The organism is Limosilactobacillus reuteri subsp. reuteri (assembly GCF_000016825.1).
GTDB classification, from domain to species: domain Bacteria; phylum Bacillota; class Bacilli; order Lactobacillales; family Lactobacillaceae; genus Limosilactobacillus; species Limosilactobacillus reuteri.
Genome location: NC_009513.1, coordinates 932,768 through 990,438 on the forward strand (window position 1 = coordinate 932,768; position 57,671 = coordinate 990,438).

Annotated in this window: 55 protein-coding genes, 1 other RNA gene and 1 pseudogene (2 of these 57 running past the window's edge); 37 read left to right on the top strand and 20 right to left on the bottom strand. The window is 39.6% G+C overall.

What is annotated here, in order from left to right:
* The 4 genes in view from ribD to ribH are tightly spaced (at most 2 nt apart) and all read left to right on the top strand, a layout consistent with a single transcriptional unit that may run on beyond the window.
* Positions 1-386, top strand: the end of a protein-coding gene (gene ribD, locus LREU_RS04630; RefSeq protein ID WP_011953458.1) for a bifunctional diaminohydroxyphosphoribosylaminopyrimidine deaminase/5-amino-6-(5-phosphoribosylamino)uracil reductase RibD. Its footprint begins 673 nt before the window's first position; 386 of the gene's 1,059 nt are visible here — the last part of the coding sequence; its start codon lies beyond the left edge, outside the window; it ends in the stop codon at positions 384-386.
* Positions 379-981: a riboflavin synthase gene (locus LREU_RS04635; protein WP_003667952.1), complete on the top strand. Its 603-nt coding sequence runs from the start codon at positions 379-381 to the stop codon at positions 979-981. Before ribD ends, LREU_RS04635 begins: the two co-directional genes overlap by 8 nt.
* On the top strand, positions 981-2,162 hold the full coding sequence (locus tag LREU_RS04640; protein WP_003667951.1) for a bifunctional 3,4-dihydroxy-2-butanone-4-phosphate synthase/GTP cyclohydrolase II: 1,182 nt from the start codon (positions 981-983) through the stop codon (positions 2,160-2,162). Before LREU_RS04635 ends, LREU_RS04640 begins: the two co-directional genes overlap by 1 nt.
* Positions 2,163-2,164: 2 nt before the next feature.
* Positions 2,165-2,623, top strand: coding sequence for a 6,7-dimethyl-8-ribityllumazine synthase (ribH, locus tag LREU_RS04645; protein WP_003667949.1), 459 nt, complete (start codon positions 2,165-2,167; stop codon positions 2,621-2,623).
* 45 nt (positions 2,624-2,668) lie between these two features.
* On the opposite strand, the gene LREU_RS04650 is transcribed toward ribH, so the two are convergent.
* Complete coding sequence (locus LREU_RS04650; RefSeq protein WP_011953459.1) at positions 2,669-3,394, bottom strand: potassium channel family protein; 726 nt, start codon at positions 3,392-3,394, stop codon at positions 2,669-2,671.
* 72 nt (positions 3,395-3,466) lie between these two features.
* Positions 3,467-6,355 (bottom strand): YfhO family protein, encoded by a 2,889-nt coding sequence (locus tag LREU_RS04655; protein ID WP_003667946.1) that lies wholly within the window; start codon positions 6,353-6,355, stop codon positions 3,467-3,469.
* 168 nt (positions 6,356-6,523) lie between these two features.
* Between LREU_RS04655 and LREU_RS04660 the strand changes: the two genes are divergently transcribed.
* A complete protein-coding gene (locus LREU_RS04660) occupies positions 6,524-7,708 on the top strand; it encodes an MFS transporter (RefSeq protein ID WP_003667944.1) in 1,185 nt (394 codons plus the stop codon).
* A gap of 66 nt (positions 7,709-7,774) precedes the next feature.
* On the opposite strand, the gene LREU_RS04665 is transcribed toward LREU_RS04660, so the two are convergent.
* Together LREU_RS04665 and LREU_RS04670 are read right to left on the bottom strand one after the other, a co-directional pair.
* Positions 7,775-8,350, bottom strand: a complete 576-nt coding sequence (locus LREU_RS04665; RefSeq protein WP_003667942.1) for an RNA polymerase sigma factor — start codon at positions 8,348-8,350, stop codon at positions 7,775-7,777.
* A gap of 347 nt (positions 8,351-8,697) precedes the next feature.
* On the bottom strand, positions 8,698-9,072 hold the full coding sequence (locus LREU_RS04670) for a PaaI family thioesterase (RefSeq protein WP_003667940.1): 375 nt from the start codon (positions 9,070-9,072) through the stop codon (positions 8,698-8,700).
* Between the two features lie 33 nt (positions 9,073-9,105).
* Between LREU_RS04670 and menB the strand changes: the two genes are divergently transcribed.
* Complete coding sequence (gene menB, locus LREU_RS04675) at positions 9,106-9,927, top strand: 1,4-dihydroxy-2-naphthoyl-CoA synthase (RefSeq protein WP_003667939.1); 822 nt, start codon at positions 9,106-9,108, stop codon at positions 9,925-9,927.
* Positions 9,928-9,942: 15 nt separating this feature from the next.
* The gene (locus LREU_RS04680) at positions 9,943-11,364 is read left to right on the top strand and encodes an o-succinylbenzoate--CoA ligase (protein ID WP_003667937.1); all 1,422 of its coding nucleotides are present in this window, start codon (positions 9,943-9,945) and stop codon (positions 11,362-11,364) included.
* Between the two features lie 65 nt (positions 11,365-11,429).
* Here LREU_RS04680 and LREU_RS10210 read toward each other — a convergent pair whose 3' ends face one another.
* Genes LREU_RS10210 through LREU_RS04690 form a run of 3 tightly spaced genes read right to left on the bottom strand, consistent with a single transcriptional unit; the run spans position 11,430 to position 13,794 of the window.
* Entirely contained in the window at positions 11,430-11,588 is a 159-nt protein-coding gene (locus tag LREU_RS10210; RefSeq protein ID WP_003667936.1) for a FeoB-associated Cys-rich membrane protein, read from the bottom strand.
* A gap of 6 nt (positions 11,589-11,594) precedes the next feature.
* Positions 11,595-13,586 carry a ferrous iron transport protein B gene (gene feoB, locus LREU_RS04685; RefSeq protein ID WP_003667934.1) on the bottom strand — a complete coding sequence of 664 codons (1,992 nt, stop codon included), beginning with the start codon at positions 13,584-13,586 and terminating at the stop codon, positions 11,595-11,597.
* A 1-nt stretch (position 13,587) separates the two neighbouring features.
* Positions 13,588-13,794, bottom strand: a complete 207-nt coding sequence (locus tag LREU_RS04690; RefSeq protein WP_003667931.1) for a FeoA family protein — start codon at positions 13,792-13,794, stop codon at positions 13,588-13,590.
* A 223-nt stretch (positions 13,795-14,017) separates the two neighbouring features.
* Between LREU_RS04690 and sufC the strand changes: the two genes are divergently transcribed.
* Genes sufC through LREU_RS04725 form a run of 7 tightly spaced genes read left to right on the top strand, consistent with a single transcriptional unit; the run spans position 14,018 to position 20,457 of the window.
* On the top strand, positions 14,018-14,815 hold the full coding sequence (gene sufC, locus LREU_RS04695; RefSeq protein WP_003666143.1) for a Fe-S cluster assembly ATPase SufC: 798 nt from the start codon (positions 14,018-14,020) through the stop codon (positions 14,813-14,815).
* Positions 14,816-14,826: 11 nt separating this feature from the next.
* Positions 14,827-16,116, top strand: coding sequence for a Fe-S cluster assembly protein SufD (gene sufD / locus LREU_RS04700; protein WP_003667927.1), 1,290 nt, complete (start codon positions 14,827-14,829; stop codon positions 16,114-16,116).
* Positions 16,097-17,335, top strand: a complete 1,239-nt coding sequence (locus tag LREU_RS04705; protein ID WP_003667923.1) for a cysteine desulfurase — start codon at positions 16,097-16,099, stop codon at positions 17,333-17,335. The genes sufD and LREU_RS04705 overlap by 20 nt, the downstream gene beginning before the upstream one ends.
* Positions 17,322-17,783 (top strand): Fe-S cluster assembly sulfur transfer protein SufU, encoded by a 462-nt coding sequence (gene sufU / locus LREU_RS04710; protein ID WP_003674144.1) that lies wholly within the window; start codon positions 17,322-17,324, stop codon positions 17,781-17,783. The genes LREU_RS04705 and sufU overlap by 14 nt, the downstream gene beginning before the upstream one ends.
* On the top strand, positions 17,776-19,185 hold the full coding sequence (gene sufB, locus LREU_RS04715; protein ID WP_003667919.1) for a Fe-S cluster assembly protein SufB: 1,410 nt from the start codon (positions 17,776-17,778) through the stop codon (positions 19,183-19,185). The genes sufU and sufB overlap by 8 nt, the downstream gene beginning before the upstream one ends.
* Positions 19,186-19,217: 32 nt before the next feature.
* A complete protein-coding gene (locus LREU_RS04720; RefSeq protein WP_003667917.1) occupies positions 19,218-19,550 on the top strand; it encodes a metal-sulfur cluster assembly factor in 333 nt (110 codons plus the stop codon).
* A 16-nt stretch (positions 19,551-19,566) separates the two neighbouring features.
* Positions 19,567-20,457: a helix-turn-helix domain-containing protein gene (locus LREU_RS04725; RefSeq protein ID WP_003666154.1), complete on the top strand. Its 891-nt coding sequence runs from the start codon at positions 19,567-19,569 to the stop codon at positions 20,455-20,457.
* Positions 20,458-20,508: 51 nt separating this feature from the next.
* Here LREU_RS04725 and LREU_RS04730 read toward each other — a convergent pair whose 3' ends face one another.
* A complete protein-coding gene (locus tag LREU_RS04730; RefSeq protein WP_011953461.1) occupies positions 20,509-21,162 on the bottom strand; it encodes a response regulator transcription factor in 654 nt (217 codons plus the stop codon).
* Between the two features lie 485 nt (positions 21,163-21,647).
* Between LREU_RS04730 and LREU_RS04735 the strand changes: the two genes are divergently transcribed.
* The gene (locus tag LREU_RS04735; RefSeq protein ID WP_003667914.1) at positions 21,648-21,884 is read left to right on the top strand and encodes a cytochrome b5 domain-containing protein; all 237 of its coding nucleotides are present in this window, start codon (positions 21,648-21,650) and stop codon (positions 21,882-21,884) included.
* A gap of 57 nt (positions 21,885-21,941) precedes the next feature.
* Here the strand turns inward: LREU_RS04735 and LREU_RS04740 are convergent, their stop codons facing one another.
* Entirely contained in the window at positions 21,942-22,754 is an 813-nt protein-coding gene (locus tag LREU_RS04740) for a Cof-type HAD-IIB family hydrolase (RefSeq protein ID WP_011953462.1), read from the bottom strand.
* 144 nt (positions 22,755-22,898) lie between these two features.
* On the opposite strand from LREU_RS04740, the gene LREU_RS04745 reads away from it, so the two are divergent.
* The 7 genes from LREU_RS04745 (at position 22,899) to LREU_RS04775 (ending at position 29,986) form a co-directional block, all read left to right on the top strand.
* A complete protein-coding gene (locus LREU_RS04745) occupies positions 22,899-24,266 on the top strand; it encodes an RsmB/NOP family class I SAM-dependent RNA methyltransferase (RefSeq protein WP_003667911.1) in 1,368 nt (455 codons plus the stop codon).
* A gap of 18 nt (positions 24,267-24,284) precedes the next feature.
* Complete coding sequence (locus LREU_RS04750) at positions 24,285-25,151, top strand: SPFH domain-containing protein (protein ID WP_003667909.1); 867 nt, start codon at positions 24,285-24,287, stop codon at positions 25,149-25,151.
* Positions 25,152-26,915, top strand: coding sequence for a sensor histidine kinase (locus tag LREU_RS04755; RefSeq protein WP_011953463.1), 1,764 nt, complete (start codon positions 25,152-25,154; stop codon positions 26,913-26,915).
* A complete protein-coding gene (locus LREU_RS04760; protein ID WP_003666167.1) occupies positions 26,896-27,627 on the top strand; it encodes a LytR/AlgR family response regulator transcription factor in 732 nt (243 codons plus the stop codon). Before LREU_RS04755 ends, LREU_RS04760 begins: the two co-directional genes overlap by 20 nt.
* Positions 27,628-27,831: 204 nt before the next feature.
* The gene (locus LREU_RS04765; RefSeq protein ID WP_003666169.1) at positions 27,832-28,251 is read left to right on the top strand and encodes a CidA/LrgA family protein; all 420 of its coding nucleotides are present in this window, start codon (positions 27,832-27,834) and stop codon (positions 28,249-28,251) included.
* Complete coding sequence (locus LREU_RS04770; protein WP_003666171.1) at positions 28,244-28,984, top strand: LrgB family protein; 741 nt, start codon at positions 28,244-28,246, stop codon at positions 28,982-28,984. The genes LREU_RS04765 and LREU_RS04770 overlap by 8 nt, the downstream gene beginning before the upstream one ends.
* A gap of 27 nt (positions 28,985-29,011) precedes the next feature.
* Positions 29,012-29,986, top strand: coding sequence for an L-lactate dehydrogenase (locus LREU_RS04775; protein ID WP_003667903.1), 975 nt, complete (start codon positions 29,012-29,014; stop codon positions 29,984-29,986).
* A 55-nt stretch (positions 29,987-30,041) separates the two neighbouring features.
* On the opposite strand, the pseudogene scrK reads toward LREU_RS04775, so the two are convergent.
* Positions 30,042-30,921: pseudogene (scrK, locus tag LREU_RS04780) on the bottom strand (fructokinase ScrK).
* Between the two features lie 121 nt (positions 30,922-31,042).
* Positions 31,043-32,062, bottom strand: a complete 1,020-nt coding sequence (locus tag LREU_RS04785) for a LacI family DNA-binding transcriptional regulator (protein WP_003667898.1) — start codon at positions 32,060-32,062, stop codon at positions 31,043-31,045.
* Positions 32,063-32,225: 163 nt separating this feature from the next.
* On the opposite strand from LREU_RS04785, the gene LREU_RS04790 reads away from it, so the two are divergent.
* A complete protein-coding gene (locus LREU_RS04790; protein WP_003667896.1) occupies positions 32,226-34,415 on the top strand; it encodes an alpha-galactosidase in 2,190 nt (729 codons plus the stop codon).
* Between the two features lie 175 nt (positions 34,416-34,590).
* Here LREU_RS04790 and LREU_RS04795 read toward each other — a convergent pair whose 3' ends face one another.
* From LREU_RS04795 to mvk, 5 genes are read right to left on the bottom strand one after another with little or no spacing between them, the layout of a single operon-like run.
* Positions 34,591-35,091, bottom strand: coding sequence for a DUF1440 domain-containing protein (locus LREU_RS04795; RefSeq protein WP_003667894.1), 501 nt, complete (start codon positions 35,089-35,091; stop codon positions 34,591-34,593).
* Between the two features lie 60 nt (positions 35,092-35,151).
* Positions 35,152-36,198 carry a type 2 isopentenyl-diphosphate Delta-isomerase gene (gene fni, locus LREU_RS04800; protein ID WP_011953464.1) on the bottom strand — a complete coding sequence of 349 codons (1,047 nt, stop codon included), beginning with the start codon at positions 36,196-36,198 and terminating at the stop codon, positions 35,152-35,154.
* Positions 36,199-36,213: 15 nt separating this feature from the next.
* Entirely contained in the window at positions 36,214-37,341 is a 1,128-nt protein-coding gene (locus LREU_RS04805; protein ID WP_003666183.1) for a phosphomevalonate kinase, read from the bottom strand.
* A gap of 27 nt (positions 37,342-37,368) precedes the next feature.
* Positions 37,369-38,340 carry a diphosphomevalonate decarboxylase gene (mvaD, locus tag LREU_RS04810; RefSeq protein ID WP_003667888.1) on the bottom strand — a complete coding sequence of 324 codons (972 nt, stop codon included), beginning with the start codon at positions 38,338-38,340 and terminating at the stop codon, positions 37,369-37,371.
* On the bottom strand, positions 38,340-39,290 hold the full coding sequence (mvk, locus tag LREU_RS04815; RefSeq protein WP_003667886.1) for a mevalonate kinase: 951 nt from the start codon (positions 39,288-39,290) through the stop codon (positions 38,340-38,342). The genes mvaD and mvk overlap by 1 nt, the downstream gene beginning before the upstream one ends.
* 215 nt (positions 39,291-39,505) lie before the next feature.
* Between mvk and LREU_RS04820 the strand changes: the two genes are divergently transcribed.
* The 4 genes from LREU_RS04820 (at position 39,506) to LREU_RS04835 (ending at position 44,710) form a co-directional block, all read left to right on the top strand.
* Positions 39,506-42,370, top strand: a complete 2,865-nt coding sequence (locus LREU_RS04820) for a helicase C-terminal domain-containing protein (protein WP_003667884.1) — start codon at positions 39,506-39,508, stop codon at positions 42,368-42,370.
* A gap of 93 nt (positions 42,371-42,463) precedes the next feature.
* Complete coding sequence (locus tag LREU_RS04825) at positions 42,464-42,982, top strand: cell wall elongation regulator TseB-like domain-containing protein (protein ID WP_003667883.1); 519 nt, start codon at positions 42,464-42,466, stop codon at positions 42,980-42,982.
* Positions 42,983-43,065: 83 nt separating this feature from the next.
* Positions 43,066-43,770 carry a DnaD domain-containing protein gene (locus LREU_RS04830; RefSeq protein WP_003667881.1) on the top strand — a complete coding sequence of 235 codons (705 nt, stop codon included), beginning with the start codon at positions 43,066-43,068 and terminating at the stop codon, positions 43,768-43,770.
* 22 nt (positions 43,771-43,792) lie between these two features.
* Positions 43,793-44,710, top strand: coding sequence for a DMT family transporter (locus LREU_RS04835; RefSeq protein WP_003667879.1), 918 nt, complete (start codon positions 43,793-43,795; stop codon positions 44,708-44,710).
* Between the two features lie 76 nt (positions 44,711-44,786).
* On the opposite strand, the gene LREU_RS04840 is transcribed toward LREU_RS04835, so the two are convergent.
* Together LREU_RS04840 and recU are read right to left on the bottom strand one after the other, a co-directional pair.
* Positions 44,787-47,051 (bottom strand): PBP1A family penicillin-binding protein, encoded by a 2,265-nt coding sequence (locus LREU_RS04840; RefSeq protein WP_003667876.1) that lies wholly within the window; start codon positions 47,049-47,051, stop codon positions 44,787-44,789.
* Between the two features lie 11 nt (positions 47,052-47,062).
* Entirely contained in the window at positions 47,063-47,677 is a 615-nt protein-coding gene (gene recU, locus LREU_RS04845; RefSeq protein WP_011953465.1) for a Holliday junction resolvase RecU, read from the bottom strand.
* Between the two features lie 118 nt (positions 47,678-47,795).
* Here recU and LREU_RS04850 point away from each other — a divergent pair, with 118 nt between their 5' ends.
* From LREU_RS04850 to LREU_RS04865, 5 genes are all read left to right on the top strand, one after another.
* Positions 47,796-48,368 carry an SLOG family protein gene (locus tag LREU_RS04850; protein WP_003667871.1) on the top strand — a complete coding sequence of 191 codons (573 nt, stop codon included), beginning with the start codon at positions 47,796-47,798 and terminating at the stop codon, positions 48,366-48,368.
* Between the two features lie 71 nt (positions 48,369-48,439).
* On the top strand, positions 48,440-48,802 hold the full coding sequence (gpsB, locus tag LREU_RS04855) for a cell division regulator GpsB (protein WP_003666193.1): 363 nt from the start codon (positions 48,440-48,442) through the stop codon (positions 48,800-48,802).
* Between the two features lie 32 nt (positions 48,803-48,834).
* An RNA gene (gene rnpB / locus LREU_RS10215) (RNase P RNA component class B) lies at positions 48,835-49,210 on the top strand.
* 303 nt (positions 49,211-49,513) lie between these two features.
* Entirely contained in the window at positions 49,514-49,990 is a 477-nt protein-coding gene (locus LREU_RS04860; protein WP_003667867.1) for a class Ib ribonucleoside-diphosphate reductase assembly flavoprotein NrdI, read from the top strand.
* A 150-nt stretch (positions 49,991-50,140) separates the two neighbouring features.
* On the top strand, positions 50,141-51,337 hold the full coding sequence (locus LREU_RS04865) for a THUMP domain-containing class I SAM-dependent RNA methyltransferase (RefSeq protein ID WP_003667865.1): 1,197 nt from the start codon (positions 50,141-50,143) through the stop codon (positions 51,335-51,337).
* A gap of 133 nt (positions 51,338-51,470) precedes the next feature.
* Here LREU_RS04865 and LREU_RS04870 read toward each other — a convergent pair whose 3' ends face one another.
* On the bottom strand, positions 51,471-51,866 hold the full coding sequence (locus LREU_RS04870; RefSeq protein WP_003667863.1) for a ribonuclease HI family protein: 396 nt from the start codon (positions 51,864-51,866) through the stop codon (positions 51,471-51,473).
* A gap of 24 nt (positions 51,867-51,890) precedes the next feature.
* On the opposite strand from LREU_RS04870, the gene LREU_RS04875 reads away from it, so the two are divergent.
* From LREU_RS04875 to LREU_RS04895, 5 genes are all read left to right on the top strand, one after another.
* Positions 51,891-52,298 (top strand): EbsA family protein, encoded by a 408-nt coding sequence (locus tag LREU_RS04875; RefSeq protein ID WP_003667861.1) that lies wholly within the window; start codon positions 51,891-51,893, stop codon positions 52,296-52,298.
* Complete coding sequence (gene lspA / locus LREU_RS04880; RefSeq protein ID WP_003667860.1) at positions 52,299-52,745, top strand: signal peptidase II; 447 nt, start codon at positions 52,299-52,301, stop codon at positions 52,743-52,745.
* Between the two features lie 3 nt (positions 52,746-52,748).
* Positions 52,749-53,660 (top strand): RluA family pseudouridine synthase, encoded by a 912-nt coding sequence (locus LREU_RS04885; protein WP_003667858.1) that lies wholly within the window; start codon positions 52,749-52,751, stop codon positions 53,658-53,660.
* 76 nt (positions 53,661-53,736) lie between these two features.
* Positions 53,737-54,822, top strand: coding sequence for a carbamoyl phosphate synthase small subunit (locus LREU_RS04890; protein WP_003667856.1), 1,086 nt, complete (start codon positions 53,737-53,739; stop codon positions 54,820-54,822).
* The gene (locus LREU_RS04895) at positions 54,822-57,296 is read left to right on the top strand and encodes an ATP-binding protein (protein ID WP_003673117.1); all 2,475 of its coding nucleotides are present in this window, start codon (positions 54,822-54,824) and stop codon (positions 57,294-57,296) included. Before LREU_RS04890 ends, LREU_RS04895 begins: the two co-directional genes overlap by 1 nt.
* A gap of 168 nt (positions 57,297-57,464) precedes the next feature.
* Here the strand turns inward: LREU_RS04895 and LREU_RS04900 are convergent, their stop codons facing one another.
* Positions 57,465-57,671, bottom strand: partial view of an NFACT RNA binding domain-containing protein gene (locus tag LREU_RS04900; protein ID WP_003667853.1) — the 3' portion only. 1,476 nt of this gene lie beyond the right edge of the window; only the last 207 of its 1,683 coding nucleotides appear in the window; the start codon falls outside the window, past its right edge — the gene reads right to left on this strand; the stop codon is at positions 57,465-57,467.

Here is a 57,671-nt window from a genome sequence, read left to right on the forward strand (position 1 = left end):
GTTTAAAAGATAATCCAACCTTACACTTGTTGACTGACGGGCAGGCACCTACTTGGATTTTTACGGAAAATAGTTCGCTACAAGATCAGTTTGCTAAAAGCATTCAGGTATTTTATCGCCGGACGTGGTCAATTAACGACATCTTGCATGAACTTGGTCGACAAGAAATTCAATCTGTTTATGTAGAAGGGGGTCCGACTGTTCATCAAGCGTTTTTACGGAAAGGATTGTTTGAAGAGCTTATTACTTATTTAGCTCCCCAGATGCTTGGCGAAAAAGGGGTGCCAGGGATGGAGTCACCTCATCAATTACATTTAGCCCATCAGGAAATTAAAGTTTTAGAGAATAATATTAGGATTGCGGGAAGGAAGATGGAACATGTTTAGTGGTTTAGTAGCAGGAGTTGGTCGGATAACAGAGATCAACCTACAAGGAGAAACAATTGAACTAGCGGTTACTCCGCGAATTGATGACTTTTTAACTACCGTCCAACTCGGAGATTCAATCGCGGTAAATGGGACATGTTTAACGGTCGTAGAAATCAATAATAATCAATTTACGACAACTCTAATGCCGCAAACGTTTGAAAAGACAACGTTCAAAAACTTGGAAAAAGGGTCCCTTGTAAATCTTGAACGTTCATTGCAAGTTGGCGCACGGCTAGAAGGTCATATTGTAACGGGGCATGTTGACGAACTATCACGAGTTTTAAAGCGGACTGTCAATGAAAATGCTATTGAAGTACAATTTAGTATTCCACACCGCCTGCATGGTCAAGTGGTAGCGCAAGGAAGTGTCGCGATTAATGGCGTAAGTTTAACCGTGATGGAAACTGGTAATGGCTGGTTTACAGTTGGGCTGATTCCGCACACTCAACTCGTGACTAACTTAGATACGCTTAAAGTAGGGGATGAAGTTAATTTAGAAACTGATATTTTAGGAAAATATGTTGTCGCAAACTTATCAGGAGGCAAAAACTAATGGATGTAAAGAAAATTCAAGCAACGATTAAGCATCTGCAAGAAGGTGGTTTAGCAATTGTCATGGATGATGCAGACCGCGAAGCAGAAGGCGATTTGGTGGGGCTTGCTAGTAAAGCTACCCCTGAAAAAGTTAACTTTATGACTAAGTATGCACGTGGATTGATGTGTGTTCCCATGGCACCGGAAGTGGCTGAACGACTGAAATTGTCACAGATGACTGCTGATAATTCGGATCCGTTTGGGACAGCTTTTACAATTAGTGTTGATCACCATTCAACGACTACCGGAATTTCAGCCTTTGATCGTTGGCGCACCATTACTCATCTTGCCGCGCCAACTGCTAAGAACGAAGACTTCTACAAGCCAGGCCATATCTTTCCCTTGGTCGCCAAGAAAAATGGGGTATTAGAACGCGATGGTCATACTGAAGCCGCGGTTGACCTCGCGCGCTTGGCTGGAGTGGAACCAGTTGCTTATATCTGTGAGATTTTAAAAGACAATGGTGAAATGGCGCGATCAGTTGAACTTCATGAGAAAGCAGCCGAATTTGGCTTACCCATCATTACGATCAAAGAACTTCAGGAATACCGGCAAAGTTTAGCGAGCAAACCAGTAGAAGAGGTGCATCTCCCGTCTCAGTATGGTGACTTTCGCTTACGATGGTTTGATGACAATAATCTAGCGCTGATAAAAGGAGATATTGATCCAACTACTCCTGTAATGGTTCGCTTGCATTCAGAATGCTTTACTGGCGATGTTCTTGGTTCCCTTCGCTGTGATTGTGGTCCTCAACTTCATGAAGCAATGCGCCAAATTGAGAAGAACGGCAGCGGGATTATTATTTATTTGCGGCAAGAAGGACGAGGAATTGGTTTAGCAAACAAATTGCGAGCCTATCATTTGCAAGAACACGGCTATGATACTGTCGAGGCAAATGAAAAACTAGGCTTTGCACCAGATGAGCGACAATATGACCAAGCAATTGCGATTTTACATCAATTAGGGATAACCAAGATTAACCTACTTACTAATAATCCTGATAAAATTGAGCAACTACAACTTGGCGATATTGAAATCAATGAACGTCTACCATTAGAAATAGCGCCTAATAACTACGACGAGAATTATTTGATCACAAAGAAAAATAAATTTCATCACTTACTGAATCTGGAGGCTTAATCATGAAAGAATTTACTGGGAAATTTAATGTTCAAAGTGCAGAAATCGGGATTGTTGTTGCTGATTTTAACGAAACTGTCACTAAACAATTAGTGCAGGGAGCTACCGAAATGTTAGCTAAGTTTGACCTTGAAAACGTTGATGTATACCATGTGCCGGGAGCATTTGAAATTCCGTTTATGACGAAACAATTATTGGCAAAAAAGGAATATGACGGCATTTTGACGTTAGGCGCTGTTATCAAAGGTGAAACAGATCACTACGATTTAATTTGTCAAAATGTTGCTAGCGGCGTAATGAATCTTAACTTAAAGAGCAATATTCCAATTACATTTGGCATCCTTACTACCGATAACATTGAACAAGCAATGCAACGAGCGGGACTCAAAGCGGGTAATGAAGGAGCGATCACTGCACAAAGCTTACTAGAGATGATTTCGTTAAATCGACAAATAAATTAAAAATAACCTCCATTCTTGGATAAAACCTTGAATGGAGGTTATTTGCTAACGTTTATTTTTCTGAATCAAACGCTTGATTTCATCTAACTCAGCCTTTAGTTGGCGATTTTCATGTTGGATTTTGACTAACTGGGCGGAAATCTTCCGTTCGTCTTTTTTGGCAAAGAACTCAGTAATTGTACTGGTAAGCATCCCAATAAAACCAATCCCCAAGAGCATCAGGACAATCGCAGCTGCCCGGCCAATTCCGGTCTTAGGAATCACATCCCCGTAACCAATCGTAGTAGCAGTTGTAATTGCCCACCACAGGGCTGTTTCATAAGAGACTTTCTCCGAGATACAAAACATTGCTGCGGCTACCATTATGACAGCAATCGTAATGTACAAGTAGTAGAGCAACTCATTTCGCTCAAAGAAGACGCCCAGACGACCGGTAAATCCGACTAAACGCATAATTCGCATGAGTTTAAGCATCTGAAAGGTTCTACCAATTTGCCCAATTCGGAAGAGAAAGAAAAGGCTGCTGGCAGGAATGATTGATAGAAGGTCAAAGATGTTATCTTTCACAAATTCGCGTTTATTTGGTGAAATAATCAGGCGGATAACGTAATCAGTAAAGAAGACCAACCAAATCCCATTGTCAATCATATTGTAAGGGTAGGTGTCAATATTGATTCGCTTGGCATAATATGCGATCAGCATTCCAATCGAAATAACGGCTAAGATAGCCATAATAATTTGGTAGACAATGTAGGTAAACTTCTTATGCACGATTTTTCTCCTGCCCATAGATTTAATTTTATCTTAAGCGTCTCTTGAAAGGGATGCAAGGATTATTCTGCTTTACTTGCGCTTCCGTTCCCATCCGATCGTAATGATTCCGGCAAAAATGGTCCAGCCTAGGCCAATCAAACTGAGTAATACGCCTAATTTGATTCCCGGCAACTCGTAGCTAAAGGTAACATGGTGAGTTCCAGCAGGTAAGTATACTCCTAAGAAAGCCTGGTTTGTTCGTAAAGTGGTTGCCTTTTTACCATTAACTTTCACTGACCAGCCAGTAGAATAAGGAATCGAAGAAGTGAGGACGCCAGGACGAGTCGTTTTAATCATTCCTTGAACTTGGTTACGTTTGAATTTAACGTTCTCTAGGCGATGGCGCTGCAATGTTTTAACTTCACGATAATAGTTATTATCTAGTTTTTCTGCTACTACCCGGTACTTGAGCTCATAAGTTCCGAGTTTTGAAGGCTGGAAGGTGAGTGAAGTCGGCAGTTTACCATCATAATAACCAATATTAAGCGTCGAATTAGTAACATGCTTGAACAAGGAAAGGGTACTTTGCCGCGCCTGCTCAATCGTAGCGGTTCCAAACTTACTGCCGATATTAAGCTTAAAGCTAATATCAGGTGAACCGTTTAAAACGTGGTAACGCCAATAGCGATAGTGGGTATAGCGCTGATTAATAACATTTCCGGGATTAAGGACCGTTTCCTTGAGATGTGCTTGTTCGTAGGCAATCTGTTCTTTCATGGAGAAAGGAATGTACTTAATCTTGGAAAATTCAATATGCAACTCGCTGCCCTTTAATTTTTGCTGCATTTTTTTACTTTGCAGCTCTGGTAATTGTAATTGATAAGTTTCTTCACTATCGGTATAGGTCAGTTTAGCCGGGTTAACCTTATTCAAGCGGTTAGAAACTAACTCGCTTTTAAGGGGATAGACATGCGTCTTGAGCTTAGCGGCTTTCATTCCTCGGAGCTTTTCTTGCTTATCAACCAGAACACCGGTAGCTAAAACGCGTTCTTTTTCAGTTGGTGAGAGTGATTGATAATCTTTTTTCTTAATGTAGTTATCTTGCCAGTAAAGTAATGGGAAGGCATAGTTTGTTTTATACCGCATCGTTTGCGTGGGCACAAACTCATCCTTGCTTTGGGGATTGCTTGGTTGCCCTTCATCGTAATTGATGACTGGATCAGTTGCTTTATCTAAAAAGTAACCAGCGGGAATCTTTGTCGCGTTATCACCATTGCTTTGAACAAAGAGATATTTGACGCCAAAGAAATTATTCATAATTGTCCGATCATCGGCTTGCCGAATGGGGATGTTAGCCTGATACTGGTTATTTTGCAGGCTTGTATTAAACTGTCCCAAATATTTATTTTGCAGTGAATAGTAAGAATCAATGTTATGCAATCCAGAAGTAAGGTCATTATCAAGGTTAGGGCCGTCAATAATCTTATTTTGGCTAATTGTTGAAACGCGGTAAAAAGAATTGTTCTTCAAATCCTGATCAAGGTTACCGTAACGGTTACTGGTAATTGCCTGATACTCTCCCCGGCTCAACATACTACTAGAGAAATCACCATTATAAGGGAAAGCCGCGTAAATTGCGTTCACCCCGGCGTTAAGCATTGTAATCGCTAGTAACCACTGGTAAGGATGAGCAAGTTTGTTTAAGTGAATCAACCAGATGACCATTAGGGAGCCGATTAAGAAAATAACCGGCATAAAAATATCATTTTCATTGTCAAAGAAGAAGGTTGCGATCAAGACAATGAGGTAAATCCCCGTTGCCCAACTTAGGACCGCCATTGTCTTTTGATCAAGCATCGGAATGTTCTCTGCTAGAATACAGACGGTCATTGCTAATGGAAGGTAAATCAAGAGCGTCCAACGGTTAGACGCTGACATCATTCCGTTGAAGAAAGCGCCGACTGCTGGAATTAGCAGCATGATGAGCGCTAGACCAAGGCTGATCGTTAGCAAGGGATACTTTCGCGGACGGGAATAAATGTAAACAAGGGCGATAAAACCAATTGAAACGATCCCTAACGCAGACCAGAACATGAAATACCATTGACCACCGTTAATCAGTGATTTAGGCAAAAAGAGGTAGTAGTAAAGAGGATAGGTTTTTAAACCATTAGCAAATAATGATCCAGTCCGGGTTGAATTTGTGACCGCAATAATTTCGGGAACAAGCAAAACTGCTGATAAGAGGACACTAGTAATTGTTGCAAAAGCAAGTTTAAGCAAGGCTTTCCCATAATTAAGCGTGCGACGATAATGTGTTCCTACGCGAAGAACAAGATAGAGGAATGAACCAATTCCTAAAACATAAGCAAGGTAATAGTTGCTTACTAGCATCCATGTAAAGGCACCAGCAAGCGGCCAGGGCGATCCTTCTTGTAATATCCGTTCAATCTGAACCACAATTAACGGAAAGATAATAAATGGCGTGGTAAAGAAGGGCTGGGCGATACAGGCATAGAGTAAAAACGAATTGACCAGGTAGGTTGTTGCCCCCATCAAAATGACGCTATTGCGAAACTTAAAGTGTTGAGCGAAATAGACGAAAGCGAGGCCAACACAATACATCCGGATAATATTAATTACCTGGTAGGCGAGGGTAATCTTTGCGGCGGGAAAAAGCAGTGCAAGATAAGAGAAAATATCCCCAATTGTATAGTAAGAATATACTTGAAAGGTATCACTGCCTAGCCCCATTTGCCATGACCAGAAGTTTAGGCGGAGATGGTGGAAGAAGCTAACCAGTGCTTCTCGATACTTTGCTAGTAAAGGTAAATGCTGGTTGAGAGCATCTTTACTGAGAATAAAAGTATGACCAGTAACTAAATATGTCCCGAAAATACATAAGGCTAAGAAGATGAATAAAATAGTGTATTCACCGTATAGTCTTTTTACCGGTCGTTTTTTAAATGAGAAATCCATAATTCCTCCTTGGATTAACAATCATTTTTTAGGATATCTCTAATATTTTAACAAAAAAATATTAAGAGTGACGTTCTTAATTTTAGCGGACATTCTTAGAATTTGGGTGGTAAGTTCTAAAATGATCAATTACAATAAAAAAGATCTTTATATTAAAGGGGTAGTTTTATGGAAAATATAGGTAACTTTACAGTAGCAAAACGATGGGGATCTTTTTTGCTACTATATTTAGGATATATGATTCTATTTGCTGACCGAACAGTGATGAATATTTCCCTTGCTTACATCGGTAAAGACTTTCATGTTGGGGCAGCAGCATTAGGGGCAACCGCCAGTGCGTTTTTCTTAGGGTATACTTTAATGCAGATACCTGGCGGATACTTAACTGATAAGTTTGGCAGTAAACTGATGGTGATTATTTCCCTGTTTGCCTGGTCGTTGATGACGATGGTGACTGGCTGGGCGTGGTCCCTTGCTGCCTTGATTGCGATTCGATTTCTATTTGGGATTGCAGAAGGACCATATCCAGCAGCAGCCTTAAAACGAATTTCTGAAAATTATGATAAGAGTGAGAAATCACAGGCAACTTCTGCCTTAATTTCATCGAATTATGCTGGGGCAGCAGTAGCACCACTAATTATTGTGCCAATTATTGCTAGCAATGGTTGGCGAAATGCCTTTGTTTGGCTTGGGGTTGGCGGGTTTATTATTTTGCTTGCCTATTACCTGGTAGAACGGCCAATTAATAGCAGCCAAGAAAATGGGCAGGCTCGTCCCAAGATTGAATGGAAAAAGATTGACCACCGTGTCTGGGCTTTTGTAGTAATTGGACTTGCCCTGAATATCATTACTAAAGGGCTTGAAACCTGGATGCCAGTTTATTTCTTACAAGAACAAGGAATTAATTTGAAGAACTTGGCATGGTTAGTACCATTACCAGTTATTTCTGGAGGCATTGCAGCATTTATTTCTGGCTTTGTGATGGTGCATTTGTTTAAGAAGCATGAACGGTGGATGATTAGTATTGCTTCATTCCTGACTCTGGTTTTCATGTTTGGTCTCTTTAAGTCAACTTCATTAGTAGGCGTTGTGATCTTTGATGTCTTGATCTATTTCGTTAAATCATTGGCATTTACCGGTATCTTTAGTTTCATTGCACAGATTTTATCGGAGAAAACTTATGGATCATCAATTGGGATTGTTAACTTTGGTGGGCAACTTGGTGGTTTTGTTGGTCCGCTCTTAATTGGGTGGATTGTCCAAGCAGCCGGCTCATATTCAGCTGCTTTCTTCGGCCTTGTTATCAGTGCATTAGTTGCAGTGATTGCATGTTTATTTATTAGGAAAGCATAAAAAATAAGGTGTTGAGAGAAAATAAAAAGCTTTCTCTCAGCACCTTATTTTTTGCTTTATAAGTCCTTACTTCATTAATACTTTTAATAGCTTGCCGTGGCAACGATGCAAGGCACTTTGGACGCTCCGTTTAGAGCAATCAAGGGTACCAGCAATCTCAGTTATCGAATAACCAGTATGGAGATACACTAGTACTTTTCGTTCAAATGTAGAACAGTGGCAAAGTAAACGGTCAAGACTCTGCCGGCAATAAATAATGTCATCAGGGGAATGATGTAAAAAGTCGGTAAGTGTTTCAGCAAAATCATCGCTTAATGCGTAAAGACAGCCTGCTGGGATCCGTTTGTGAGCCTGAGTTTGTCGTTGAATATCACGAATCCGGTTGGTTAAGCATTCCTTAAAAAAGCAGCTAAACATGCGCGGACCTTGATTATTGTATAAACGAATAACTTCTAGCATCACAACACGGGCTTCCTGTTCCCAATCTGCCAATTCAAGGCCGCTAATATTATATCGTTGCCACAGTCGGCGAACGAGCGGCCAATAACGGCGAAATAACTCTTCGAAGTCCTTATTGCTTCCGCGACGGGTATTGTTAATCAACTTAAGGTACTTTTCTTCATCTTCTTCATTGAAGCGCATATCAAAAATGCTCTCCTTTAAAACTATAATTTACGCGACATGCTTCCCATCATAGTGTTTGTCCTATTTATTTTTCTTCTCCCCAAATAGGTAAACTGACGACCTAAAAGAAGGGATTCATTCCTTAATTCAGGCAAGATAAAACGGTTTAATTTTATCACGCAGTTCGCCTCGCGTTGGTATTAATTTATCAAATGTCTTATTTTAGAACAATAACAGAATTTGTATAATCAGAACGATTAATCGAACGTTAAAGCGAAAAAAGATAGTAACAAAGGTGCATAACCATTTTTTATAATTCCGAATAATTTTATTTTCAAATACTAATTAAAGAATTGATCAGAAATTTACGGGTGAGGTTGGTTGATTAGGGTAACTATACTGGTACTAGTACATTGGTCATTACAATGGATATCGACTTGCCAGGTTTGGATTCGTCGGCCACATTTAATCGGCGTTGCAATGGCCCTTAATTCACCATTCGATACCGCAATGAGGTGCTCTGTGGTAATATTAACTCCGAGAGCTATTTGATCTTGTTGACGATCAGCTAACCATTGATTAGCACCTAAGGAAGCTGCGGTTTCAGCGAGGACTGCATTTATTCCACCATGAACGATTCCATAAGGTTGCTTGAGTTTATCACTTACTTTAACAGTGATAACGCACTTGTTGGCTGTGACTGATTGAGTTTGAATATCTAAATTTTCTAATAGGTTCATTATTATTGACCTCACAAAAGGAGTAGAGTAGTTATGACAACAGTTGATTGGCAACCGGTTAAAGATTATTCTGAAATTATTTTTGAACGAGCGGGAAAGATTGCAAAAATTACAATGAATCGTCCAGAAAAGATGAACGCCTTTACCCCCGTTACAATTCAAGAAATGATCGACGCGTTTACCATCTGTCGTGATGATAGCACAATTGGGGTGATTATCCTAACCGGTGCCGGTGATAAGGCTTTCTCATCTGGTGGTGACCAAGGAGTTCGAGGTAACGGCGGATATGTCGGCCCCGATAAGATTGCTCGTCTCAATGTCCTTGACTTGCAGCATTTAATCCGGATTATCCCTAAACCAGTCATTGCGATGGTAAAAGGCTGGTCAGTTGGTGGCGGAAATATCTTGCAACTTGTCTGTGACTTAACAATTGCTGCTGACAATGCTAAATTTGGGCAAACTGGTCCCAAGGTCGGCAGTTTTGATGCTGGCTATGGATCTGGTTACCTTGCCCGCGTGATCGGTCACAAACGGGCAAAGGAAGTCTGGTTCTTAAACCACTTCTACAGTGCCGAAGAAGCCTACCAGATGAACTGGATTAATAAAGTTGTGCCATTAGACCAAGTTGAATCAGTTACCTTGGACTGGTGTAACGAAATTTTGAAGAAGTCACCAACGGCATTACGGTTTATTAAGGCTGCTATGAATGCTGATACTGATGGACTAGCTGGCCTCCAACAACTCGGTGGTGATGCGACGATGCTCTTCTACACCACTGATGAAGGTAAAGAAGGGCGCGATGCCTTTAACGAAAAACGGGACCCTGATTTTGACCAGTTCCCTAAATTCCCATAAAAAGAGGCAATTTAAATGGAAACACAAAACTGGCTATTAAAGCAAGCGGCAACTCAGCCGAACCAGATTGCAATTGATGACGGTAATGAGCGCCTATCATTTGCTGAATTAAAAAAACAAGTAGAGGTAGTTGTGGGAAAAATTGACCACCTTAATCCTGGTTCGCGGGTAGGCCTCCTAGCTACTAATACTTTGATGAGCTATAAATTAGCATTAGCAATCATGTGTAGTGGCCGCACGATTGTCTGGTTGAACTGGCGGCTTGCTGGTGAAGAGCTTGAACGACAGATTAAAGATAGTGGCCTTCAGTTGTGTTTGGTTGAAAATTCTCTCTGGCGATCAGGAATGACGAATCCTTTTAAGTCTTACAGTGCATTCTTGATAACAAATGCCGATCCAGGAGAGTTGATTCCGGTATTTAAATCAGACTGGGTAGCCAGCATCATGTATACTTCTGGGACGACCGGTAAGCCTAAAGGAGTTTTGCAAACTTTCGGCAACCATTTTTATTCAGCAGTCTCTTCTGCATTGAATTTAGGTTTATCGTCCGCGGATAAGTGGTTATGTGTAGCACCGATCTTCCATATTAGTGGTTTTTCGATTATTATGCGGGGATTAATTTACGGGATGACCGTTCGCTTGGTCGAGAAGTTCCGAGCCGAAGAAATTGAACGGATTTTAGCAAATGAAACGGTCACTATTATGTCGGTTGTGCCTTTTATGCTGAAAAAGCTCATTCAGCAGCAAAATAAGACTAATACGCACTATAATTCAGCATTTCGTTGTATGTTACTTGGGGGCGGAACGATTGATCGAGAAACGCTCGAGATATGCTTACAACGGTCAATTCCTGTTGTTCAATGCTATGGAATGACGGAAACATGTTCCCAAATTGTTGCATTACGGTCAGTCGATGCACTCCTAAAATTAGGATCAGTTGGACAGCCACTATTCTCAACCCAACTAAAACTTAGTAAAGATGGTGAAATTCTGCTGAAAACACCGACTTTAACTCCGGGCTATCTTAACCTGCCTGATAAGTTGCCTTCTAAAATGATTGACGGTTGGTACCGGACAGGAGATATTGGTCACCTGGACAAAGAAGGCTACCTCTATATCGATGGTCGCGCAGATGAAATGTTGATCTCGGGCGGAGAAAATATTTTTCCCCAAGAAGTTGAGCAGGTCTACCAACGTTACCCACAAATTAATGAAGTGGCAGTCGTTGGTCAAAATGATTCTGTCTGGGGACAAGTACCAGTTGCCTTTGTCGTCAGTGATCGTCGTCTTTCTACAACCAAGCTAATGAATTATGGTTATGAACATCTGGCACGCTATAAGGTTCCTCAACACTATATTTTCGTTTCGGAATTGCCGAAAAACGCGAGTGGCAAGATTCGCCGGTTTATGTTACGAGAAAAATTGAATAATAAGTAAAAAAACGAGGCTGAGAGAAAGCAAAAGTTTTCTCCCAGCCTTAACTGTTTTCATGAACAATATTTTTATAATTGCTTTTTATTCTTTGCCAGCTTTTTGATTTCACAATCGTAGTCACAAGCTGCACATTTACCTTGCTTGCCTCGTTGAAAAGTCTTAACAAGGAGGTAAAAGGCTAATGCAATAATTGCAGCAATAATAATAACGTTAATAATTAATCTCATTTTAAATCACCCAATAAACAATCGACCAACTTGAAAGATAATAAATGCAATCCCATAAGCAACGACTAAACTGGATGCAACAGAATAAAGCATCCACTTTGTAGAACCAGTTTCTTGCTTAATAGTTGCTAACGTTGCGAAACATGGTGCATATAAGAGAATAAAGACTAGTAACGTATAAGCAGAAAGTGGAGTCATAAACTGACCAAGGGAAGCGATAAGGAATGCTTTACTGCTTGTATGGAACATTACCATCATACTAGAAGTAATAACCTCTTTGGCAAGGATCCCTGTAAACAAAGCACTAATTGGCTGCCACTGGTCAATACCAATTGGCTTAAAGATCGGAACAAGGATGTGTCCAAGGCCGGCTGCAAAGCTATTAGCCGAATTAGTAACAAAACCACTAGGGCCAAAACTTGATAATATCCAGATTAAAACAGTTCCGGCAAAAATAATTGTCCCAGCTTTTTTAATAAATCCCTTACCCTTATCCCATGTACCGTGCCAAATTACATCAAGACGGGGAAGGTGATAGTGCGGAAGTTCAACTACAAACACTGAGCTTTCTTTTACTTTAAAGATTACTTGATAGAATTTTGCCATTGCTAAAGCCACGACAATCCCTAAGAAGTAGACTGATAAAACAATCAGGGCTTGGTGACGTGGGAAGAAGGCGGCAACGAATAAGCTATAAATCGGTAGGCGGGCTGAACAACTCATAAACGGCATGATTAAGGTAGTGATCAGTCGTTCTTTAGGCTGTTCAATTGTTCGCGCGGCCATGATTCCCGTAACGTTACAACCAAAACCGATAATTAATGGAATAAAGGATTTACCGTTTAAACCAATCATCTGCATAACCCGGTCTGTTACTAAGGCTGCCCGCGCCATGTAACCAGAGTCCTCAAGCAGAGAAATACAGGCAAAGAGCATGAAAATTTGCGGAATAAAGGCTAAAACTCCTCCAACTCCGGCAATAATACCGTTAACGACTAGCGACCGTAATGCGGGAATTGCCCCTAGACTAGCTAAGGTTTGGTCGGCAGTAGTTGAAACTGGACCTGATATAAACTGATCAAGCATATCGGAAAGTGGGGTACCAACCCAATCAAAGGACAGCTTAAACATTACAAAGAAAATTAAGACAAAAATTGGTAGGCCAAGAATCGGATTGGTAACGATTTTGTCGATGCGACTTGTTAGCTCAACTTGACCACCGTTACTAAGTGGATGCCGCGTCTGATCAAGCGTGTCCTCAATAAAGTGTAACCGGACTTCAAAAATCTGGTCAGCAAATTTTTGCGCGTCATAATATTTTTGTTGCGAAAGCAGGGGAGTTAAACCTTTTTCCTGGGCAAATTTGCGGATTACTTTATTCTTACTTATGAATTGAATCGCTAACCAACGCGCAACTTGGGGCGCAAAAGAATAATCGCTTGCCAGTGCTGTACTTGCCTGCCTGATTGCTTGTTTGATCATCGGGGGATAATCTAAGTCTAGTTGGGTAGGATGGAGCGAATTACAATTGATAGTTTCTTTTCGTAATTGATCAATTCCTTGGTGCCCGCGAGCATTTGTTGTCATTACTTTACAACCGAGCCTTTTTTCAAGCAGGTCAAGGTCGTAGTCGTACCCTGATCGGCGGAGATCATCAATCATGTTAAGAACCAATACAACAGGATAGCCGAGTTCCAATACCTCGATTGTTAACAAAAAGTTTCGTTTTAACTGACTAGCATTTGTAATATTTAAGACCATATTAGGTTGGTTATGCATTAAGTAGTTAGTTACTACTGCTTCGTCTTTTGTCAAAGGATCGAGTGAATATACACCAGGTAAATCGATGATAACAATATCTGTTCCCTTAAGCGTTCCTTGTTTCTTTTCAACTGTGACTCCTGTCCAATTACCAACATAGGCGTATTTATCAGTGAGTGTGTTAAACAGGGTCGTTTTGCCAGTATTAGGGTTTCCAATCAGCGCAACTGTTGTCATCTCACTTTGCCTCCGTAAGCAATGCGAAAACGGTGTACCGCAAACCGATTCGTTGGTGGTCATTTTCGATTATCACTGGGCCATGAAAGGGGTATTTTTGAACTACTTTAATCGGACACCCTTCACACAAGCCCATATCATGTAGTCGGGCGGCAGTGGCTGTATTTAAACAGTCAAATGAGTGAAGAATATAATTTTGTTGAATCATTATCGCCACCTACCTTATCGAATATTCCAAAATTATATAAACACTATATTATATCTTCATTATACACTTAAATCATTTGTTGAGAAAGCGCTTAAAATAAATTGAGATGAATAGTTTTATTTTTTTATTATTCGGATATAATAAGAATGTAAAGAATTTATTGATATTTATGGAATATTTACCGAGAATATTTTGGAATATTTCGGTCAGGAGGATGAATTTTATGGCAACACTAGAAATAAAGGATCTTCACGTTTCAGTTAAAGATGAAGAAAGCAAAGAAGAAAAGGAGATCCTTAAAGGGGTTAACCTCAAAATGAAGACTGGAGAAATTCATGCAATTATGGGACCAAATGGAACTGGTAAGTCTACTCTTTCTCAAACCATCATGGGTCACCCTAACTATCATGTTACGCAAGGAGATATCCTTCTTGATGGGGAGAGCATTGTTGACATGCCGGTCGATGAACGGGCACGAAAAGGTCTTTTTCTTGCAATGCAATATCCCGCTGAAATTCAAGGGGTTACTAATGCTGAATTCCTTCGAGCAGCGATCAATGCTCGTCGCCCTGAAGATGATCAGATTTCAGTAATGGACTTTATTAAGAAACTCGACAAGAACTTGGAATTGCTTGATATGAGTCAATCCATGACTGAACGTTATCTTAATGAGGGATTCTCTGGTGGTGAAAAGAAGCGGAATGAGATTTTGCAGCTTTTAATGATTGAACCTAGTTTTGCGATTCTTGATGAAATTGACTCTGGACTTGATATTGATGCCCTTAAGGTGGTTTCAAAGGGCGTTAACTCAATGCGGGGCGACAACTTTGGTTCATTAATTATTACCCACTATCAACGCCTTTTGAACTACATCGTTCCCGATACGGTTCACGTAATGATGGGTGGTCGAATTGTAAAAACTGGTGGCCCTGATCTTGCCAAGAAACTTGAAGATGAAGGTTACGCTGGCTTACGTGACGAATTAGGTCTTGATATCAAACTTGTAGATGATGAAGACTAGGAGGCAGTTTGATGACAGAATTAAACTCAGCAAAAGAACAAATAATTGCTGCTAGTAAGGCAAATAATGAACCCCAGCAATTGATTAATCGCCGGCTTAGTGCTCGGGAGTTGATGGAAAAGCTCCGTTTGCCACGAATGCAACGGTTCGATTTTCGAACTTGGCCCCTTATTGCGGAGCGGCCATTGAAATGGGTTGAATCAGACGCCGACTTAGTTGAAAAACCAGTCACGGATGATGAAGTAATTAAGGTAACTCAGTTTGGGCAAACTTTGCTCCATGTTAACTTGCCACAAAAGCTTCAAGATCAGGGGGTTATTCTCACAGATATCTTTACTGCTGCGCGCGAATATCCTGAACTTTTCAATAAGTACTTCATGACTGCCATTAACCCCGAAGAAAACCTCTTAACTGCTTATCATCTTGCCTACCTTAATGCCGGTTTATTCCTCTATATTCCAAAAAACATTGAAATTGAAAAGCCAATTGAGGCTGAGATTATTCAGGACAGCACGCAAGATGAGCCCCTGATTTCGCATATTCTAGTAATTGCTGATCGTGGCAGCCGAATTAAGTTTATCCAACACCTTACAACGGTTGGTGACCATGAGAATGCCGCTAATATGATGATTGAATTAATGGCGCAGGAAAATAGTGAAATTGACTTTTCTTCCTTAGATGAATTTGGTCCTCATACCCATACTTACTTTAAGCGGCGTGCCGATATTGGCAAGGATGCGCACGTTGAATGGGCAGTCGGCTTGATGAACGATGGTGCCACAGTTGGTGACATGGATTCCGAATTGCTAGGTGATGGGGGTTATGCTAATTCAAAGATGATTGCCGTAACTACTCGTGACCAAGAAGTTGGCGTCAACAACCGCGTTACTAATCACGGCAAGCATACTACCGGATTGATAAATCAGCGAGGTGTTATTCTTGAAAAGTCTGAATTGATTTTTAATGGAATTGGGCAAATTATTCATGGTGCTCACGGGGCAAAGGCAGACCAACAAAACCGGGTATTGATTATGTCCGATCAAGCACGAGGGGATGCCAACCCAATTCTGTTAATTGACGAAAATGATGTTGAAGCAGGACATGCGGCTAGTGTTGGCCCGGTTGATCAACAACAAATGTATTACTTAATGAGTCGGGGGATTCCGCGCGCACAAGCAGAACGAATGGTTATTCGAGGATTCTTAGGAGCAGTCTTGAGTGCAATCCCAGCAGCGGACGTACGGAATAAGTTAATTACGATTCTTGAAAGGAAGCTCGCCGATGGACAACAATACAAATGATTATTTAGCCGACTTTCCAGCACTTAATCAGCGGGTCAATGATGAACGCTTAGCCTACCTTGATAATGCTGCGACAGTTCAGCGTCCGCGTCAGGTAATTCAGGCACTTGTTAACTTTTATGAACAAGACAATGCAAATGTTCATCGAGGGGTTCATACACTAGCAGAACGTGCAACCAAGGATTATGAAGAAGCACGAAAAAAAGTGCAAAAGTTTATTAATGCGCCGAGTGCTAAGGAGATTATCTTTACCAAGGGGTGTACGGATGGGTTGAATCTCGTCGCTGCAACCTATGGCGAACAAAATATTCAACCTGGTGATGAGATTGTTATTTCAATAATGGAACACCATAGTAACCTTATTCCTTGGCAACAATTAGCTAAGAAAAAGGGTGCTACCCTGAAATATATTGAATTAACTCCAGATGGCGAACTTGATCTTGCAGATGCTAGAAAGAAAATTACCGATAAGACAAAGATTGTGGCAGTAGCCCATGCTAGTAATGTATTAGGAACAGTGACGCCCTTGAAAGAATTAGCAACGATTGCGCACCAGCATGGGGCAATTATTGTCGGTGATGGCGCGCAAGCAGTTCCCCATATGCCTGTCGATGTACAAGATCTTGATGTTGACTTTTACGCTTTCTCTGGTCATAAGATGATGAGTCCAATGGGAATAGGGGTTTTGTACGGAAAAGAGAATTTATTACGAGCGATGCCTCCTTACCAATACGGTGGGGAAATGATTAATGATGTTCACCGAGATGAGAGTACATGGGCTGATATTCCGTTTAAATTTGAAGCGGGAACCCAAAATATTGCCGGGGCAGTAGGTCTTGGAGCCTCAATTGATTATTTAAATAGCATTGGAATGGATAGGATTGTGCAAAAGGAACAGGAACTTGTTAACTATGTTTTGCCTAAGTTAATTGCTATTCCAGACGTTGAAGTTTATGGTCCGCAATCACCGGCAAAGCATACTGGGGTAATTGCCTTTAACATCAAAGGCCTTCATCCCCATGATGTTGCTACGGCCCTTGATATGGATGGGGTAGCAGTCCGCGCCGGTCACCATTGTGCGCAGCCACTCATGGAAGACCTGGGAGTAACGGCAACCGCGCGTGCCAGTTTTTATTTTTACAATACTAAAGAAAATGCTGATCAATTAATTAATGCAATCAAAGAAACAAAGGAGTTCTTTAACATTGGGACTATCTAAGTTAAATGGTTTATATCGTGAAGTGATTCTCGATTATGCCGATCATCCACATAATAAGGGAGAATTAGCAACTACTACGAATGCAATGACCCTTCATAATCCTACTTGTGGAGATACGATTAATCTTCAGGTCGAAGTAGAAGATAACAAGATCAAAAATATTGCCTATACTGGTGATGGTTGTACCATTAGTCAAGCATCAGCAAGTATGATGACCGATGCTGTTAAAGGAAAAACAACTGAAGAAGCCCTTGCGATGGCAAAGACTTTTTCTGATATGGCAATTGGCAAAGAACATTCAGAAGCTGACTTGGATCAACTAGGAGATGCCCGGATCCTTACCAGTATTATGGAATTCCCAGCTCGAATAAAATGTGCCACGCTTTCATGGTGGGCATTACAACGAGCACTGTTGAAGGATAGCGAGGAGGAAGAAAATAATGAGTAATGATGCAGCTAGCATTATAAATAATAATGACCAGTACGAATACGGCTTTCACGATAACGTTGAGCCGGAATACTCAACTGGGAGAGGGTTAACAGAAGAAACTGTCCGCGAAATTTCAGCTGCTAAGCATGAACCTAAATGGATGCTAGATTACCGGCTTAAAGCCTACAAGATTTATAAAGAATTGCCGATGCCAAAATTTGGGCCGGATTTATCAGAGTTAGACCTTAAGAACATGCTTTACTACCAAAAAATGACTGATAAAAAGTTTCGCGACTGGGATGATGTGCCCGAAGATTTAAAACGGACTTTTGATCGCTTAGGAGTTCCGGAAGCAGAGCGAAAATACCTTGCCGGTTCATCTGCTCAATATGAATCCGAAGTTGTTTATCACAATATGAAAAATGAGTTTGAAAAGCTGGGGATTATTTTTACTGATACGGATACGGCCTTAAAAGAATACCCGGAATTATTTAAAAAATGGTTTGGTAAATTAGTTCAACCAACTGATAATAAATTTGCGGCCCTAAATGCAGCAGTATGGTCGGGTGGTTCATTTATTTATGTACCAAAGGGCGTTAAGACAAAGACGCCAATTCAATCTTACTTCCGGCTTAATGCGGAAAATTCAGGACAATTTGAGCGGACCTTGATTATTGTTGATGAAGGGGCAAGTGTTGATTATGTTGAAGGATGTACTGCTCCTAATTACTCTTCTGATAGTCTCCATGCCGCGGTTGTTGAAGTTAACGTCTGCAAGGATGCTTACTGCCGCTACACAACTATTCAGAACTGGTCTGATAATGTTTATAGTCTAGAAACAAAACGGGCCGCAGCGGCAGAAAATGCAACCATGGAATGGGTTGATGGGAACCTTGGCTCAAAAGTCACGATGAAGTACCCAAGTGTCTACCTTAATGGTGAGGGTGCACGGGGAACCATGCTTTCCATCGCAGTTGCCAGCAACGGAATCCACCAAGATTCAGGGGCACGAATGATCCACAATGCTAAAAATACATCTAGTTCAATTGTTTCAAAATCGATTGCTAAGACAGGGGGCTCAACTGATTACCGCGGAACAGTCCGCTTTGGTAAGCACTCTGATGGCTCCAAAGCCCACGTTGAATGTGATACGATCATTATGGATGATCAATCATCCTCAGATACGATTCCATATAATGAAATTGACAATGCTCATGTCGCAATGGAACATGAAGCTAAAGTATCTAAGATTTCTGAAGAACAACTTTACTATCTCATGAGCAGGGGGATTTCAGAAGCAAAGGCAACTGAAATGATTATTATGGGCTTCGTGGAACCATTTACGAAGCAATTGCCAATGGAATATGCAGTTGAATTGAATCGTTTGATCAGTTTTGAGATGGAAGGTTCAATTGGTTAATTGAATTAACAAATAAGTTTGGAGGAACGTTTATGGCTGACGAAAAAGATACCCCCTTTTCCCCAATTGAAAATAAAGTGATGGATGCGTTGGAAGAAGTTATTGACCCAGAATTGGGAATTGACCTCGTTAACCTTGGCCTTATTTATGATGTTAAGGTTGATGATAATGGTGAATGTACGGTCACAATGACTTTAACGACAATGGGCTGTCCATTAGGCGATATTTTGAACCGCGACATTACCAAGGCAGTTACTTCTGTTGAAGGTGTAACTAAATGTAATATTAATCTTGTGTGGGAACCGGTTTGGGATTTGTCAAGAATGAGCAGGTTTGCTAAAATTGCATTAGGAATTCACGGCTAGATATAGGAGGTCAGACATGGATATTAAACGCTTTGTTTATCAACGAAAGAGACTTGGCTATTCACAAGTTGCCTTAAGCAAGGGGATTTGTACCCAGTCGACCTTAAGTAAGTTTGAAAGCAATGGTCAAGTACCATCACTCACGATTCTGGCGCAGCTTTGTGATCGGCTAGGGCTAACGATTGATGATTTAAGTAAGGACAATACATCCTCAATTCGTTATATGAGAAGCCTGCTTGACCAGATTGAATTGGCTTTAATGATTGAACACTTTCCTCAGGCAGTTAGTAACCTTAAGAAGATTCGGCTTGAAGATTTAAAATCTCCACAAGATCGGATGCAATATTATTATTTAAAAGGGATGATTTATACTTTAACTAATAATAACGCGTCGACAAGTCTCTTTAACTTTACTAAGATTTTAGATGAACTGGATGAGCAACATCGGACGATCTTTTCACCATTAGCATATTTAGGATCAGGGATCTTATATGCGCGGCAAAATTCAATGGAACATGCTGATTTCTTTTTCTCAAAGGTTATTTCATTTTTAAGATCAAAGGCTGATGAAGACTTAGCAGGTGTTGATCGGAATTATTATCTACGGATTGTAACAATGATGTACTACGCTGCCGAGTACCATTCATTAAATAAGCGGTTAGAGGTTAGTAACCAAGTTTTGGAGGCTACGACAAAGATCTGTGCTAGCAATCACGTTACTTATTTCTTACCACGTATCAAATTACTAGAAGCAAATAATGCAATTGAGTTAGGAGAAAGCTCGAAAAAAATACGCCGGCTTTTAACTGAAGCAGAGGTATTTGCTCGCTTCAATAAAAACAATGTTGTTGAAGTTCAAGTAGCTGCCCTGTTAAATAACTTTGATAAGACGATTAGTAATAAATGAAAATAATGGGAGTGGGGTAGAAGTCAGAGGTGACTTCTACCCCACTCCCATTTATAAGTCCACTAATCGATGTTTAACTGCATAGTGGAGAAGTTCTGCGTGTGAAGCAAGGTTTAATTTTTGCATAATCTTTGTCTTATGGGCTTCAACAGTTTTAGGGGATATAAACATCTTAGTAGCAATTTCTTTGTTAGTATATCCGAGAACAATTAACGGTAAGATTTCTTGCTCACGTTTCGAAAGAGCAACGTAATTTCCTAAATCGAAGTGCGGAGAACCGCCTTTGATAACTAATAAATCTTTCTTCGTTACCATAATATTATTGTCTAAGTATTTTTCACCATTAATAGCGTGTCTTAGGGCATGAACTAGTTCTTTTGGAGAGGAGCTTTTAAGGATATAGCTATTTGCGCCATTATAAATTGCCTGATTGATGTATTGAGGTTCATTACGAGAAGAAAAAATAATAATTTTGGTGTTAGGGAAATGTTCATGAATTCTTTTGATTGTGATCAGACCATTTTCACCAGGTGGCATCGCTAAATCCATAATAATGATATCAATGTCACCTTGTTCAGCCCGCAATGAGGCATCTATTCCGGTTGCTTCTTCAGCAATTACTTTAAAATTATCTAGTTGTTCAACCAGATTTTTAACTGCCATTCGAATGATTGGATAATTATCCGCCACAAGTACTCTATACATCAATAAACCTGCTTTCATTCTTAAAGTTATCTCTTCTTCAGTATCTTCTTTTTGCTAATTATTATCAAGATCCAAAAATTATTTTTTACACTTGCTGAAATAGTTTCAATAAACGGCTGGAATAATTGTGAAAATTTATTGCAGAATAAAACTAATGCTGTAAAATAAAAGAGGATCGTTGATGACATGACAACATCAATGGTCCACAGTAGAAGTATGTTGGCGAAAGTGATTGCAGAATCACCTTCGCCTTTTATTATACCAATTTTTTGTACTAATGTAATAAAGATTATCTTTTTATCTATAAATTATTTTATGAAAAGAGTGAAAAGGGCAAGAAGAGCAATCAAAAAGCCAATTTTAACAATTTTATTAAGTTGATTGAAGAAAAAATAATAATCATCTAATAATTAATGCATTTACGGATTGTTTGATCTAGAATGTAATTATTAGCTATTCTTGAATCAGAGAAAGGTGAAGCATTGATGGCAGAAAAAACATTTACAACAACCGAGCTCGCTGAGTTCGATGGTCGAAATGGACATCCCGCATACGTTGCCGTTAAAGGTGTTGTTTACGATGTCTCTAACGTTCCGCAATGGAAGGGTGGTAAACACCATGGAAACCTTGCTTGTCGTGACTTGACTTCAGTAATGCCTCGTTCTATCCATCTGGAATCAGTTCTTGAAGGTATCCCTGTTGTTGGCAAACTAGTTGACTAGGAATAACTATGTAAAAAGCTAGGAATTGGTAGTTTTAAACTATCTCTCCCTAGCTTTTTATATTGTAACCTTAAAATAATCCCGCAAGTATTTTGCCAGCCCATTATGTTCGTTATCAATTGGGGTCACATCGTTAGCAATACTCTTCAGTTCGGGAATCGCATTATGCATTGCAACACCACGTCCCGCTGCATCAAGCATTTCCAAATCATTATGCTCGTCACCAAACGCGATAATATTTTGTCGGTCAATTTGGTATTGCTTAGCGATATAAAACATCCCTGACTCCTTATGAGTGCCACGATGGATCAGTTCTAAGATGTTGTAAGGGCCACCCCATACTCGTGGTTCAACGAAATCGCCGTATTTTTCATTAACTGCCTTAATGATCTCTTCTTGGTGTTCCGGTTCATATTTGATTGTCATTGCAATTGGATTGCTTGTTAAGTTAGTCGCGGTTAGGATTTGATCATCGCGCAACTTGTTCGGTAAGAATTCAGGTAAATCATTACTAGCTTGATTAGCCCATACATGATGTTTATTTTCAACGGTAATTGTTTTAATTCCTAGTTCTTTCCGGTGGGCTAGGAGATCAAGGGCTAGCTCTCGTGTTAATTCAACATCATATTCTTTATCCCAGTGTTCATGTGGTATATGCGTTAGGGCCCCATTAAAGTTTACCATCGGGGTTTTAATCCCAATTTCATCGTAAATATGTTTGGCAATTCGGTAAGGACGACCGGTAATAATGCTGACAATATGTCCATCCCGGGCAAGGGCACGTAAAGTTATAATTGTCTCGTTTGTTAATTTCGATTGATTATTTAATGTTGTGCCATCAAGATCAAGCGCAATCAAGTGTTGATCCATTACCATTTCACTTCTCTTTCCATAAAAAATTCAATTATAATATTGTAAACAAAAACTTAACGCTTTGCCAAGTATTTTGACTTAAAAAGACTAAAAAATACGTTACAATAAAGATATTACGATAAAGAGGAGCGAGAAATTAACGTGCAATTACCAAATGAATTTGTCACGAAATACAAAAAACTAATGGGAGCAGAGGCCGATGAGTTTTTATCAGCACTTGCCCAGTCAAGTTATAGTGGTTTTCGCGAGAATCCATTAAAGAACGGACAGCCGGTTGCAACAATTGAAAAAGCCACGGAGAAAGTACCGTATGTGCCGACAGGATATTATGGTCAAGTGAATGGAAAATCATTAGACCATGTTACTGGATGGGTATATAGTCAAGAGCCGTCAGCAATGTTTGTAGGCGAAGTGGTTAATCCCCAAGCTGGAGAACGTGTGCTAGACTTGTGTGCAGCTCCCGGAGGCAAAACAACCCACCTCATCGCTAAAATGAACAACCAGGGACTATTAGTTGCTAATGAAATTTTCCCTAAACGGGCGAAGATTTTGGCGGAAAACTTGGAACGATGGGGCGCAAAAAATGCAGTTGTCACTAGTGAAAGTCCCGCAGATTTAGAAAAACAATTTCCCCAATATTTTGACCGGATTCTTGTTGATGCACCTTGTTCTGGAGAAGGAATGTTTAGAAAAGAGCCGGCCGGAATTGAATATTGGTCACCAGAATACCCTGCTGAGTGTGCTAACCGTCAGCAAAAGATCCTCGCATCCGCAATGAAAATGCTAAAGCCAGGAGGAACATTAGTATATTCAACCTGTACTTTTGCACCAGAAGAGGATGAACAAAATATCTCATGGCTGCTCAATAGCTATCCAGACTTGAAACTTATTCCAATTGAAAAGGCGTCCGGGATGGATGATGGCCGTCCGGAATGGGCTGATGGCAATGAAGAATTGAAAAAGACAGTTCGACTATTCCCACACCATCTCAAGGGGGAAGGACACTTCATTGCTAAGTTAGTAAATGGTGAACCTAAGACAATAGATAAAAAGCGCAAAAAGAAGAATAAGCGGAAAAAGCAATCGATTGTTAAACCGGACAAAGAACAGGTCAAACTCTTTAACCAGTTTGCTACAAGCGTTTTTCCAGACTATCAACCACACCAATTGATTTTATTTGGTGACCAGCTCTATGATTTGCCATTAGAAGAAGACAAGATCGAGGGGCTAAATGTACTCCGACCTGGACTTCACCTCGGCACTTTTAAGAAAAATCGATTTGAACCAGCGTTGGCATGGGCTCTTGCCAGCTTACCACAGGAGGCAAACCGGGTCATTGAACTAAGCCAGGAACAGTGGCACCAATATGTCCATGGGGATGTAATCAATATTGATGCTGACCTTCCGAATGGTTGGTATTTATTAGTATGCGAGGAACATACTGCTGGTTTTGGAAAGTTGGTCGGTAAAACAATCAAAAACTTTTATCCCAAGGGGTTACGTTTTTAAATTAGGAGGATTATCGAGATGAAGGAAAAAGCAGCCTTTTACGTTAACGGCTATCTCGGGTTACTCGGGGCGATTATTATCGGTTTAATTAGTTTGTGGCTGATGTTTGTTGGTTTTACGCGTAATTTTCTGGTGATTCTGACAATTGGAATTATTTTATTCTTGATTGTGATTCTTTTTAGTACATCATTGACAATTATTCAGCCAAATGAAGCCAAAGTTTTAACTTTTTTTGGTAATTATATTGGAACCATTCGTGATGCAGGCTTATTTATGACGGTACCATTTACAAACAAGGAGACTGTTTCTCTGCGTGTTTGCAATTTTAATAGTCAGATTTTAAAGGTCAATGATTCAAAGGGTAATCCAGTCGAAATTGCGGCCGTTATTGTTTACAAAGTTGTCGATACCGCAAAAGCACTCTTTTCGGTTGATGATTATGAGCAATTTGTTCAAATTCAAAGTGAGTCTGCGGTTCGTCATGTTGCTAGTGAATATCCATATGATAGTTTTGAAGATCAAGATGCAATTACCCTTCGCGGGAATCCAACCGAAGTATCAGAACGTTTAACTGCTGAACTGCAAGAACGGTTAAATGTCGCGGGGGTCAAAATTATCGAAACACGGTTAACGCACTTAGCCTACGCAACTGAAATAGCGAGTGCCATGCTGCAAAAACAACAGTCATCGGCAATCCTATCAGCGCGCAAGATAATCGTTGAGGGTGCTGTTTCAATTACTGAAGAAGCGATTGAACGACTAAGCAAGGAAGCCAACCTTGATTTAACAGATGAGCAACGTTTGCAAATCATCAATAACATTATGGTAGCAATTATTAGTGAGCGGGGAACACAACCAGTAATAAATACAGGGACACAAGGATAAATGATATATTTAACAATTTTGATGGCAGAGCGGGTTGGTTTAATTATTATTCTAGCATTTTTGCTAGTTAGTGTGCCCTTATTCCGCCGCCTGTTATTTAATCAAACCATTAGTGCCAAAATTCAACTAACGATTCTTTTTTCTATTTTTGCTATTATGGCTAATATGACCGGAATAGAGATTGACGCAAATAACCAGTTGCATAACAAAATCATTCTTACGGCCATTTCAACAAATGACTCGATTGTTAATGCCCGAATTTTAGGTGTTTCAGTTGCTGGGATTATTGGTGGGCCATGGGTTGGTAGTTTAGTAGGATTGGTAGCAGGAGTCCATCGGATTATTCAAGGTGCGCCCCTGCAAGGTTGGTTTTATGTGCCTAGTTCAGTTTTGATTGGTGCGCTTTCTGGTTTTTTGTATCATGATCGAAAAAGTTATTTTAAGGTAATGACGCCGTGGCATGGCTTTATTGTTGGAATTTTGATGGAAAGTATTCAAATGCTTTTTATCTTGCTATTCAGTCCAACGGGATGGGCTTTAGTTAAATATATTGCCTTGCCAATGATCTTGGTTAATTCGCTAGGGACATCGATTTTCTTATCAATCATTTCAATGTACCTTCACCAAGAGGAAGAACTGCGCGCTATGCAAACTCATTCTGTCTTGCAATTAACAAATGAAACCTTGCCTTATTTTCGTCAAGGATTAAATAAAAGCTCAGCGCAACAAGTAGTCAAAATTATTAAAAAATATACTAATTTTGATGCAGTGAGTATCACCGATAGGCAACGAATACTGGCACATATTGGAGCTGGTGACGATCACCATATCCCAGGGAATAGACTAGAAACTTCTTTATCCAGTAATGTGATCAAAACGGGCCAAATAAAGATCGCAAATAACAGTAAAATGATTGGTTGTATCGATCCCAATTGTCCTTTAGAAGCAGCGATTGTTGCTCCTCTGCGAATTGGGAATGAAGTTATCGGCACGTTAAAAATGTATTATACTGATCAATGGCATTTAACACCGGTTGAAATTCAGCTAGCAATCGGTCTATGTGAGATTTTTGCTAACCAAATTGCATTGGGTGAAGCAGAAGTACAGGCGCAATTAGTTCGAGATGCTAAGATAAAAGCCTTACAAGCCCAAATAAATCCGCATTTCTTTTTTAATGCTATTAATACGATTAGTGCAATTTTACGCCGGGATCAAGAGAAAGCGCGAGAACTTCTCCTTCAACTTAGTAATTATTTCCGGGCTAACTTAATTGGGGCCCGGGAGACCGAAATTACTTTGGGACAAGAGCGATCGCAAGTCGATGCATACCTTGAACTGGAACAAACTAGGTTTCCACAGAAATATAACATTACCTTTGATCAACAAGTCGAAAATGATGTTTACCTGCCGCCATTTACAATTCAAGTATTAGTTGAAAATGCGCTTAAACATGCTTTCGGAGCACGTAAAGACCATAATAATGTTCAAATAACAATAAAGCAGCTGGGAGCGCGGTTGGCAATTCAAGTAGCTGATAATGGAGAAGGGATTGCACCGGAACTTCTTCCTAAACTTGGGAAAGAACCATTGACATCTTCAAAGGGAAGTGGAAATGCGCTATATAATTTGAATCAGCGCTTAATTGGTCTATATGATGAGCGTAGTGCCCTTCAAATTACAAGCAGTAATAAGGGAACAAAAATTAAAATTTCTTTACCATATCACACTAAGGAAGGTGCAGACAATGAAAGTCTTAATCGTTGATGATGAACCGCTTGCTCGTGAAGAACTTCATTATCTAATTCAGGGAAATAGTGAAGTTACAGAAATACTTGAAGCAGATGGGATTTTTATGGCAGAGGAACAAGTAAAAAGTGAACACCCAGATATGGTTTTCCTAGATATAAAGTTATCTGATGGAAATGGGATGGCATTAGCTGAAAAAATAAAATCATTTGATAATAGTCCTCATATTGTCTTTGCCACTGCTTATGATTCCTATGCGTTAGATGCCTTTGAAGCAGATGCAGTTGACTATATTTTGAAGCCATTTTCTGCTAAAAGGGTCAACGAAGCAATTATGCGTGTCGCCAAATTAATTTCGCCAGAGGATGATGCTACCAAAGCTAAGAGGGAATTAAGGCAGAATCCCCGAATTTCAATTCAAAACGACGAGCGAACGATCATTTTACAGAAAAAACAAATACTTTACGTACAGGCACAGCAAGGCTTTGTTTATATCTGGACTCTTAATAAGCATAAAATCATTAGTCGACAGACGCTCACTAATATTTATGACCAATTAAAATCTCCAGAATTTTTACAGATCCATCGTAGTTTTATTGTCAATTTGAATGGCGTAACAGAGCTTCAGCCTAGTTTCAATCATACTTATGAGCTGACATTAATTGATGGCAGTAAATTACCGGTAAGTCGTTCATATGTTAATACAACCAAAAAAGCATTAGGTTTATAAAAAAGGATTGGTGAATTGTTTATCTTTTCACCAATCTTTTTTTAGAGTAAGGCATTTTAAGTTAACTGGAGGGCATTTTAACGCAAATTTAGGTTATTTAATAGTGAAAACGAATACAAATTGATAAAAATTAGTAAAATAGATTGTGATAAATGGTATTAACGTTAATGCCTAAACATATTTATCATGTTTAGGAGGATTATTATGAAGAAAGAAGAAAAGAAAAAGGAAGCGCCCATTTTAGTTCAAATGGGAATCTTTGCTGCAATTTTATTCGTATCACAATTAATCTCTAATCTTTTTCCTAAGAGTTTCGTTGTTCCTACACCATTAATTGGAATGATTTTATTATATATTTTATTAGCTTGCCATATTGTTAAGTTGGAACAAGTTGAAAAGTTCGGAGATTTCATGATTAGTTTAATTGCCTTTCTGTTTGTCCCATCAGGAATTCAACTTGCTGGGAGCCTTGGTTTAATGAAAAAAGAAGGGCTACAAGATGTAATTGTTATTATTATTTCGACAATTATTTTATTAGCAGTAATTGCTTATGTTGGAGCATTCTTTATTGGGGTACATCATAAATTATTCAAGACTAACAAGGGGGAAACTGATAATGACTAATGTATTTATTACCAATCTAGCGTTACCTTTTACCGGGGTATTCATTTCATTGCTGGTTTACTTAATTGGGATGTGGCTTTTCAAAATTAGTAATGGCTTCTTCCTTTTCACCCCATTGTTAGTAGGGATGGTATTAGGGATTGTAATTTTGGCAATCTGGGCCAAAGTCGCCAATTCAACTACTGCTGCGGTTTACAAGAAATTTTACCAACCGGGTGGAAACTTAATTTTTTGGTTTTTGAATCCAGCAACAATGGCATTTGCGATTCCGCTCTATCGCCGGAATGATGTTTTTAAGAAATATTGGGTCGATGTAATTCTCACATTATTTGTGGGTGGATTCATTTCATTATTTTTGATTCAAGGAACAGCTAAATTATTTGCTCTTTCCCGTGTTTCAACCGCCGCTATGCTTCCTCAAGCAGCTACTACCGCTGTTGCGATGCCAATTGCAAAGGGAATCGGTGGTGATCCTGCGGTAACAGCGATGGCATGTATCTTAAATGCAGTTATTATTTATGCCCTTGCCGAATTCCTGATTAAGGTCTTTAGACTAAAGAAAATTTCTAAGGTCGGAACTGGTCTTGGTCTTGGATCCGCTGGTCACACTGTTGGATCTGCTAAGGCGGTTCAACTAGGGTCAATTCAGGGAGCAATGGCCGCAGTGGCAGTTGTTATCGTTTCATTAGCAATGGACATTTTGGTTCCTATTTATGCTCATCTTTTTATGTAAATTTTAATTAGGGAGAGAAAAAGAAGTATGGCGACAGAAGAACATCAAAAGGTTGTTTTAATTGGTGATGGAGTTGTGGGGTCCGCTTATGCTTTTAGCGTGATCCAGCAAGGTTTAGCTGAGGAATTAGTTATTATAAATAAGAGTAATGAGCGAAGCGTTGGGGATGCACTAGATTTGGAAGACGCAACGCCATTTACTGCCCCAGTAAAGGTCAAGGCTGGTAGCTATCAAGATTGTAAAGATGCTGATATTATTACTATTTGTGCAGGCGCTGCGCAAAAGCCAGGTGAAACACGGCTTAAATTAGTTGAACGCAACTTAAAGATTATGAAGGAAATCGTTCAAGAAGTAGTTAATACCGGATTTAATGGGATCTTCTTAATTGCTGCCAACCCAGTCGATATCTTGACATATGCTGTTCAAAAAATTTCTGGCTTTCCAGCACATAAAGTTATCGGATCGGGAACTTCTCTTGATTCAGCGCGCTTAAGAGTAGCGATTGGTAAAAAGCTGGCTATTGATCCCCGCGATGTTCATGTTGATATGTTAGCGGAGCATGGAGATTCAGAATTTGCTGCTTATTCTTGTGGGACAATCGGTGGAACGCCTTTAATGGATTATGTTTTAGCTAATGGACTAACAAAGCAAGAACTGTTAAAACTAGAAGAAGAAGTACGTAATAAGGCGTATGAGATTATTAATCGAAAAGGCGCAACATATTATGGAGTAGCGACTGCTTTGGCAAGAATAACGAAAGCAATTTTATATGACCAAAATACAGTATTACCCGTGAGTGCATATTTAGATGGTGAATATGGAGAAAAGGATATTTACCTCGGGACACCGGCTGTAATTGATAAAGACGGTATTCAAAAAGTAGTAGAATTACCATTAGATTCACGTGAACAAGAGGCTTTAATTAATTCAGCATCAGTTTTGCGTGAAACGACAGCAAATGGGATGACTAAAGCGGGGCTGTTGAACTATCTTTGGAAATAAATAAAATGACTAAGATTGAGGAGTGATGTTTTCCTCAGTCTTAGTCATTTTTGTGTTATTTATCTTTTTCAATTAAGTGTTTAGCCAATGCAAAATTACCAAGAGTAGCTGAGCCATTTCCTGGAACAGAAGGGTTGACAATATATTCATCGAGCGATCCAACTGGAAGATAATCGTTCCATAACATTGCAAATTGCTTCCGAACCCGTTCAAGAAAGGCTGGGCGCGAAACACTTCCACCAAAGATAATTTTTTGTGGCCGCAAAATGGCAGTTACCTGAACCGCCGCTTGTGCAACATAATATGCCATGATGTCCCAAACAGGGTGATTATCAGGAACATCTTCGCCACTAATACCGAGCCGCGCCTTGAAAGTTGGTCCAGCTACCAATCCTTCCAAACAATCATGGTGGTAAGGGCAGATACCAGTAAAACTTAGATCAGCTGGGTGGCGTTGTAAGCGAACGTGGCCCATTTCAGGGGTACTAATTCCCCCCAATAAAGCGACCATCTTGAATTGCCCCAGCACCCACGCCAGTTCCAAGGGTATAGTAAACCAAGGCCGGATTATCATACTTATCTTTTAAATTGACATATTCACCGTAAACCGAACCATTGACGTCTGTTGTCCAGTAGACTGGAATATTGAGGGCGTCAGTCATTGTGCCAACAAAATTGCAATTTTGCCACTTAACTTTAGGAGTATCAGTAATGTAACCGTACTTTGCACTAGCCGGATTAGTATCAATTGGTCCAAAACTGGCAATTGACAGTGCAGTCAGTTCAGGGTACTGCTTAAAAAATTCAATTGAAGCCCCTAAAGTTTCTTCGGGGGTAGTTGTAGGGATGATTTTTTTATCAATTTCATTAAAATTTTCGTCACCGACAGCACAGACAAACTTAGTACCGCCAGCTTCAATACTTCCTAATAACATAATCAAAAACCTCATTTAATTAAAGTGAACGTTTATCAATCTGATAACCATGTTTGAGTATAAACCTTAGAAAACGGTATCACAAGCACAATTACTCACTTTTTACTTATAAAACGTTTCACTAATTCAAATTAATTTCTGAACTTTCGCGCCAAGTGGCTTTGGCGGGCAAATTAATATGAATAGGGATTTCATTTGGATTATTCAGACAGTGAACTAGTCTTTGAACTGCTATTTTACCCATTGAAAGACTTGCTGGATTGATCGATGAAAGGGACGGAACTAAATATTCAGCAATATCCGAATCATTATAGCTAATAATTTGAAGGTCTTGGGGAACTTTAAGCTGATGTTGCTTAAGGGCTCGATATGCGCCGATAGTTAGTTGGTCACTAGCTATTAAGGCGGCCTGAAAATTATCTTTCAAAAGAGTATTCATGCTATCAAAGCCATCTTTAGGAGTCCACCCATTAAGGGTAATCAATGGAGAAATATTATGAAGTTTTGTCCACATCAAATAGGCCCTAGCTCGAATATCTTGATATGAGTCTGTCGTTTCGCCATTATTATTCATGGGATGAATATTTCCACCGATAAAGGCGATTTTATTAAGTCCATTTTCTAGTAATTGATCAAGAACGATCTGAGTAGCTTCAAAATACGAATTACGGATAATATCGTAAGCGGGGAGATAGCGATAATCGTCAATTAAAACGATATGGGGATTGTTTTTAGCTAAATTAGCGTAGAATTCTTGCGTAAAAACTCCGGCAACAATTACGCCATCATATTTTTGCGCGTCAGTAAATTGAAAGGCTTTATTGGGAAAACGAACAAAAGCTTTGATTTGAATATTTTGCTTGGAAGCTTCTTGAATAATTCCATCATGGACTTGAATGAAATAAGGGTCATGAGCTTCTGTCTCGAGCGAATGAGTTGTAAGTACTAGAATTGAACGAGGAGTTATCGGCGGAGTAACGGCCCTATTTAGATGGGGATGGTAATTATACTTTGCTGCTACTTCTTTAATTCGTGCTCTTGTTTGTTTACTTACTGAAAAAGATGAATCATTGCTTAAGACACGTGAAACGCTGGCAGGAGATACACCAGCCTCACGTGCTATTTTTCTGATACCAGTCATAGGGAAACCTCCTTTTAATCAATTTCTAGCATAACATATTTTTAGTAAACGTTTAGTAGTCAATGGTGATGGTAAATTACTGTTATACCAATAATGAAAGCGCTTGACGAAAAATAACTAAACGTTTATTATAGAATCGATTTCAAGAAAGGGGCCACAACGAATGATTACATTTGATGAACAGCAACGTGTTTTTCACTTAAAAAATAAAGAAATTTCCTATTTATTTTCAGTAGAAGAGGGAAATATCCTCAGTCACCTTTATTTTGGACCGGCAATTCGCAACTACCATGGTGAACGTCGATATCCACGAGTTGATCGTGGATTTTCAGGGAACCTTCCTGGGTCGATGGACCGAACTTACTCTAAAGATGATTTGTTGCAGGAGTATTCAGGAAACAATACCGGAGACTATCGCGTGCCTGCGATTATTATCAAAACAGAAAATGGTTCACGACTGACTGATTTCCGTTACAAGTCTTATAAGATTTTACCGGGGAAGCCCAAACTAGCTGGGTTACCTGCATCTTATGTTAAAAGTGATAAAGAAGCAGAAACGTTGGAAGTTATTTTGGTTGATGAAACAATTGGTGCGCAACTTATTCTTTCGTACACTATCTATAACGAACGGCCGGTTATTACAAGGAATGCGCGGTTAGTAAACACAAGCAATCAAGAATTACGAATTGAAAAGATTGCCTCAATGCAACTAGATTTAACTAAACATGATTATGACGTTATCTCCGTTCCAGGCCAGTATGCCCTTGAACGACAACCTGAACGGCAAGAATTACGTCGGGGAATAACAGAATTTTCTAGCCGTCGAAATTCTAGTTCTCATCATATGAACCCGTTTGTGGCCTTGGTTGATAAGAATACCGATGAATTTCAAGGAAACGCTTTGGGAGTGCTCCTTGTTTACTCTGGTAATCACCAGTTTACCTTGGAAAAAGATCAGATTGACCAGATTCGCTTAATAACCGGAATTAATGATTATGACTTTGAATGGGTTCTTGAACCGGGAAAAGATTTTCAGACACCGGAAGCAATCATGGGCTTTAGTCAGCAGGGCCTAAATGGGATGTCACAAGTATTCCACAAGTTATTACGGGACCGGGTTGCTCGCGGTAAGTATCAATATGCAGACCGCCCAATTGTTATTAATAATTGGGAAGCGACCTTCTTTGACTTTGATGATAAGAAGTTAGACCAAATTATTGATGAAGCAAAGCCATTGGGAATTGAAATGTTTGTTCTTGATGACGGCTGGTTTGGCCACCGGAATGATGATAATTCATCGCTTGGTGATTGGTTTGTTAACCAGGATAAGCTTACTGGTGGATTAAAGCGGGTAGCAGACCGGACCCACGAGCATGGCATGAAATTCGGCCTCTGGTTTGAGCCAGAAATGATTTCAGTCGATTCTAAGTTATATAAGGAACATCCAGACTATGCCTTACATGAACCGAACCGTGGCATGACACTTTCTCGTAATCAATTAGTACTAGACTTTAGCCGTAAAGAAGTCGTTGATAATATTTACAATCAAATGTGCTTAATTTTAGATAAGGTGCTGCTTGACTATATTAAATGGGACTTCAACCGTAATCTTACTGAAGTCTTCTCTAGCGCAGCGGATGCAGACCATCAAGGAGAAATTAGCCACCGTTATGTTTTAGGTTTATATGACTTAATGGAGCGGTTAGTTACCCGTTATCCTAATATTTTGTTTGAAGGCTGCTCTGGCGGTGGTGGCCGCTTTGATGCTGGTATTCTTTACTACATGCCGCAAAGTTGGCCATCAGATGATACAGACGCGGTCGAACGGTTAAAGATCCAATACGGAACATCTTTAACTTATCCAATCTCATCTATGACGGCGCATGTATCAGTTTCACCTAACCAGCAAACTGGTCGTTCTACTAGTTTTAAGATGCGGGGCGATGTTGCCATGAGCGGGGTCTTTGGCTATGAACTTGACTTAGCAGATTTGACTGAAGAGGATCGGCAAATGGTAAAGGAACAGATCAAGTTCTACAAGGCTCACCGCCACTTAATTCAATATGGTGCCTTTATTCGCTTAGAAAGTCCTTTTGATAGCAATACAGTCGCTTGGGAATTTGTCAGTCCTGATAAGTCAGAAGCGCTGCTATTTATGTTTAAGCAGTTGCATACTAACCGTTTTGAAATTAATAATACCAAGATGGCGGGACTTGATCCAACAATTGATTATCATGATGAGATGACCGATAAGACTTATGGTGGGGATGAATTGATGAATGTCGGTTTGTTCCGTGACCCGACTCATACGGGGGACTTCATTTCCGAAGTGCATTACTTTAAAGGTGAATAGTTTAAAATGAGGCTGAGAGAAAACTTTTGTTTTCTCTCAGCCTCAACTACTTTTATGAACAATAAGCAAGATAACGTGGAAAATAACCACAAGGCTCGAGTCTAAGTACGAACGATAATCAGCCCGTGCCGTGCTAATCATCGTCCTAGCTTAGCCAACCGCCTTGTCGAGGAGGTTATTTCCCACTCTCTTCTTTACTCTTTATCAATGCATCAATCGTCCACATCCAAATTGCATGTCCTAAAAATTCAGAAACATGTTCTTCAAGTGGTTGATCTTTTGCAGCAGGCACTGTTCCCATTAATGGCATTAACTTGAGGTGGAAGAAATCCCAAACAGCAATCCCGAATGGTACTCCATCACCTTTTTTGATCCACGGTGCCAACTGTCCGCCAATACTATAGAGAACTCCAAAACCAGCTGAGAAACTAAAGTGAACAACATAGCTTACCCATGGCAACTGTTGGCCGGAATAAGTATAAGTAGCGTGTGTGATCTGTGCCGGAACGCCAAATTGTTCAAGCATTTTTTGTGGTGGATTTGTTTGATCTCGCTCTGGTGTCCGTGGTGGGAGAATATTTTCCCAACCAAGTTTAACAAGACCAGCAACCAGACCAGCAGTTATACCCACTGTAATTGATTTGCCCCAATTAATTTTATTCACTTCAATCACCATCCAAACCTTTAGTTATTAAATCAATTGTATCAATCTTAATAGGAATTTCAATTATTTAGGTTAGCGTAAGTGTCGCTGACGAGCATATGATAGTAAGTCTGTTCCTAAAACATATTCAACACGTGAAAGCACGGTAAATGATGAGCAACCAAGGAGCGCGAGCAAGCGTTTGACAATCACTTGCCATTCACCGAGCGTTTGGTCTAATGCTTCATAGCCTTCATTTTGAAGAATATTGAGGAAGTAACCAGCAACACCAACTGCCCGAGCGCCTAATACACCAGCCTTGATAACATCGAGGGGAGAAGTAATTCCGCCAGAGGCAATAATTTCAGTTTTACCACGCCGAATTGAATGAGCTTCCAGTAGTGACTCGGGAGTTGTTTGTCCCCAGTCCAATAAACTCTCAAAATTAATATCATGGTTACGCCGATTCTCAATCGCCGCAAAGTTTGTCCCGCCACGTCCACTAACATTGATGAGGTGAACATCATGGGTTTGCAGTTTGGCGATCGTCGTTTTGCTCATTCCAAAGCCAACCTCTTTTACAATAACCGGGACTTCGAGCTCACTGACAAGATACTGGATATTATCTAACCAGTTAAAATCACGATCACCCTCAGGCATAATTAATTCTTGGGCCGCATTGATATGCAGTTCAAGGGCATTTGCTTTCAGAAGGGAAATAGCATTTATCGCTTGGTCAAGACTGGCATTTGCACTTAAATTTGCAAAAATAATGCCATCTGGATTTTCTTCGCGGATTATCTCAAAAGACGAAAAGGATTGAGGGTCTTTTGAAATAATACTGAGAGATCCCGTTGCCATTGCCAAATGGTGTTTATGGGCTAATTGAGCAAGTTGCCGGTTGATTTTAAGGGCTTGATCACTTCCGCCAGTCATTGCTTCAATATAAAAAGGACATTCAATTTCTAAATTATCAGCTAATTGGACATGCAAATCAACATCATCCGTCGTCATTTCAGGTAAGCTATCATGAATTAGACGCACTTGATCAAAATAATGGTGTTGATGAACCTGGTCATAATATTTGGCAGCTAATGAAAGGTGTTCGTTTTTTCGTTGGGCATGACGTGATTCCATCATGGAGCCTCCTTTGATCTACTTGTGAATGTAAGAAAGATGGTGCTTAACAGATTTCTTGAAACTTTTTGCGTTATCGATAAAGTGTACGGATAAAGGAAGTTGTTCGATATGATTTTTGGCCCAACTCTTTAAGACATTCCCAAAGTTAGAGTTGCTATCAATAGCGACGATCCCACAATCACCGCCACCGGCACCAGATGTCTTAGCGGCGCCACCAAAAGATTCAGCGATTTGGCAAAGCTTAGATAATGATTCGGTTTCGATGTTTACCCCTGAATTAGTGCCCAGTTGTTTTAAGAGGTCACGGTTATAACGGATTTCATTTTTAATTGCTTCAAGATCTTGACGATGAAAACCATCAACCATTCGTTGGATACACGATTTACTTTTTTCAAGAAAATGATGATATTCGGTTTGGCGACGGGCTTTAAAAAGAGAAATTTTATCAACAAGTTGGGAAGTTGATGCTGGTTTACCAGTCCAGCCAATTAAAAGCTCTAAGTTTTTAGGAGCGGTTAGAGACTCAATATTAAGATCAGGCCAAGGTAAGTCAATGATTGTCTTTAGGTCAAGGTACTTACGTTGTTGGGCAAGCCACTGCCGATCAAATGAATGGTAGGAAATCCAACCACCGTATACAGAAGCGGCAACATCCCCCAACGAACCATTTCCTTGAACTTCAAAATGGGCAATTGCAGCTAATTTAAAGATTTGATCTTTGTTAACGGGCAAATTATAGAACCGACAAAGGGCCTTAACAGTTGCTACAGTAACAGCCGCAGAGGAACCAAGGCCATATTTTCGACCATTAGCACTGTCTAATTGACTGTCAATATGGATATTAAATATTCGTAAGTCGCGACTAAAAGTACGAGCATATTCTTCTGTAACCCTAATAGCAGAAAGAATGTAAGAAAAAGGATTGTCACGCTTATCAACTACCATTTGGTCTCCTAAACGTCGCCAAGATAGTTGATCGTTATTATACTGGCGACTAATAATTTGGCCAACTTCTTGCACGCTTTCCTCAATCGTACAGGTAACAAACTGATCCAATGCAACTAAAATTGCAGGATAACCATTTTCAACAACAGCATATTCACCGGCAATATATAATTTACCGGGAGCTTTTTCAGTAATCAAAATTTAAAGTCCCCTTATCATTAAATTTTATTCATTCCAAATCTTTATTCCAGGTCCCGGTTGTGAAACCACCAACCGTTCTGGGCCAACGATATTGCTTAATTCTTCAACAATTTTATTCCGGTTCCCTCGGTCGTAAATCACTTTAACGTTCGGACCAGCATCCATCGTATAATAGCAGTTTACTCCCTGGTTGCGCAAGTCTTCCACTGCTTTAATGATGGTTAGCGTTTCACCATTAAAGTAGGTAAAACCGGGGTCAGCTGAAAAGGTAAGTGCGTGCATCCGAAGGGCATTTTCTTCAGCAATATGGCCGATTTGGTCAATATCTTTTGCTTTGATAGCTTTCTTTATAGCAACCATATCATTCGCTACCACTTGGCGCCAAGCATCATAGTAGGGTGAAGTTTCAACACTGGACTGCATTCCAGATCGACTCGAAACTTTTTTCTTTTTTGTATCAACTAAGACTGCTAACATCTCGATTGGAAAATCAACATTTTCTAAAACTGGTTGTGCAAAGGACGAGTCATCGTCAGTTCCTTTTTGCCATTCAACCAGTCCACCATAAATAGACCTAGTTGCCGAACCGGATCCACGACGGGCAAGTCTTGATAGGTCACGGCTTGAGAGGTTTAATCCGGCCGCTACACTGGCTGCTCCTGCTAAGGCAGCAAAGGCGGAAGCTGAAGAAGCAAGGCCAGCAGCAGTTGGAACATGATTAATTGAGTCTACCCGTGCGAAAGATTTTATCCCACTTAGTTGACGAACAATATCTAAAACATGAGCTACTTTTTGGGCCTCTTTCTTACTAAGGATATGTTGATCGATGGCAACTAAGTCTGAAGTAAGATGGTTATCAAAATTTACGGTAGTTGTGGTGTAAAATTCATTAAGTGTAAGGGAGAGACTGTCAGTTTGTGGAATGATTAAATCTTGATCCTTCTTTCCCCAATATTTAACAAGCGCAATGTTAGTATGTGCTTTTGCAGTTGCCATTAGTTATTACCTCGCTTATCAAGTGGTTGGAGCCAAATATCATGCGCACCGTTCTCTTTTAGAATGCTTGCAAGGCGGCGAGCCCCCATAGCTGTTTGCATTAAAGCGATCATGCAACCGCCACGACCACCGCCAGTTAATTTAGCACCGAGAGCACCATTGTCACGTGCAACATGAATAAGGTGATCTAATGCCGGGTCTGACACGTTAAGAGCAGCTAAATCAGTTTGCGCAAAGTTAAGCGCGTCGCCTAATTTTACAATGTCATTTTGCGCAAGATAGCCTTTTGTTTGGTTTACTAATTCACCGAGGTGCTTAATATGTTCCTCAGCTTTTTCGTTGTTGTTTTTTAATTCATCTTTAACTGCTAAAATAGCTTCCTTAGTAGCACCCTTTTTTCCGGTATCAGCAATTACTAAAGAGGCATCAAGGTTCATTTCAATTGGTACCCCAATCCGCCCCTTAACATAAAAAAGCGGTTTATCTGAACTGACAGTAGCAGCGTCTAAACCGGATGGACTACGATGTGTAATTTGTTCCTCAACATCTGCAAGCTGAAGCAATAATGTTCGATCAAGCGGTTCATCATAATAGTCAAAGAATGCCCGAATAATTGCAATCGCGCTGGCAGCAGACGACCCCATTCCTCGTTCTGCAGGTAATTGACTTTCAATTTTTAAGTCCCAACCAGTTTCTTGGTCATTAAACCTTGCAGATAAAGTGTCAATTAATTTTTTAATTCCAATCATGGAAGAAGGTAAATTTTCTAAACTACCATGATAATAACGGCTTTTAATAATTCGCTGGTTATCTTGGCGACTGCTGAGCGTAACTGATAATTGAACGCTTGGCAATGGTAAGGCTATTGCCGGTTGACCGTATACTACGCTATGTTCTCCCATTAAAATGATTTTCGCATGGCTAGTACCAATCCCTTGTTGTTTCACCATCGTAACCTACTTTCTACATAAAAATTCAAACTTAATCATAGCATAAAACAGTGATTCTAGCTAAAAACGATTGTGGATGTTACCAAATCTAAACATTTTAGCACAAAGAAAGGCCGATTCGTGTAAAAATGAGAAATTTATAGTAGAATGGTGTATCATTTAGTTTAGAATAATTAGTAACTTATATAATAACTTCGGAGAAATATGGTGATAGTGTGACACAGCGTAGTAGTCAGCGCACAAAAAAGCGTGACAAGAAAGCGCCAATCTACTCAGTTGTTGATTTAGAAACGACCGGAACGAATGTTAATCATGGTGATCGAATCATTCAAATCGGTTGTGTTCTCGTTCAAGATGGCGAAATCATAAATCACTTTGAAACAAAAATAAATCCACGAGAGAAAATTCCTCGTTCAATTGTTCAATTAACAGGAATTGAAGATAAAGACGTACGAAAAGCACCTTTATTTGAGGATATTGCTGGAACTATTTATAGCTTGCTGGCGGAAACGACCTTTGTGGCTCACAATGTTAATTTTGACTTTCCTTTTCTAAATGCAGAATTAGAGCGAGCTGGATATCCTTCATTGTCAATTCCAGCAATCGATACTGTGACCCTTAGTCAGATTCTTCTTCCTACTGCAAAGAGTTTCCGTTTACGAGACTTAACTAGTTCGTTGCACATTGAGCATGATCACCCTCATAGTGCAGTATCAGACGCTGAGGCAACAGCAGACTTACTTAATGACTTGCTAAAACGAGTTCAAGAATTACCAACGCTTACGCTTGAAAAGATTACTCAGTTGAAGCTCAACTTACCTCAACAAACAGCTGGGGTTTTTGATGCTGAGTTACAGCGTCGACGTAAATCGCCCCAGCCATTAAGTGAAGAGCTGTATGTCTCGCACGGAATTGTTCTTCATAAATCGCGGCCAATCACTGCTAATAGTCAGCGGGAAAAGCATAAATATCCTTCAACTAAAAAGGCAAAGGAAAAGCTATACGGAGATACGTTGAGACTGCGGCCTGTTCAAGCAAAAATGATGAACAGCATTTACAATAATTATACTCATGATGAACCCAAAAATATGATTGTTGAGGCTGGAACTGGAGTAGGGAAGACATTGGGCTACCTTTTTCCGCTAAGTTATGTTGCATATCCCGATAAGAAGATTGTCGTCAGCACAGCAACCAATATCCTCCAGCAACAAATTATTGATACATCAATCGCGCAACTAAACAAGGTGTTGCCTTTTAAAATGAATAGTGTGATTATCAAGGGAAACGCTCATTATATTGATATTGCACGTTTTGTTCATTCCTTAAGCGTAATTGAAGATTCGAAGCTCGTTCAGTTATTAAAAGCTAAAATTTTAGTATGGCTGCTTTCGACGCAAAGTGGGGACCTTGATGAACTTAATTTAAATTCTCAGCAGTCGCCATACTTTACTGAAATTCGTCATCAGGGTATTCGGAGCTTGAATCCAGTAAATGCCTTTTACCATGATGATTTTCTCGTTCGGCGGGAAAAACGGCTTCATCAAGCTGATATTATTATTACGAATCATGCGTATTTGGTTGCTCATGCCCAGGAATTAGGGGATGGAACTCGTCGCCCATACTTAGTAATCGATGAAGCTCAGCACTTAAGCGAAAGTATCTTAAAACGGTCCCGGCGAACATTTAATTTTCAAAAATTACGTACGGCCGTTCATGTAATGTCTGGGTTAGTTAATAATGGTAATGACCGAAATTTAACCGATATTTTCGCTGAACAGGCACTAGGCAGTTATAATGTTGAATTGCTTCGTGGCGATCTCAATGCAGTAGAAGAAGCAGTTGACCTTTTCCAACAAGCCCTTTACCGTCAATACATGGCAAGTGCCACTAGTAATCCCGACAATGAATTAATTGAACAACCATTGCGAAATGATCAGGTGATGTCTCTCTTAGATATTAGTGGACCCGTGATGATGAAGCTAGAGCAAGCATTAAGCAGTGTGCAGCTTCATTTTTCTGCCCTCAGTCATCTGTTTAGCAGTCAGCCAGACCGGTGGTTGTTAAGTGATCGTTACCTTATGAGCCAATTTCAGAGTCAGCTTGCAAAATTAATTGAGGCCGATCAGACATTAAATGAATTTAACGAAACGCTTCAACAACAAGGAGAGGCTGCTGCTTTTTGGATTACTATTCGCCAATCAAGTGAACAAAGTGCCTTACAGCTTAGTGGGGGGCTATTGGAAGCAACCCATTACCTCACAAAGAATGTTTATCCATATTTTGCTCAACCATTATTTGTGGGAGCGACATTGTTTACATCGCCACGATCGCCGTATCTTTACCACCAATTAGATTTAGAGCGCAATAATACTTTAACGCGTCGATTCGCATCTCCATACAATTACAAACAGAATGCTAAATTATTGATTGCAGAAGATGCCCCAGTACCGAGCGCGCAAAATAACAGTGATTACATTAAATACCTCAGTGACACGATTTACCAATTAACGAAGAATGCTGATTATCAGACAATGATTTTATTCAACTCATTGGTGATGATTGAGCAGATATATAGCCAACTTCGTGAAACGGATCTATTTGATCAGCGAGATATTTTAGCCCAAGGAATTACGGGTAATCGTGATAAAATCTTAAAACAGTTTAGTGGTGGAAAAAATTCGATCCTTCTTGGTGCTTCTAGTTTTTGGGAAGGGATAGATTTACCAGAGTCCGCTCTTGAACTCTTAATTATTACGCGCTTACCGTTCGATTCGCCTGATGAAATAATGAATCGTGCTCATAATAAGTTACTTCAGCAGCAGGGGAAAAATCCGTTCTATCATTCAGAATTGCCAAAAGCAACGATGCGGTTACGTCAGGGGATTGGACGATTATTACGGACAGAAGATGATCATGGGGTGGCAGTAGTTCTTGATCCACGACTACAGACAAGACGGTATGGGAAGACGATTTTGAGTAGTCTGCCCACTGATTTACCGGTTAATAGCAAAAAAACTGCTGACTTGATTTCAATTACTCAGAAGTTTTTACGAAATGGTAAAGAGGACAAAGTTAATTAAACTTTATCAACTTTTAATTACCGATTTCTGGTATAATCAAAAACGATTGTCATATAAGAATCTAAAAAACTAAAGAGATAAGAGGGAAAAGATATGCAAAGTCGACGTGAAGTTCAACGTGAACAAAGTCGCGGTTCCTCAATGCGGACAATTCGTAACCTTTTGATTGCGATTTTACTAATCTTGTTAATAGTGTGGAGTGTTTTTGCAGTTAGCAATCAGCCACGAAATTCAGCGCGACGACAGACGATTTCACTTGCTGAAAAATATGCTCATCTTCAATCTCCTGACCAATTTTATATTTATAATCGAGAGAATACTTACTATACGATTAGTGGCAAGAATCAGCAAAACCAACCGATCCTGGTTATGGTTCCCCAACACGGTGGCAAGATCAGAGTTCTAAAACAATCAAGTGGGATTACTGCTGCGAGAGTACGAGCGATGACAAAATCAAATCGTGATCCGCGAGAAATTTTAAAAGTTGCTCCCGGGATATTTAATGACAAGATTGTCTGGGAAGTAACATATCGTAATCAAAAAGGGAATCTCTGCTACGATCTGATTAATTTTAAGACTGGACAATATGTTCAAAATATTAATAATCTTTAATAAAAGCTGAAACTAATAGAGGCTGGGATTACTCAGTCTCTTTACTTTTGCAAAAATATTTTGTTAAGAGAGGGGCTGATTAAATGACAGATGCAAGCCTTTTACAGCATTACTTGCAGGCGGGAGAAACAAATATAAGCAACTTATTGCTCCATCATTATAAAGAACTGGGGATGACAACTTCTCAATTTGTCTTATATCTTCAGTTTAAATCTTACCAAGATCGGGGAATAATGAATCCGGATGTTCGCACAATTGCAAAGAACTTAGGAACAAAAGAGCGGCAGGTGTTTGAACAGCTTCACCAGATGATGACAAACCATCTTGTTGAGCAGAAGATGCGAAAAATGGAAGACGGCAAAGAAGATGCAATATATGATTTTTCGCTCCTTATCAACAAATTAGCATTGCTCAATGAGAATGACCAAGAGGCAGCGGTTAAGGTTGAAAATACTAATAGTCGGGTTGAGACATTTAATCAGCTAGAGGCCGAATTTGGCCGGCCCCTCTCATCAATGGAATTGCAAATTGTTAATGACTGGCTGGATAAAGATAATTATTCGGCAATAATGATTAAACTTGCTTTACGGCAGGCAGTAATGAATAGTGCGTTAAATCTTCAATATATGGACCGAATTCTACAAAGCTGGGATCGTCAGGACTTACGAACAGAAAGAGATATCAATGAGCATGAAAAGAGGTTTGAACAGCGAAAAGAGGCTGGACAAAAACCAGAAAAGAAGACATTGAAAAAGCCTAAAATACCGATTTATAAATTAGGCGAATAAAATTAAATAAAGGGTGGTTGACATGGAAAAATCTTCTTCTCAAGTAATGAAGGGAATTATATGGGCAGCGGTTGCCTCTGCTATGTGGGGAATATCCGGAACCGTTTTGCAACTTATCTCACAAAATTTAGCAATTCCTGCTACGTGGATGCTCTCAATGCGGACTTTTTCAGCAGGAGTGATTTTATTAGTAATTAGTGTATTTTTATATGGAAAAAAGATTTTTAACGTATTTAAGACACGAGCAACAGCTATTTCAGTTATTAGTTATGCTATTTTAGGATTGATGGCAAACCTGCTTACGTTCTATTATGCTATTCAAACAGGAAATGCCTCAGCAGCAACAATTCTTCAGTATCTTTCCCCACTTTTTATTGTGTTAGGTGGAATTGTTTTTATGCATCGTCGTCCGTTCAGGAGTGACATTATTGCGTTTGTTGTTGCTTTGATTGGGGTAGCATTATGTATCACGCGTGGTAACTTTACTCAATTAGCTTTACCATTTGTATCCCTTCTCTGGGGGTTGGGATCTGGAATTACAGCTGCGTTCTATGTTGTTCTTCCACAACGAGCTGCTGATGAGAATCCGCCAATTGTTGTCCTCGGCTGGGGGACGATGATTGCCGGAGTCTTATTTAACCTCTACCGGCCATTCTGGGTCAATCCACCACATATTACTACCACATTAGTAGCATCAGTTGCGACAGTGGTATTATTCGGAACGATTTTACCATTTGGAATTTTGCTTCATGCAACTAGGTATGCCCCTTCTGATGTAGTTAGTATCATGGATGCCGTTCAACCAATTACAACTTCGATTTTAAGTGTAATCTTCTTTAAATTGAACTTGAATTGGGCAGAAATTTTAGGAATTATTTTAGTAATTATTGCCGTCTATATTCTACAAAATGGTCGGCGAAAACATACAATTCATTATTAAAAAGTTGATAATAAAAAGGATTGCGGAGAAAAATTCCACAATCCTTTTTATTATCTTCAATTTTTAAAAGATCTTATCATGGGTTGGCTGTGCTAGGTTGCGTAGCAGGGGCAAGGCTAGAACTTGAGCTTTGTGCGGGTGCAGATGAACTTGAACTAGCCGGAGCACTACTTGATGAAGATTCAGTTGGGGCATTGTTTCGTTCTTCTGTACGACTTTCGCTGCTACTATTTGAAACAGAACTGGAAGAAGATGAAGACGATGATGATTCGCTTGAGCTAGAAGTGGAACTGCTATCACGATCATCCGATGTATCTTCAGTATAATCGAATGCCCATTTTGAATCACGAATTACAAGCTGACGTTTACCTTTAACTCGAACAGCTTCAACAGTGTCTGGCATCGTCCAATCAGATGCGTGATTTTGGCTGTCAAGGTATTGCATTAAGTCCTTGTAAAGTAATTGCGCTGACTTTACATATTGTTCTGAAATACTGCCACCAGGTTCGAGTGGGTGGTCATAACCAGTCCAAACTGCAATTGAGTAATTCTTAGTATAACCGGCCATCCAGGAATCCATTACGCCAGACTGGCTAGAATTTCCCGGGTAGTTTGTCGTCCCTGTCTTACCAGCTTGGTTAACACCGTCAAGTCGAGCGTCAGTTGCGCTTCCTTGTGAGTCTGTGAAAACTCCTTTAAGCATATCAGTGATCATGTAGGCAGTAGCCTTATTCATTGCGCGTTTACCTTTAGGATTGAATTGTTTTGCTGCACCATCTTGAGTAGTAATCGAGCTAATGTAGTAAGGCTTGTAGTAAGTACCACCATTAGCAAAGGCCGCATATGCAGCAGAAACTTGAAGTGGAGAGATATACAAAGCAATCCCGTTTTGTAAAGTATATGGTTGTTTTTGCGAAATTCCTAATCCATCAAGGAAAGAAGTAGCACGCTTAATCCCAACGGCTTGCAATGCGCGAATAGCAGGAACATTCCGTGATTGAACTAAAGCCTCACGCATTGTCATATTGCCCTTGTACTTTTTATCAAAATCATGAAGGACAGTATTGGTACCAGGAAAGACAAACCGCGTATCAGCAATTGATTTGAAAGTTGGCCATTGCAAGTATTCGATAGCCGGACCATAATCCATTAATGGCTTTGCGGTTGACCCAGAACTACGGTTACTTTGCACAGCCCGGTTAAGGCCATACACAACATTTCCTGTGTGACGGCCACCAAGCATGGCAATGATTTGCCCGTTATGGGGATCGGTAACAGCAACTCCGGCTTGCATCTTGTCATTTTGGAACTGAACGTTTTTGTTTGCAGCGTCGTAAAGATGTTGTTGCGCATCAAGGTCAAGATTGGTATGAACCTTTAACCCATCACTATAAGGATTGTATCCTTGTGCTTGTAAATCAGCAAGAACCTGTTTTACATAAGGGTCAACAACCTTAGAATCGACAGCAGTTCCACTTCCTGAAATATTACCGTGATCAGGATCTAAACCAGCAGTAACGCTTTCACTTGCTGCTTGGTTAGCCTGGGATTGGGTAATGTAATTGCTGCGAACCATCGCATTCAATACTTCATTTCGCCGTTGCGTTGCATACTTTGTGTTGCTTACAAGTGGATTATAGTAAGTAGGAGATTGTGGCATTCCGGCGAGAAGGGCTAATTGGGAAAGATCAAGATCGTTTAAATCTTTACCGTAGTAGTACTGAGCTGCGGTTTGCATTCCATAAATTCCATTGCCCATGTAAACCTTGTTGATGTAAAAATCAAGAATCTGACTCTTGCTAAAATGCTGCTCAACATTAATAGCAAGCCAAGCTTCTTGGGCTTTTCGTTTTAATGTTCGATCAGAGGCCGCTGTTGAGAAAACGGATAATTTAACTAACTGTTGAGTCAGCGTACTTCCCCCCTGCATCCCGGCTGAACGACCAAAAACATTAGAAGTGGCTGCTCCAAGAATTCGAATTGTATCAACACCATGGTGCTTGTAGAAGCGGCGATCCTCAATTGAAACAACAGCATTTTTTAACTGCTTTGGAATTTGATTATCCTTGGCATATTCTCGTTTCTGTGCTCCTAAACGAGAAATTACTCGATTTTGATCATCGTAAATAGTCGTAATACTCTGACTTGTTAAGTCGCTTCTACTAATCTTAGGAGCGCTTGAGGCATAGTAGAAAAATAAAGCTGCAGATGCCACCATTAATAGAACGACGATTCCTGCTACCCATAGCAAGATTTTCTTTATTAAGCCGCCAACATTGCGCTGTTGATTGTCATTGTTATTATGACGCTCACTACGCGTTGACTGATTATCATTTGACATAGTAAACTCCTTTACGCTTTTGCAGCAATTATTTTATCAACTGCGTTTAAATATGGTAAACGCGGATTGAGTTGATAATGAATTTGATAGCCTTCTTTAGCGATATCAGTTCGCAAAATTGATTTACGGCCGCCGTTTTGCTGTTGGTCCCAATATTTAAATAGGTTGGAAGCGGGAAGCAGGTATAGCAGGTCAAGCTCCGTAAATTTAATGAAAGCAAAACAAATTCCCCCCTGTGCTACACATTCACGCATATGCTGAATTTGGTGGGGATGAAAGTTCTTTAATGGAAAAGAATTTTTATTACGTGTTTCTTTAGCATCAAAATCAATGTAATATCCACGGTACACCCCATTGTAATCAGTAGTTGATGGACGTCGAAAATATGCTTCTTTAATAACAGCCGCACTCCGCTTGGGGTAATCAACTTTTACAAGCTGAATAGGGGTAGGCTTTTTATGAATAACAGCAATGTGGCGAGCTAAATAGTACTGATTACTATGATTGATCTCATCCTCTAACGACATCCCACGTTTAGCATAAATAGATTGATGTGGTGTCGGTAATTCATTATGTGTATTATAGTGTTGTACAGGTTGCTGACCATTGGGATAGTGAATGGTCACGGCGATCACTCTCCTAACTAGAGATTTATTATACCAGACTAGTTGCATAATGATTGATACAAGATGATTACAAGTTTAAGTTAAGAGGCTTTATACCTGTTTATTTAGGGAGGATTTTATGAAGAGAGTGTGGGTTACTGGTTATCGAAGTTACGAACTAAATATATTTAAGGATAATGATCCCAAAGTTCAAGTAATAAAAGAGGTTCTTAAAAATTATTTAAGGGCCCAATTGGAATTAAATGATGATGAATTCTGGGTAATAACTGGCCCACAAATGGGAACGGAAAGATGGGGACTCGAAGCTGCCTTAGAACTCCAAGCTGATTTTCCGCAATTAAAAACGGCTTTAATGTTTCCCTTTGCAGAATTTGGTAAGCAATGGAATGAAAATAACCAGTTAAAGCTGACGAGTATTACTCAGCAAGTTGATTTTTTTGCTAATGTTTCAGATAAACCTTATCAATCCCCGCAACAATTGAGAAATTATCAGCAGTTTATGCTTACACATACTGATGAAGCTTTTCTTCTTTACGACCCAGAGTATCAAGGAAAAACTAAGTATGATTATGAGATAATTCAAAAATATAAAGAAGAAAGTGAATATTCAATGACTTTTGTTGATTTTGATGAACTTCAAGAAGAGGCAGAAGAATGGGCTGAGCGTCAAAGGGAAAAAGATGAATTTTAACCTTGCATTTTTTCTTTGATTTGGTATTATAGTTATTGGACTACGCAAACTAAACAATTGAGGTGTTTAAGTTGGATAACATAAAATTTACTCCACAAGATATTTTGCATAAGCAATTTAAGGAGAGAAATATTGGCAAAGGCTACGATGAAGCGGATGTTGATGCTTTCTTAGATGATGTTATTAAAGACTACGACACCTATAATAAAGAACTTGAACGTTTAAATGATGAAAATGAACGTTTGAGAGCAAAGGTTGATGAATTAAATCGCCAAGTAGAAGTTGGTTCATCTATGAGTAACCAAACTGCTTCCCGTCAACCTGTATCGAGCGCTACGAATATGGATATTTTAAAGCGTCTATCTAATCTAGAACGTCGCGTATTTGGTTCACAATTAGATGGTAACGATAATAATGACTCACATTTGCTTTAGTGCGTGTCGAATAGTTTATTAATAATTTTGCAAGTTTTGGGTAATTGAGCACAGCTTATGTTGTGTTAGGAAGGTCCATGCTCGCACAGGCTGCGATGCCTGTAGTGTTTGTGCTCGCTGAAAAAATAAGGCGGGGCACCATTTTATGGTGACGGCGGAAAAACGGACTAAGGTTTTAACTATGTCTTAGTATTCCTGAAAAGTGCCACAGTGACGATACAATATTGGAAACGATATTGGTGGAACGCGGTAAACCCCTCAAGCGGTAAACCCAAACTACGGTAGGGGAGCTTTGGATAGCAAATTGAAGTGATTCCAGGGGAGAGTATTTCGATACTCTGAGATAGATGATTACCTCGATATAATTATGCCTGATAATTATATTACGACAAAACATGGCCTACAGATACTTGCATACAGGCACCCGAGTTCGCTCGGGTTTTTTTATTTTAAAAATCAGAGTATGGTTTTATTGGTTCTTTTTTGTAGAATGCGTTAATAATTACTCGCTTGAAGTAAAAAAGTTAAATGGTGATAAATTAAATTTTAGAAGTTTAAGATAGATATCACTTAAAATAGCAATAAAATATAAATAATCATTTCATTTTACTGCAAGCGCGCCTATAATGTTAATGGAGTAAAAAATGAGTTATTTGTGAGTTAACTTATCTCTCGATTAATAAAAATATCAGATAATAAAGTTAGGGAATTATGGATAATAAGAGAATAAAAATTGTATATATGTCGTTTTCTGGGAATGTACGATCATTTACCCATCGGCTTCAAGAATACGCAACACAACAGCATCATTTAAATAATGAAAATCCTTTAATCGATTTATTGGAGATTTCAGAGGAGACACTTCCGACCGAAAGCGATAGTAAATTTTTTGTTTTACTACCAACATATATGATCGGTGGAAGTAGATTCACACCGACGTTAACAGAAATCTTAACAACACCAATGCACGATTATTTGGAAAGTTATGATAATGTTAAACGTTGTGCAGGAATAATTGGCAGCGGGAACTTAACCTTAGGGAAGATGTATGTAATAACTGCCAAGACATACGCTAAGGAATACGGTTTGCCTTTATTGGATGCATTTGAATCTCGTGGCACCACCCGGGATATTGAACGCATTTACAAAATATTAACTGATAAAGCAAATGAGGATTCATTAATGTAGTTAGGTTAAAGTCAACTACCATTCATAAACAAAAGAGATTGCAAATTTTTCGTTTTGCAATCTCTTTTGTTTCTTCTTGCAGCTTCTTTTCATTTTGAAGCAACATAAGGTAAAATAACTAATAGGAATAAGTCTAAAGGAGAGTTTAATGTGCAAACATATCAGTTAATTGCTACTGCTGCTGCAGGTATTGAAGCATTAGTAGGAAAAGAACTAAGAGACCTTGGCTATGAAGTCAAAGTAGAAAATGGTCGGGTGCGTTTTCAAGGGACAATGAAGGATGTTATTCGGACTAATCTCTGGCTACGGACAGCAGACCGAGTAAAGATTGTTGTGGGTGAATTCGATGCTCGGTCTTTTGAAGAATTGTTTGATCGTACTGAAAACATCGCATGGGAAGATTTTTTGCCAATTGATGCGAATTTCCCAGTAGAAGGAAAAAGTCATAACTCACAATTGCATAATGTGCCAAGTGTTCAAGCAATCACTAAAAAGGCGATTGTTCAACGTCTCAGTAATGCATACCATCGGCGGACTCGTTTAGCCGAAACTGGTGCCACTTACCCGTTAGAAGTAGCGATTAATAAAGACCATGTTCTTCTTACGTTAGATACTAGTGGAGAGGGGCTTTTTAAGCGTGGATATCGTAAAAATAAAGGTGGAGCACCGTTGAAGGAAAATATGGCAGCCGCCTTGGTGATGCTGGCTCACTGGTTTCCAGATAATCCATTTGTCGATCCTGTATGCGGTTCGGGAACGATTCCAATCGAAGCCGCATTATACGGTCATAATATTGCGCCGGGCATCAACCGTTCATTTATTAGTGAACAATGGGTTAACTTAGTTCCAGATGGTTTATCTGATGAAGTTCGGGATGAAGCCGATTCCTTAGCAAATTATGATATCGAATTAGATATCCACGGATATGATATTGACCAAAACATGATTGATATTTCTCAAGAAAATTCTCGTGCGGCAGGTTTAACTCATGATATTACGTTTAAGCAATTAGCCGTAAAAGACTGGCAAACAAGCGAAGTTAATGGAGTTATCGTTGCTAACCCGCCATATGGTGAACGGCTAAGTGATAAGAAATCAGTTCACGAACTTTACCGGCAGATGGGTGAGTTATATCGTCCATTAACCACATGGAGTAAATATATTTTGACGGCTGATATGGAATTTGAAAAGTATTATGGAGCACCCGCTACCAAGCGTCGTAAACTTTATAACGGTGCTTTACGAACAGATCTCTACCAATATTGGGGTAAAAAAGATCGCTCCAAGCCCTTAAATAGCAAGGGTTTCAACGAAAATGCTGTTTTAAAAACGTCAAAAGGGGGATAAAAGGGGGAAATTCTCCCAATAATAAAAGCCTTAGTAGGAGTTACATTGTAACGACCGCTAAGGCTTTTTCTCTGTTTGGTGGCTGATAGAACACGTGGATGATATAATTAAGACGATATGCTGTTTTCTAAAATCACTCTATTTTGTGGAGGGCCTGATTTGCTAAATTATGTGCTCCACGATTTTGACTTTCAGGAATCCACTGGGTAACAACCGTTGGAAAGTGTTGGAGGAGAGGATTTAGTGCTGCTAATTCTTTTTGGTAATGTTTTGTATAATTTTTGCCGATTGCGTCACTTAAGATACGACTATCAGTATAAAATAGGATTGTTTCATTATTGCTAAAGTGATCAATTAAATATTTAAATCCAAAGTGAGCTGCAGCAAATTCGCCATGGTGATTATCCATTTTTTCCTTATCTACTGGAATTGCAAGCTGAATTTGCTTATGATTGGCAATTATTATTATTCCCAAACCAGTAGGGCCCAGGTTTCCTTTTGTTGCAGCATCTGTAAAGATTTTGATCATAAAAACTACCTCTTTTCTGAAAGGATGACATTTATAATTATGGAAGAAGAAACTCGTTATTTTTACCAACCAGACCTTACGGGGACAATTATTAGCTGGTGTTGGACTTTTCTCTTCTTTATTGCCGGTCTCGTAATTTGGCTTGAAATTACTCATTTTCAGTGGCTCAGCGCGCTCTTTTTTGCAGTTTTTGTAATCCTTGCCTTATTAGAATGGCGGCGACGAACCGTAGTAATCACTCCGACTAAAATGGTGTTTAATCGCTTGTTACAAAAACAGTACCTCGTTATCCCCATCTCTGATATTCGTCAGCCAGAGTTTACCAAGCATACGGTGACAATTACTGTGAATGGAGAGGTAATGAGTTTTACCTTTACCACCAAAGCAATTGCACGTTTGAAATTGGCATTGAAACAACAGGGGGTTCAATAATTGTTACTAGGGATCGCTATTGTAATTATTTTAATTTTAACAATTTGTGACCAATTATTAAAATCTTGGGTTGCTTCTTCAATTGTTCTTGGTGGTAGTAAGCAGTTGATTCCTGGTATTATTGAGTTAACTAATTTACGAAATTCAGGGGCTGCTTGGAGCATTTTTGAAGGGCAACAAACTTTTTTTACCATTATAACTATTGTTGCGATTATTGTAATTGGTTACTTTATCTGGCAGTACCGTAAAAATATTCCTATGCTAATTGGCTTATCATTGATTATGGCAGGAACAATTGGCAACTTTATCGATCGGTTAAGACAAGGGTATGTTGTGGACATGTTTGAAACAACATTTATTAATTTTCCAATTTTTAACATTGCGGATATGTGCTTAACAATTGGCGTAATCTGGCTAATAATTTGCATCTTAAAGGAGAAAGACTAACAAATGTCTGAAGAATTAGAATTAACAATTGATGGTGAGATGGTGGGAAGGATTGATAAGCAGCTTGGTCATCACTTTGATCAATTTTCCCGATCACAAATTCAACATTGGATAGAAGATGGTCACGTCCTTGTTAATGGCAAGCAGGTAAAGCCTAAATATAAGTTGCTTGTAGGTGACCACGTCCAAATAATTCCAGAAGAACCACAAAAAATTGATTTAGCACCTGAGGATATTCCTCTTGATATTGTATATGAAGATGATGATGTTATTGTCGTTAATAAACCGCAGGGGATGGTCGTGCATCCAGCACCAGGTCATCCAGATCATACGCTTGTGAATGCTCTTTTATATCATTCACCACTATCAACTATTAACGGAGAATTTCGGCCAGGAATTGTTCATCGGATTGATAAGGATACCTCAGGACTATTGATGGTAGCCAAAAATGATATGGCGCACCGTTCTTTGACAGCTCAATTAAAGGCAAAAACTAATAAACGAGAATATGTTGCGCTTGTGCATGGAGTTATAAAAGAAGATAAAGGAACAATTGATGCTCCATTGGGTCGCTCATTAAAAGACCGTAAGAAACAGGCAGTTGTAGTTGATGGACGTCATGCGGTAACCCATTTTAATGTGTTAGAACGGTTTAAGAATTATACCTTAGTTGCTTGTCAGCTAGAAACGGGACGAACCCATCAGATTCGCGTTCATATGAAATATATTGGTCATCCACTGGCAGGAGATCCGTTGTATGGGCCTCGAAAAACACTCGCTGGCAATGGCCAATATTTACATGCTCGTTTGTTGGGCTTTAAACACCCCCGAACAGGTAAAGAAATGGTTTTTACGGCTCCATTACCAGCTTATTTTGTAAAAATGCTTGAACATTTACGCAAGACCGACCAATAAAATTATTGTGTTTAATTTGGAGAACGTTCATAATAATATTGATCAATTATTAACAAAGTTTTAGGAGAGTGGGACAGTGACAGCACGATACCTAATATTTGAAGATGGCTCAATTTTCGCTGGCGAAGGTTTTGGTTCACCAGCTGTTACTTTTGGTGAGGTTGTTTTTAATACCAGTATGACTGGTTATCAAGAAATCATCACTAATCAGGTTTACAATAACCAAATTGTCGTTTTTACCCAGCCAAATATTGGGAGTTACGGCATTCAACGTAATATTTATGAATCCATTGTACCGACAATTAAAGGAATTATTGTTCGTTCCCTTGCTGATGCTGGAACTAATGATAACGGACGCCAATTGACTCTTGATAAATACCTTCAACAAATGAACATTCCGGGAATCACTAATATTGATACACGGGCAGTAGTTCATAAATTAAGAAAAGCTGGAAAACCATTAAAAGGAAGCATTGTTCCAGTTCCGGATGATCACGCTTTTGACCAGCTTCATGCGACTGTTTTAACGAACCAGCAAGTTGCTCAAGTCTCTACTTCTAAACCATATCCTAATCCCGGAATTGGGCTAAGCGTTGTTGTGATTGACTTTGGATTAAAGAATGGAATATTGCGGGAATTGAGTCGACGAAAATGTAATATTACTGTCTTACCATATACTGCAACGGCTGAAGAAATATTACGATTAGATCCTGATGGGGTTGTACTTTCAAGCGGTCCAGGGAATCCCAATAATGTTCGTAAGTCAGTCCTGGAAATGATTCGTACTGTCCAAACTAAAGTACCAATGTTTGCTATTGGATTGGGCCATGAATTATTTGGAATCGCCAATGGGGCGGATGTCCAGCAAATTCCAGTTGAACACCATGGCATGAACCATCCAATTCATGAAATCATTACTGACCACATTGTTTATGCAACCCAGGCAGAAGGCTATCTGATTAATCGTAATTCAGTTGACCGCTCCCAGCTTTTTATTACGTATGTTGATATGCTTGATAATAGTGTTCAAGGGCTTCGTCATCGTCGTTATCCGGCGTTTTCAGTTCAATTCTTCCCTGATGGTGCACCGGGCCCTGATGAAACTGATGGCTTATTTGATGAATTCGTCGATACAATGAATAGGAGGGGGGATCGTCATTGATGGAAAAGTTGAAATCTGTATTAATTATTGGAGCGGGAGCCAACGATGTTCAGCATGGAGATGAGCTCGACTCTGCTATTTACCAGGTCTCACGCGTTTTTAAACAAATGAAGATAAAGACTATCTTGGCAGACGATAACCCATTTTCGGTAAGCTTAGAAAACGTTGATCACGGTTGCATTGTCCCATTAAAAGTCGAGAGCCTAGTAGATATTATTAATAAGTTTCATCCAGATGCAATCTTGCCTACTTTAGGTAATCGTCGAGCTTTTGAGCTTACCCAAGAATTGCTAGAAAAAGGAATTATTCGTAAAGAAAATATTCAACTGCTAGGGGTTCCTGAAGCAACTATTCGTCAAATTAATAGTGCTGTTTTGCTTGAACGAACGCTTCGACAAATGGAAGCACCAGTTAAGAAAATCGTAACGGTTAATAATTATCAGGATGCTTTGGATGAGGCAACTAAACTAGGGTATCCAGTTATTATCAGGTCAGTATTACCTAAGAGTAGCAGTACGCGTAAAATTGTGCATGATCGAAGTGAATTGGCAGATGCAGTAAAGGTTTGCTTGAGCCAGTCGCGGGCAGAACAAGTAGTAGTTCAGCAAAGTCTTGCCGGCTATAAGGAAATTGAAGTCGTCGTTCAACGTGATAGTTCTGGAACAATGATGATGTTGTCAATGATTGAGGATATGGACCCAATCGGTATCCATGCTGGTGATTCAATTGCCTTCAATCCTGTCCAGACACTTCGCGATCGACAGATTCAGGATATTCGAGATACGGCTTTTGCTATTACCCGCAAATTAAGAATTGTCGGCACGAACCATATTCAGTTTGCCCTTGATACAAACAGTGATCGTTTTTATGTCATTAAGAGCAGTCCATACTTTGATCGAATTACAGCGTTTGTATCGCAGTCGACTGGTTATCCAATTGCCCAAGTAACAGCACAATTATATGCAGGAAAGCATCTGCGGGACATTGATCTTGGTGAAAATTATGTTCATCATGCGGCTCTTATCGAACCAACAATGGATCATATTGCTGCACGGGTTCCAATATGGGGATTCAACGATTTACCAAAAGCTAGTCGTTTACTTGGAACAGAAAAGCGGTCGGTGGGGACGGTTTTTGGTATCGGCCGAAGTACTATTGAAGCACTTTTTAAAGCTATTGAATCCCGTTATCACGAGCCAGCTGACTTTCATCTTGCCGCTCAAAAGCAATTGACTGATGACCAATTAATCGCCAAAATTGTCCACCCCGAAGCAGGCCGACTTTTTGTATTAATTGAAGCAATGCAGAGAGGGTACTCAGTTAATGAATTAGCAGAGATGACAAAGATTGATCCGTTTTATTTTGAACAGATTAATAAAATGCGGTTGTTGATTCGTGAAATTGCTGATCATCCAAATAAAGAGCCGGTTTTGCAAAAAGCTAAGAGTTACGGCTTGAGTAACCAGCTTATTGCAAGACTGTGGAATACTACCCCTGAACAAGTTTATCAGATGAGTATAGACCACCAATTATTGACAAAGTATAAAGAAATCGAACCATCAGCTGGGGAGTTTGATCAGCATACTAATAGTTTTTACTCTGCTTACGAAGAAGAAAATGAAATTAGTCGAACTTCTCAACCAAGCGCTCTGGTGATTGGGACAGGGGGCTTACGATTAGGATTAAGTAATTCCGGTGATTACTTTGTTGCTATGATGTTAAAAGAACTTCATAATGAAGGCTTTAATAATGTTGTGGTAAATTCAAACCCTAGTTCCGTCACTTTTGATCCAGAGTTAGCTGAAAAACGTTATGTTGAACCGGCAACAATTGAAAATATCTTGCAAATATTACGGATAGAGCAACCCCAGTATTTGTTTATTCCCACTAGTTATGATAAGTTACTAAAATCGTTGCAGAATTATGATCTGGATGTAAAAATTGTTATAATTCCAGATGAATTGCCAACTACTGCTGCTAGTAGCGATAGGCAACGTTACTCCTTCAATTATGTCTATGATGGCAATTATGCTTATCCATTAGGAACAATGACTGATCTTTTTTCACCAATTGCGTTAAACTATCAATCCACCGCTTTACGCTACCCGGCTGATCTTCCTTCATCAACTTACCAAAATCTTAATGACCAGGCTAGTATTGCTGTATTAAAGATGGAACAGCCAGGGTTATACCAAGTGATTTTTGAAGAGAATGATGGTGAATTTAATTTAATGAAAGTTCAACCATTATCATTACCAGAAGTATCCTTTTTATCAAAAGCACTTCATATTAGCTTACCAGGAATTTTTACTCAATTATTCACTGGTAAATTCGATAAAATGCTGGAGCCCAAACCGGTATCAGGGATTGTTAATTATCGTGCAACTTTCCCATTTAAGGCATTGCGAGTTAAGGGTGGAATCCCTGCCCGTAATCGAGTCATTGGTGCGCAGATGCAATTTTTAGGAGAATAATTTAGAGATATAAAGGGAGCGAGACAGAAGTCACTTGTGACTTCGTTTTCGAGCCCCCGCAAGCAACAATAGGCCTCTAACGTTCGGTTTTGCCGGACGTTAGAGGCCATTGTTGTACTGCGTATTTGCTTTTTATGAAAGTAACTTAACTTATGTCACAGTCCCTTTTTAGTTAGAAAGTTTATGCGGTGTTACATAAAGTGTTTTCTGACCTGTAAAAATAACAAAGCCAGGTTTAGCTCCGTTTGGCTTATGAAGTCGCTTGACAGGAAGATAATCAACGGGCACATTATCTGAATCGCGACCTTTAGAGAAGTATGCTGCTAACTGTGCGGCTTCTAGAATCGTATCTTCAGATGGGTTTGTTGAGCGGAT

Bases quoted from the DNA above. Each gene is read 5' to 3' on its own strand.
- LREU_RS04635 (WP_003667952.1), top strand. From the start codon at position 379: ATGTTTAGTGGTTTAGTAGCAGGAGTTGGTCGGATAACAGAGATCAAC.
- LREU_RS04640 (WP_003667951.1), top strand. From the start codon at position 981: ATGGATGTAAAGAAAATTCAAGCAACGATTAAGCATCTGCAAGAAGGT.
- ribH (WP_003667949.1), top strand. From the start codon at position 2,165: ATGAAAGAATTTACTGGGAAATTTAATGTTCAAAGTGCAGAAATCGGG.
- LREU_RS04655 (WP_003667946.1), bottom strand. From the start codon at position 6,355: ATGGATTTCTCATTTAAAAAACGACCGGTAAAAAGACTATACGGTGAA.
- LREU_RS04660 (WP_003667944.1), top strand. From the start codon at position 6,524: ATGGAAAATATAGGTAACTTTACAGTAGCAAAACGATGGGGATCTTTT.
- LREU_RS04665 (WP_003667942.1), bottom strand. From the start codon at position 8,350: ATGCGCTTCAATGAAGAAGATGAAGAAAAGTACCTTAAGTTGATTAAC.
- LREU_RS04670 (WP_003667940.1), bottom strand. From the start codon at position 9,072: ATGAACCTATTAGAAAATTTAGATATTCAAACTCAATCAGTCACAGCC.
- menB (WP_003667939.1), top strand. From the start codon at position 9,106: ATGACAACAGTTGATTGGCAACCGGTTAAAGATTATTCTGAAATTATT.
- LREU_RS04680 (WP_003667937.1), top strand. From the start codon at position 9,943: ATGGAAACACAAAACTGGCTATTAAAGCAAGCGGCAACTCAGCCGAAC.
- LREU_RS10210 (WP_003667936.1), bottom strand. From the start codon at position 11,588: ATGAGATTAATTATTAACGTTATTATTATTGCTGCAATTATTGCATTA.
- feoB (WP_003667934.1), bottom strand. From the start codon at position 13,586: ATGACAACAGTTGCGCTGATTGGAAACCCTAATACTGGCAAAACGACC.
- LREU_RS04690 (WP_003667931.1), bottom strand. From the start codon at position 13,794: ATGATTCAACAAAATTATATTCTTCACTCATTTGACTGTTTAAATACA.
- sufC (WP_003666143.1), top strand. From the start codon at position 14,018: ATGGCAACACTAGAAATAAAGGATCTTCACGTTTCAGTTAAAGATGAA.
- sufD (WP_003667927.1), top strand. From the start codon at position 14,827: ATGACAGAATTAAACTCAGCAAAAGAACAAATAATTGCTGCTAGTAAG.
- LREU_RS04705 (WP_003667923.1), top strand. From the start codon at position 16,097: ATGGACAACAATACAAATGATTATTTAGCCGACTTTCCAGCACTTAAT.
- sufB (WP_003667919.1), top strand. From the start codon at position 17,776: ATGAGTAATGATGCAGCTAGCATTATAAATAATAATGACCAGTACGAA.
- LREU_RS04720 (WP_003667917.1), top strand. From the start codon at position 19,218: ATGGCTGACGAAAAAGATACCCCCTTTTCCCCAATTGAAAATAAAGTG.
- LREU_RS04725 (WP_003666154.1), top strand. From the start codon at position 19,567: ATGGATATTAAACGCTTTGTTTATCAACGAAAGAGACTTGGCTATTCA.
- LREU_RS04730 (WP_011953461.1), bottom strand. From the start codon at position 21,162: ATGTATAGAGTACTTGTGGCGGATAATTATCCAATCATTCGAATGGCA.
- LREU_RS04735 (WP_003667914.1), top strand. From the start codon at position 21,648: ATGGCAGAAAAAACATTTACAACAACCGAGCTCGCTGAGTTCGATGGT.
- LREU_RS04740 (WP_011953462.1), bottom strand. From the start codon at position 22,754: ATGGATCAACACTTGATTGCGCTTGATCTTGATGGCACAACATTAAAT.
- LREU_RS04750 (WP_003667909.1), top strand. From the start codon at position 24,285: ATGAAGGAAAAAGCAGCCTTTTACGTTAACGGCTATCTCGGGTTACTC.
- LREU_RS04755 (WP_011953463.1), top strand. From the start codon at position 25,152: ATGATATATTTAACAATTTTGATGGCAGAGCGGGTTGGTTTAATTATT.
- LREU_RS04760 (WP_003666167.1), top strand. From the start codon at position 26,896: ATGAAAGTCTTAATCGTTGATGATGAACCGCTTGCTCGTGAAGAACTT.
- LREU_RS04765 (WP_003666169.1), top strand. From the start codon at position 27,832: ATGAAGAAAGAAGAAAAGAAAAAGGAAGCGCCCATTTTAGTTCAAATG.
- LREU_RS04770 (WP_003666171.1), top strand. From the start codon at position 28,244: ATGACTAATGTATTTATTACCAATCTAGCGTTACCTTTTACCGGGGTA.
- LREU_RS04775 (WP_003667903.1), top strand. From the start codon at position 29,012: ATGGCGACAGAAGAACATCAAAAGGTTGTTTTAATTGGTGATGGAGTT.
- LREU_RS04785 (WP_003667898.1), bottom strand. From the start codon at position 32,062: ATGACTGGTATCAGAAAAATAGCACGTGAGGCTGGTGTATCTCCTGCC.
- LREU_RS04790 (WP_003667896.1), top strand. From the start codon at position 32,226: ATGATTACATTTGATGAACAGCAACGTGTTTTTCACTTAAAAAATAAA.
- LREU_RS04795 (WP_003667894.1), bottom strand. From the start codon at position 35,091: ATGGTGATTGAAGTGAATAAAATTAATTGGGGCAAATCAATTACAGTG.
- fni (WP_011953464.1), bottom strand. From the start codon at position 36,198: ATGATGGAATCACGTCATGCCCAACGAAAAAACGAACACCTTTCATTA.
- mvaD (WP_003667888.1), bottom strand. From the start codon at position 38,340: ATGGCAACTGCAAAAGCACATACTAACATTGCGCTTGTTAAATATTGG.
- mvk (WP_003667886.1), bottom strand. From the start codon at position 39,290: ATGGTGAAACAACAAGGGATTGGTACTAGCCATGCGAAAATCATTTTA.
- LREU_RS04825 (WP_003667883.1), top strand. From the start codon at position 42,464: ATGCAAAGTCGACGTGAAGTTCAACGTGAACAAAGTCGCGGTTCCTCA.
- LREU_RS04830 (WP_003667881.1), top strand. From the start codon at position 43,066: ATGACAGATGCAAGCCTTTTACAGCATTACTTGCAGGCGGGAGAAACA.
- LREU_RS04835 (WP_003667879.1), top strand. From the start codon at position 43,793: ATGGAAAAATCTTCTTCTCAAGTAATGAAGGGAATTATATGGGCAGCG.
- LREU_RS04840 (WP_003667876.1), bottom strand. From the start codon at position 47,051: ATGTCAAATGATAATCAGTCAACGCGTAGTGAGCGTCATAATAACAAT.
- LREU_RS04850 (WP_003667871.1), top strand. From the start codon at position 47,796: ATGAAGAGAGTGTGGGTTACTGGTTATCGAAGTTACGAACTAAATATA.
- LREU_RS04860 (WP_003667867.1), top strand. From the start codon at position 49,514: ATGGATAATAAGAGAATAAAAATTGTATATATGTCGTTTTCTGGGAAT.
- LREU_RS04870 (WP_003667863.1), bottom strand. From the start codon at position 51,866: ATGATCAAAATCTTTACAGATGCTGCAACAAAAGGAAACCTGGGCCCT.
- LREU_RS04875 (WP_003667861.1), top strand. From the start codon at position 51,891: ATGACATTTATAATTATGGAAGAAGAAACTCGTTATTTTTACCAACCA.
- LREU_RS04885 (WP_003667858.1), top strand. From the start codon at position 52,749: ATGTCTGAAGAATTAGAATTAACAATTGATGGTGAGATGGTGGGAAGG.
- LREU_RS04895 (WP_003673117.1), top strand. From the start codon at position 54,822: ATGGAAAAGTTGAAATCTGTATTAATTATTGGAGCGGGAGCCAACGAT.